The organism is Pseudomonas sp. GW531-T4 (assembly GCF_017349615.1).
GTDB lineage: Bacteria > Pseudomonadota > Gammaproteobacteria > Pseudomonadales > Pseudomonadaceae > Aquipseudomonas > Aquipseudomonas chlororaphis_I.
Genome location: NZ_JACMZT010000007.1, coordinates 1 through 56967 on the forward strand (window position 1 = coordinate 1; position 56967 = coordinate 56967).

Consider the following 56967-nt stretch of genomic DNA (forward strand, 5'->3'; position numbering starts at 1 on the left):
AGCTCCCCCCGGCCTTGATCGTCAGTTCGCTGCCCGCTTCGATGACCATCTTGGCGCCGGCCTTGAGGTGGATTTCCTGGCCGGCTTTGGTCAGTTGCGCGGTGCCGAGTTTGATGTGCTGGTTTTCGCCCACGGTCAGGTGGTCGTCGACGCGGGTTTCGGTCTTGCGGTCGGCGTGGGTGATGCGGTGTTCTTCGGCCTTGAGTTCGGTGTAGGTGTTCTTCTCCACGGTGTCGTGGCGTTCGTGGCCGATGCGGATTTTCTGGTCGTGCTCGATGTTTTCGTCCCAGTCGCGCTGGGCGTGGATGAAGATCTGTTCGGCGCCTTTTTTGTCTTCGATGCGCAGTTCGTTGTAGCCGGCGCCGCCGGGGGAGCTCATGGACTTGAAGACGGTACGGGTCTTGTTCGCCGGCAGGGCGTAAGGCACCGGGTGTTCCTTGTGGTACAGGCAGCCGGTGATCAGCGGCTGGTCGGGGTCGCCCTCGAGGAAGGTCACCAGTACTTCCATGCCGATGCGCGGGATGACGATGGCGCCGTAGCGGTCGCCGGCCCAGCTGGAGGACACGCGCAGCCAGCAGCTGGTCTTGTCGTCGGCCTTGCCTTCGCGGTCCCAGTGGAACTGTACCTTCACCCGACCGTACTGGTCGCAGTGGATTTCTTCGCCCTTGGGCCCGGTGACTACCGCGGTCTGGCTGCCCAGCACCCGCGGTTTCGGGTGGTTCAGGGCTGGACGGTAGAACACCTGCCAGGGCGTGGCGAGGAAGCGGTTGCGATAGCCCTGGTGGAAGTCATCCTTGTTGTCGGTGGTGTCGCTGGTCACCGACTCTTCCAGCACCTGTGGCTGCTTGCCTTCGTGGACGATGTGGGTCAGCAGCCAGAGGTCGTTCCACTCGCTGCGCGGGTGCTCGGACAGTTCCAGGAAGTGGCCGCTGACCAGGCGGGTCTGGTCGCCCCAGCCTTCGGCCTGCTGGTAGTCGGCGCGGTGGCGTTCGAGGGCGCGCTGGCTGAGGAACTTGCCGCGAGCGCGGTCGGTGAAGCGGCCCGGGTAGTCGTAGTCTTCCAGGTCCGGCTCTTCGCTTTCAGCCTCGGGTTTATAGGCCGCTTCCAGTTGCAGGCGTGGCTTCTCGAAGTCGTAGTCGCGGCGGGTGGTGCGGCTAGTGCGGGTTTCCAGGCGCAGGTTGAAACCCTTGATCACCGGCTCATCGGCGACCATGCCGCTGCCCTGGATATAGGCGGTGGGCTGGCCGAGTTTGGGGAACACGGTCTGGTCGTCGCCGAACACCAGCAAATGACCTTCCGGGCTGTGCTGGAAGTGGTAATGCAGGCCTTCCTCTTCGCACAGGCGCTGGATGAAGTGCAGGTCGGTTTCGTCGTACTGCACGCAGTAGTCGCGGTCCGGGCACGGGGTGCCGAGCTGGAACCGGTAGGCGTTGCCCTGGATACCGTGTTCTTCGAGGATCAGGGCGATGATCTTCGGCGCCGATAGCTGCTGGTAGATGCGCTGGTTGGTGCGGTGCTCGAGGTAGGCCAGTTGCGGCACCAGCGACACCTTGTAGCGGGTCAGGCGCTTGCCGGCATCGCCCTGGGCCACGCGGTAGATCTGGCCGTGGATGCCACTGCCTTGCGGATCAAACGCTAGAAAAGCCTGCTTGTGCAGCAGCGTCTCCAGGTCCAGGTCGGGGTTCTCGCTGACCAGTTCCAGATCGAAACGGAACGGCTGGCTGATGCCTTCGATCCCTTCGAAAGACAGCACCTGCAAGTCACCCTGGAAGTCGTCGACCGTCAGGCTGAAGTGGGTTTCATTGGAAGGATTGAACATATCTTGCTCCCTGTTCGGTGGTCATCCGTTACGCCGATGGAACCAGCGTTGCAGCCAGGACGAATCCGCGCGCATGGCGTCGCGCAATGCTTGGGCGCAGATGGTGCGTTGCGCCGCGTCGAAGGCCAGCGCCGCGCGCAGGGCTGGCCAACAGTGTCTGGGAAGGTTCTTGGGCGCCTGCAGCGTGCGGTCCAGGCGTTCGTCGCGGGCCTGGGTCGACGGCAACCGGCGATACGGGTGCTTGCCGCAGGCCAGCTCGTAGATCACACAGGCCACCGCGTACAGATCGGCGCTGGCCGACAAGGCCCCGCCCTCCAGCAATTCGGGGGCGGCATAGCCGGGCGTCCAGGCGTTGAAGCGGCTGCGGCTCAGCTGCGGCAGGCCGGGCAGCACGCCCTCCTCGGCCTGGCTCAGGCCGAAGTCGAACAGCCGCACACCGTCTTCGCACAGCATCACGTTGCTCGGTTTCAGGTCGCCGTGCAGCACACCGCGAGCGTGGCTGTACGCCAGGGCATCGAGCAGTGGCCGCACCACATCGCGCAGCTCTTTCCACGGCAGGCCGGTGGGCCGTTCGCAGAGCAGTTTGTCCAGGGTCAGGCCGCGCATCAGCTCCATGGTGATGAAGGCGCGCTGGCACTGGGTGTCCACCTCGAAGCTGTGCAAGCGCACGACGTTCGGGTGGCGCAGGCGTCGGGTCAGGGCGAACTCGCTGTAGAGCAAGGCACTGGCATCCGGCGTCTCGGAGAATTCTTCGCTCATGACTTTGAGCGCTATGTAAGGGTCGGGATCGCCGAACTGCTCATGCAGCAGGTCCCGCGCGCGGTAGACCGCGCCCATGCCACCGGCCCCGAGCAGGCGCTCGAGGCGGTAACGTCCGGCCAGTACGTCCGGCAACCCACCCACAGGCGCCACGGCCTTGGCCTTGGAACGGGAGCGGTTCCTCGAGCGGTTGCGCCCCTTGCCCTTGGCCTTGGGCGCCACGGGACGCGGCGCCTCATTGGCCTTGGCGAAGGCGAAATAGGTCAGGTTGCTGGCCTCTTCCTCGCTCATCAGGATGTTATCCAGACCGGATTTGAGATCACTCATTGGCGGATCACCACGGCTGTCAGGTTGTCCCGCGCCGAGCCTCGCAGGGCGCCGTCGAACAGACGCTCCAGCGCCACCTGCGGCGAAGCCAGGCTCAAGGCGTTGCCCAGCGCGTCGCTGGTCAGCCCCTGGTACAGGCCGTCGCTGCACAGCAGGAAGGCATCGCCGGGGTAGACCTGCAGCTCTAGCACATCCAGGGTCAGCTGCTCGCTGGCGCCCACCGCCCGGGTCAGGGCATTGGCCGCCGGATGAGCCCGCGCCTGCTCGACGCTCATCTGCTGCTCGTCGATCAGTTGCTGTTGCAGCGAATGGTCCTTGGACAGCTGGTACAGACGCTGCCCGCGCCACAGGTAACAGCGGCTGTCGCCGGCCCAGATGCACGCCGCGCGGTCGCCTTCCAGCAACAGCGCGACCACGGTGCTGCCCATGATGCTGTCGTGGCGCTCGGCGGTGACGGTCAACTCCTGGCCCAGGCGCCGGTTGAGCCAGTGCAGGCACTGGCGCAAGCCCTTGAGCCGCTCGTCGAAACTGTCCTGCGCCGGCAACTCGGCCAGGCTGGCGACGATCAACTGGCTGGCGATGTCGCCACCCTGATGCCCGCCCATGCCGTCCGCGACCACCCAGAGCCCCTGCTCCGGGCAGTCGAGGAAGGCATCTTCGTTGCGCGCCCGAACCTTGCCCGGGTCGGTGCGCGCAGCGCTGCGCCAGGTACTGGCAACCAGCATCAGAGCTGCACCGGCATGCGGAAGGTGCGCAGCACGCCCATGTCGAACGGGTTCGGCGTGCGCTGGCTCATCAGCAGGTAGTTGGCGCGCAGGCCGCCCAGGTCGGCCTTGAGCACCAGCACGTCACGGCCGGTCAGGTACTCGGTCTGCATCAGGTCGAACAGGCGGAACAGCGACCAGGGGCCGGTGTTCTTTTCGATGCCCACCGGGCGCCCGGCCATCTTGTCCAGCACCAGGCTGGTGCGACCGTCTTCGGCGTCGGTCGGCCACTTGAAGGACACCGGCACGATCGGGCCGTGGCGGTATTCCATGGTCTTGTCGCCGAAACGGAACTCGGAGCGGCTCACCGCCGGGTCCAGGGTGTAGGGCTCCAGCTTGAACTGCACCTGCGGCTCCGCCGGGTTCTCCGAGAAGAAGCTCTGGCGGATCACCTGGGCCGCGGCCATCTGGTCGAGGTAGACCTTGGACATCGGCAGGCTGTGGCCGTCGATGCTGCGCAGGCGGTAGTTGCCCGGATCGCCGCTGACGAAAGGCCGCATGTAGGTTTCGAAGAAGCGATCGGCGATGCCTTGCGCCTTGAAGAACTCGCGGAAGTCGCTGATGGCGACATCGCTGGTGCTGTGGGCGCTGAACGGATAACGCTTGCTGATGGCCTTGCCGTAGAAGCTGTACAGCTCGCTCTGGTAACGCTGGTTGAGGTACTGGTAGGAGTCGTTGAGCACCAGGCGCCAGGTGTCTTCCGCCAGCACGTTGAACCACACGCTCACCGGACGCGGCAGGCGCACCGAAGCGTTGCGCAGGCTGCTCAGGGCATCGCGCTGGCCGCTCATGCGGGTCTTGGCCATCTCGAACGCCGCCTGCTCGGGCGCGCTGGCACGGGCCAGGCCGGCCAGTTGCAGTTGCAGGTCGTTCAGCGCTTGCAGCGCCGGCGTCAGGTCAGCGGCCGGGCCGTTGTTGTCGTCCAGCAGGCGGTGCAGCGGTTCGAAGCGACGTTGCAGCGACTTCTTCGCGGTGTCCGGCAGGTTCTTGGCCAGGGCTTCCTGGGCCTTGCCCGCGGCAGCCGCCGCGACCTTGCCCAGCGCCCCGCCCTTCTCGGCGGCCTTGTCCGCCGCGGCGGTCGCGTCTTCGGCCGCTTCGGCGATGGCCTGGAAGCGGGTGTTCTCGCGCACCTCCACCAGCAGTTGCAGCACCGGCGAGTTGGCCGAGGTCAGGCCGGCGACCTGATCGGCGCCTTCGCCAGCGTCGTTGAACGGTTGCAGGCCGACCTGGCCGACCGCTTCGCTCCAGAAGTTGGCGTAGTCGCGGAAGTACAGCTGTTCCAGTTCCACCATCAGGCGGCGCAGGTCCATGCCGCTGATGCCGCTGCCTTCGCCCAGCACCCAGTTGTCACGCAGGATATCGGTGACCAGCGCCGTGCCCTGGACCGAGAAATACTGCTGGTAACCCTGTTGGGTGTAGAAGCCCGGGATCGCGTAGTCGGTGCCGACGAACAGGCTGCCTTGCGGCCCCAGGTGCTGGCTCAGACGGTACTCCGGCAGGCTCCGCGCCTGTTCGCGCAGCACGCGATAGACCACGTTGGCCAGCGACTCGCTGCGCAGCACCTGGCGCGCCTGGGCCACCAGCGTGTCGTTGAGCGGGTAGCTGAACGGCAGTTTGAGCAGACGTTCGAAGTGCGCGCCCAGGCCATTCTGCACCGCGGTGTTGCCGGCGTAGCGCGTCGACCAGTCGCTGGCCACCCAGTCCTTGAGCCAGGACGGATCGCGACGGTCCTGCATGTTCAGCATCAGGTACGCCCGCAGGCTGTTGAGCAGGCGGTCGCGGTCGCGCATGTTGCTGCGGATCTGCCCTTCCAGCATCTGCGCCACCCGTGGCAGCAGCTGCGCTTGCAGCTCACGCTCGTAGGCGCTGAGCACCACCGGGTTGCTTTCCTCGCCCTGGTACAGGCCGACCCGCTCGTGCAGCGAGACGTCGCCCTTGGCCGGGAACACCTTGGTGGCTTCGAAGCTGGTGTCGAGGGTCTTGAGCGCCGCCATCGCGTCGTCGCGGGCGGTCAGCGCGGTGCGCTGCTGGTTCCAGTTCTGCGCCAGGGAGCGCAGGTTTTCCAGGCGCTCGTAGTTGGCGGAAAAACCACCGGCCCAGAGCAGGCCGAACAAGGCCAGGGCCACCAGCGCGCCAACGTACAGCGCACGCTGGCCCCAATGGATGCGATTGCGCTCGCGCTTGTCCAGGCCAGCCAGGTCGGCCTCGGGGAAAATCACCCGGCTCAGCAGGTGGTGAATGAAGCGCGAACGACCGCTGCGCAGGGTCGGCAGCACACCGGCCGCCATGCCCAGGCTGGCGCCGATGCTGGCGGTGTCGGGGTCGAGTTTTTCCGTCAGGTGCGGCGCGCTGGTCAGGTAGAAACCGCGCAGCTGGCTGGCCCGCTGGTAGCGGTTGCCGGTGAATGCCATGTCGACGAACAGGCACAGACGCTCGCCGATCTGCCCCAGCTGGTGCGGGAAGTCGAGGATGCGGCCACGGCGCTGGGTGTCGCGCTCCTGGTGCATGCGCATGATCACCTGGCTGTTCAGGCGGCGCAGCAGCTCTTCGAACTCCTGGCGCAGCACGGCGACGTCGGTGCCGTTCTGTTCCTTGCGGAAGCTGGTGCCGAGCACCTGATCGCTTTCCTCGCGGCTCAGCTGGTCGAAGAACTCGTCGAAGCCGAGCAGTTGGTCGGCCTTGCTCAGCACCAGGTACACCGGCACGTCGACGTGCAGCTTCTGGTGCACGTCCTGCAGGCGCGCGCGGACCTGGCGCGCCAGGGTGTCGAGATCCGGCTCGTTGCCGCTCAGCAGCAGTTCCACCGGAATGGTCACCAACACACCGTTGAGCGGACGCCCGCGACGGCGCTTGCGCAGCAGGTTGAGCAAGGTGCTCCAGGCGCTGCCGTCGACTTCCGCGTCGGGCTGGGTCAGGTAGCGGCCGGCGGTGTCGATCAGCACGCCGTGGTCGGCGAAGTACCAGTCGCAATGCCGGGTGCCGATGGTGTCGCGGGTCAGCTTGCGGTCGATCTTGTTGATCGGGAACTCAAGGCCCGAGAAGTCCAGCAGGCTGGTCTTGCCGCTGCTCTGCGGACCGATCAGCAGGTACCAGGGCAGGTCGTTGCGCCAGCGCTCGCTGCGCCCGCGGTACAGGCTGGAGGTCTTGAGGGTGCGCATGGCTTCCTTGAAGCGGCTGCGCAGCTCTTTCTGTTCCTCGTCGATCAGCTCTTCACGGCGCAGGCGTTCCTGGCCGTCTTCGCTGTCTTCCATTTCTTTCTTGCGGATCCCGGCGCGCCAGCTGACGAAGACCATGGTCAGGCCCCAGATCAGGAACAGCACGCTGATGGTCAGCAGGCGCGAGGTCGCGCTTTCCCAGAACTTGTAGTCGTTGACCGCCAGCAGCGGCCCGACGAACCACACCAGCAGCGCCACGAACAGCACCAGCAACAGCGTCCAGACCCACGTCTTGCGCAGGAAGGCGCCGACTTTCTTGAAGAAGTTTTTCATCACACGTCCCTGTATTACGGCTGGGGCTGGACCACGGCCGGGTCAAGCTGCTGATAAGGTTGCAGAACGGTCTCGCGCTGCTCGCCCAGAACCCAGGCGAACCCCGAATACATCACCACCAGGCAGACCACCGTGAACAGCGCGACCATCCACCACGGCACGATGCGCACCAGGCTGCGGCGCTTGTCGTGCAGGCCTTCCCAATGCGGCGACAGCTCGCGCGGCACGTCGCCGCGCAGCTGGCGGATCTGCCGGTACAGCGCATCGCGGATGCCTTCGAGTTCGAGCATGCCGCGGGCCATGACCCGGTACTTGCCCTCGAAACCCAGCGACAGGCACAGGTACATCAGCTCCAGCATCGGCAGGTGCTTGACCGGGTTCTTCGACAACCGGTCCAGCAGCTGGAAGAACTTCTCGCCACCAAAGGTCTCGTTGTGGAAGCTGCTGAGCAGGCTCATCTGCGACCACTCGCTTTCATTGCCCCAGGGGGTGGTGACCACCGCCTCGTCGACCACGGTGCACAGCACGTAGCGGGCGGCCATGACCTGGCTGCTTTCGGCGCCGTTGTGCAGGGCGCGCACCTCGAACAGTTTCAGGGCCGAGGTCAGCCGCTCGTTGAGCGCATACAGGTCTTCGCGGGTGTCGCTGTGCTTGAGGCGCACCACTTCCGACAACAGGTCGGAGGCCGCCGCCACCAGCGCGTTCAGGCTGATGTTGAAGGCCTCGGCCGGGCGCAGGCGCGCGGCGTAGATCATCCGTTCTTCCAGTTGCTCGAAGCGTGGCGGCGCGGCGAAATCGGTCAGCGGACTCTGCGCCGGGCCATGGCCCTGGCGATCGAGCAGGACGGTCTTGTCGTCCTGGTTGTGTTCCATGTCCTTGATCATGTCGGTCAGTTCCTGATGGCCCAGAATTTCAGTTCAAGCTCGGCGAATTCGCCGGACACGTGGAAGGCGAAACCGCCGGAACGCTCCAGTTGCGCCAGGTCTTCGGAACTGAGTTCGAGGATGAAATAGGTTTTGTTGGAGTGGAACGCGATCTGCCGTGGCGCCACCGGCAAGGGTTTGACCTTGATCCCCGGCAGGTGCAGGTTGACCAGTTGGCGAATGCGCTCCACCGGGCCGACCTTGAGGTGCGCCGGCAAGCGATGGCGCAGTTCTTCGGAGTCGCAGTTGGCGCTGGCGGCCAGGACGAACGAGGCCGAGCCCAGCAGCTTGTGGTCGTGCAACGGCGACACGATGATCCCGTACTGGCGCGCCTGCAGCACCAGCTCGATGGCGTGCTGTTCGAGCACCATCGACAGCACCTGGCGGATCGCGTCCATCAACTTGCGGAAGCTCGCGCCCTGGTCGCTGTGCTGGTAGCGGCTGTCCAGGCGCGGCCGCTTGCTGTCGCTGGCGAAGGTCGCCAGATCGCCGAGCATGGTCAACAGCGTGCGGTACAGCTCTTCCGGATGCACCTGCTCCAGGCCCAGGTAGTGGCGCAGCAGCAGTTCGGTGCGGTTGATCAGTTGCAGCATCATGAAGTCGCCGACTTCGGCACCGCCGACCTTGCCGTTGGAACGGATCCGGTCGGCAATGGTGTCGCCGCGGTGACTGAGCATGCTGATCACTTCCTTCAGGCACGACAGCAGGTAGCTCGAGGCATGGGCGTGGATGAAGGTCGGCACGAAGTCCGGGTCGAGGCTGATCACCCCGTCGGGCGTGGTGTCGAGGACTTCGCAGAGCTTGAGCTTCACATAGGCCTGGTCGCTCTGTTGCTCGCCGAGCAGCAGGCGGAAGTCCGGCCGGGCGCAGCTGACCTGGCTGCTGGAGTCGTCGCCGGCGTTGGAGTCGGCCACTTCCGCCTCGTAGGCGGTGTAGCGCGCCAGCACGTCGGACTGCTCCGGACGGCGTGACTCGATGTGGTTGCCGGTCACCAGCGGCAAGGCCAGGTAGACCGGGGTGTTGCCGGTGTTCGGCGGTACGTCGAGGGCCAGCGGCTCGGTGTTGCCGCCCAGCTCGAACAGGCTGCCGTCGGGCAGGATGCCGGAGGCCTGGCTGATCACCAGCTTGCCCATGTTGAGGAACTGCAGGTCGATCTCCAGGCTCAGGAAACCCCAGGAATAACTGCCCAGCAACTGGGTGCGGGTCTTCATCTGGTAGTCGTAGTAGCGATCGTTGTGCTGGAAGTGCTGCGGGCGCAGCAACATGCCTTCCTGCCAAATGACTTTATGCACATTCATGATTACTTGTCCGCCTTGGCGAGCGTTGCGTTGCTGGTGCGGATACCGGCCTGGTCGAGGGTCAGGTCGGCTTCGGTCAGTTCCACCGGAGTGAGCTGCACCACATAGCGCCACTGGGTTTCCGACAGGTCGCGGTAGGCCGCCAGCACGCCGACGTAGCGGCTGCCTTCTTCGACGCTGAGCTTGAGTTCCACGGTTTCACCCGGGCGCAGTTCCAGTTCTTCGCTGGCCACCATGTCCGGGGCCAGGGACTCCTTGGCGCGCTCGTAGAGGCTGAAGAAATCGGCGTTCTCGAAGGCCACCGGATGCTTGAGTTCGATCAGCCGCACCACGATCGGCGACGGACGACCGTTGAGGTCCGGGTTGAGCTGGTCGCTGGCAGTCAGCTTGAGGTTGAGCTTGGTCATGGTCGAGTACGGCGACAGCGACGAGCAGCCGGCCAGCAACGCCAGGGCGGTCAGCACAGCCAGCGTCTTGGATAACAGGGTCGAGCAGCGAGACATGCGCATCATCCTTGGTGTTCGGTGTGAAGGGTGGAGATCAGGCGGATCTGTTCTTCGTAGGCCTGGGCGAAGTCGCGGGCCAGCAGGCGTTCGCTCCAGTCATCGTCCTGGCGCAGGGCCTGGTGGTAGCGGTTGTAGGCTCTCCAGCGGCTGCCGGATGTGGCCAGCAACGGCTTGTTGTCGCGCTCGAAACGCAGGGTCAGTTGCTGCGGCGAAAAATGCTCGAGGGTGCCGCGCACGGCCGCGCGGCTGGCGGTCAGCAGCGCCACCTGGTGCGCCTGCAGATCGCGGAACGCGCGGGAGATCGCCTGCTCGGCCGGCAACTGGCCGGGCTTGTTGCCCTGCAGCAGGATGCCCAGCGCTTCGCTGGCGTCCACGGCAAACTTGAGCGGGTTCTTGCTGCCGCCCTGGGCCGTGGTCAGGGCCAGGCGCAGTTCGTTTTTCAGCTCGCTGCGGGTGCGCAGGCTCTGCTGCAGGCCGCCGATGCTTTGCTTGAGCAGGCGCGCGGCATCGATCGCCAGGGCTTCGCGGGCGTCGTGATCGAGGCCTTTGAGGTCCACCCCCAGCGCCGCGCCGAAATGCTCCCAGAAGCCTTCGCGCTGGCGCTCCACCGGGGCCGGCTCGACGGCGACCGGCGCCTCGGGCTGGGCCACCAGTTCCGGCACCAGCAGGCTTTCCATGTCGATGCGCGCATAGTCCGCGCGCTGCCGTGGTTCCTGGCGCGGCGTGTTGAGCGCAGTCAGTTCGTCGATTTCCGAATACACCCGTTCCTGCTGGTCCAGCGCGTTGAGCGGGTCGAGGTCGAGGAATGCGTCATCGGGAATGATGCTGCCAGCGGCTTGCGGACGCCCGACTTCGGCGTCGAAGGTCGCCGGGTCGCGCACCAGGCGCGCGCGGATCTCGAAATCCCCCAGCACATACACGCTGCCGTGCTCGATACGCTGCGGCTCGCCCTTGCGCAGGCGCGCGCCGCTGTCACTGGCCTGGATACCGTTGCTGCTGGTATCGGTGAGGAAAAACATTCCGTCGCGGTAGCTGACGATCGCGTGGTGGTTGGACAGGTGACGCTTGCGGTCCGGAATGATCCAGTCGCAATCCTCGCCTCGCCCGATCACCCCACCGGCCTGCTTGAAGGTTTTGCTGCTCAACTCCGTGGGCACGAACTGCTTGGTGTTCAGCATTTCGAAAACCAGTTCCATGATGATGCTCCTTGCGGTCACTTGCCGCGATTGACCGCCTGCGGATCACCCAATGGGCGATAGGTGTTGTCGTTGAATTTGTAATTACCGCTACAGCCGCCGAGGCCGCTGAGAACGATCAGAGCCAGCAGGGCGGCTTGCCAGTGACGAACAGACATCAGAGGGTCTCCATGGGTAGACAATGCACAAAGCGCCGACCCTGGCGGGCGACGCTTGGCGAAACGAAAAAGGCGCTGGGGAAAGTCATGTCGCGCTAACCCTCGAAGTCGCCAAGATTGATGTTCAACCGCCCGAGGCGGTACAGCAGCGTGCGCCTGGGCAGCCCCAGCTCGCGGGCCGCCAGGGTCTGGTTGCCGTCGTTCTTGCGCAGGCAATCGAGCAGCAGGTGGCGCTCGACCTTCTCCAGGCGTTCGCGCAGGTTCAGGCCGGGTTCTTCCGGCAGCGCTTCGCTGCTCAGGGAGAAATGCTCGGCCAGCAGCTCACCGCCTTCGCACAGCAGCACCGCCCGTTCCACCAGGCCCTTGAGCTCGCGCACGTTGCCCGGGAAGGTGTAGCCCGACAGGTGATTGAGGGCGGTTTCCGACCAGCTCACCGGGTCGCGCTGCAGGAAGGCGCAGGCCTTGTCGGCGAAGTGCCGGGCCAGGTCGAGGATGTCGCCTTCGCGCTGGCGCAGGGCCGGCAACTCGATCGGGAACTGCGCCAGGCGGTAGTACAGGTCCTCGCGGAACTTGCCTTCGCTGACCAGCACCGCCAGGTCGCGGTGGGTCGCGGCGATGATGCGCACGTCGATCTTGTGGGTGTCGTTGGAACCCAGCGGACGGATCTCGCCCTCCTGCAACACGCGCAGCAGCTTGGCTTGCAGGGACAGCGGCATGTCGCCGATTTCGTCCAGCAACAGGGTGCCGCCATTGGCCGCGTCGAACAGCCCCGGACGGTCGCGATCGGCGCCAGTGAAGGCACCCTTGCGGTAGCCGAACAGCTCGCTCTCCAGCAGGTTCTCCGGGAAGGCCGCGCAGTTCTGCACGATGAACGCCTGGGAGCGCCGTGGGCCGTAGTCGTGGATGGCCCGCGCCACCACTTCCTTGCCAGTGCCGGTCTCGCCACGCAGCAACACGGTGTAGGGGCTGTGCAGCACCTTGCTGATCAACTGGTAGGTCTGGCGCATGGCCGTGCTGTTGCCGATCAACCCGTAGCCGCTGGCGCTGACCGGGGTGCTGGCCACGGGCGTCGCGTCGCCCACTGGACGGCGCAGGCGTTGCAGCAGGTGCAATTGCCCGAGCACGAACGAGCCCAGCTGCCCCATGGAATCGGCGAAGCCCTGCAGGTCGATGTGTTCGCGACTGGCGCACAGCAGCAGGCCCTCGACGGCCTTTTGCGTGTTCACCAGCGGCACGCACAACAACGACTGCCAGGGCGTGTCCCGGGCCGGCAGGAAACTGGTTTCGTGCAGGCTGCCGCTCAGCCCCACCAGGCTCACCACGCGGTTCTGGCACAGGGCGAACTGCAGCAGTTGCTCACCGTTGTAGTCCGCCGGCAGGCTCGCCGCTTCCCGCGGTTGCAGGATGCCGCCCAGGCATTCGGCGCTCAGGCCCAGCCGGGTATGGGTGGCATCCAGCAGGTACAGCTGGCTCAGCTCGCAACCGCTGAGCCCGGCCACGCCGCGCACGAAATCGCCCAGCAGCGCGCCACCGTCGGCCGCCCGCGACAGGCTGGCGAACTGCGCCAGCAGCGCCTCGGCATAGATCAGCGGTTGCGGTACACGAGTGAACATCACACCCACCTCAGGCGAACTCGCAGGTCACGCCGCCGCTGCTGTCGAGCGTCGCGTGTACGCGCTTGAGGTTCTCGCCGGTGGCCATGGCGTCCAGCAGGCGGTCGGCCACCAGCGGCAGTACGTGCAGGTCGAGCAAGTGGTCGATCAGGCGCGCGCCGCTTTCGCTCTGGGTGCAGCGCTCGGCCAGGTGGTCGACCAGGTTCTGGCAGTAAGTGAAATCCAGCTGGCGACGGTTCAGGCGCTCGCCCAGGCGGCCCAGCTTGATTTCGATCAGCTCGCGCAGCACCGGGCCGCCCACCGGGTAGTACGGCACCACGCGCATGCGCGCCAGCAGCGCCGGCTTGAAGTGCTTGCTGAGCACCGGGCGGATGGTCTCTTCCAGGATCTCGGCGCTCGGCCGCTCACCGTTCTCACACAGGGCGCTGATGCGGTCGCTGGCCAGGTTCGAGGTCATCAGGATCAGCGTGTTGCGGAAGTCGATCTCGCGCCCTTCGCCGTCGTTGGCCACGCCCTTGTCGAAGATCTGATAGAACAGGTTGAGCACGTCCGGGTCGGCTTTCTCGACCTCGTCGAGCAGCACCACCGAATAGGGCTTCTGCCGCACCGCCTCGGTGAGCATGCCGCCTTCGCCGTAGCCAACGTAGCCTGGCGGCGCGCCGATCAGGCGCGACACGGTGTGCTTCTCCTGGAACTCGGACATGTTGATGGTGGTGATGAAGCGATCGCCGCCGTACAGCAGGTCGGCCAGGGCCAGGGCGGTTTCGGTCTTGCCGACGCCGCTCGGGCCGACCAGCAGGAATACCCCCACCGGCGCATCCGGCTTGTTCAGGCCAGCGGCGGTGGCGCGCATCGAGCGATCCAGCGCATGCACCGCCTGCTCCTGGCCACGAATGCGGGCGCGCAGGTCGGTGGCGAAGCTCGCCACCTTGGCGTTGTGTTCACGGGCCAGTTGCGTCAGTGGCACACCGGTCCAGGCGCTGATCACTTCGGCCACCAGGCGCGGGCAGACTTCGAAGCTGACCAGGCGTTCCTGGCTCTGGGCATCGCTCAGGGCGCGATGGGTTTCGTTGAGGGCAGCCTCCAGCGCCTCGACGCTCTGCCCTTCTTCCACTTCGGCGGCGAGGGTTTCGATCACCGTGCCTTCGGCGTCTTCTTCCACCGATACCCGCGGTGGCTGGTTGGCCGCGTCGCGAGCCTTGGCCAGTTGCTGGCGCAGTTCGAGCAGACGCTCGGCCAGGGTGCGCTGTTCGCTCCACAGGGTTTCCAGGGCTTGTTGCTCGGCCTCGGCGTCGGCCAGACGGGCTTCCAACGCGTCCAGCGCTTCCTGGTCGATCACCAGGCCGGCCTCGGCATCGCGGCGCAGTGCCTGGCGCTGACGGCCGCCTTCGGCCAGCTCGCCACGCAGGCGTTCCAGGCTCTCCGGCGCCGCCGCCAGGCTGATGCGCACCCGGGCACAGGCGGTATCGAGCACGTCCACCGCCTTGTCCGGCAGCTGGCGGCCAGCCAGGTAGCGGGCCGACAGTTCGGCCGCGGCCACCACCGCGTCGTCGCGCAGGTAGATACCGTGACTCTTTTCGTAGACCTGGGCCAGGCCACGCAGGATGGTCACCGCCTCGCTGACGGTCGGTTCGTGCAGCTGCACCGGCTGGAAGCGACGGGCCAGTGCCGGGTCTTTCTCGAAGTACTTCTTGTACTCGGCCCAGGTGGTGGCGGCGATGGTCCGCAGCTCGCCACGAGCCAGCGCCGGCTTGAGCAGGTTGGCCGCATCGGAACCGCCCGCGTTGCCGCCGGCGCCGATCAGGGTGTGGGCTTCGTCGATAAACAGAATGATCGGCTTAGGCGAAGCCTTGACCTCGTCGATCACGCCCTTGAGGCGGCGCTCGAACTCGCCCTTCACGCTGGCGCCGGCCTGCAGCAGGCCCATGTCCAGCGACAGCAGCTCGACGCCCTTGAGCACCTGCGGCACTTCACCGGCGGCGATGCGCGAGGCCAGGCCTTCGACCACCGCGGTTTTACCGACGCCGGCTTCACCGACCACGATCGGGTTGTTCTTGCGACGACGGGCGAGGATGTCGACCATCTGGCGGATCGCGCCATCGCGGCACAGCACCGGGTCGAGCTTGCCCTCGCGCGCCTGCTGGGTCAGGTTGTGGGTGAAGCGCTGCAACAGCGATTCGCCCGGCGCCGCCGGCTTGCCGCTGGCCGGCTCTTCCTTCTGCGACAGGGCGAAATCCTTCAGCCGTTCGATGTTCAGCTTGGCCAGCAGCGGCTGGTAACGGCTACCGGCGTAACGCATCGGGTTGCGCAGCAGGGCGAGGATCAGCGCCGCCTGTTCGACCTGGCTCTGGCCCAGTTCGAGGTTGGCCACCAGCAAGGCGTCCTGCAGCCACTGCACCAGTTCCGGGGCGAACACCGGGTTGCGCGAGGCACTGTGCTCGACCCGCGATTGCAGTGCCGCGCTCAGTTCGCCGGCATCCACTTCGGCGTCCTGCAGCGCGCGGGCGAGCAGGCCTTGCGGACGCTCCAGCAGACCCAGCAACAGGTCTTCGACCAGGATCTTGCTGCCGCCACGGGCGACGCAGCGTTCGGCGGAGCTTTCCAGGTCACGGCGGGTTTCGGCGTCCAGCGCCTGGATCAGTTGCTGCAGGTCTACGTTGATCATGTCATCTGTCCTTAATGAATTTTGCTGCCCAGGGTCACCACGCCGTCCGCGCGTTCGCGGCCGAGCCAACTGGTCCACCCGAGGCGACAGGCGTTCTGCTCACCGATGCGCAGTTCGCGGATTTCTTCCTGGCGCAGGACCAGGCGAATGTCGTAGTCCAGCGGGTCACGCAGGGTGAACCGCACCAGCGCGCACAGCGGCTGGTAGCCGAAACCGATCGGCAGGAATTCGTGGAAGCGCTGCCAGTCGAGCTGGCGGATATGGATGCGGAACTTGCCGCTGCGGTCGCGCACCCGCTCGCCCAGCACCAGGTCTTCGCCGAGCTGGCTGTTGGCGCGACCCAGGCGGTTGCGTTGCTCCTCGAGAATCTCCACCCGCCGCTCGATGCACTGCTCGATCACCAGGTCCGCATGCTTGAAGTAGTAACGCAGCACGGCCTCGATCAGCGCCGCCGAGTGGGCCCGCAGGCTGAGCAGGCCGAGGTACGGCAGCAGGCGCTTCCAGTTCAGTTCCTTGGCCTTGCGGATGTCTTCGCCGCCGAGGCCGATCAGGGCGAACAGCTGGGCGGAAAACGGGTCGAGCGCGCCGCTCTTGAAGCTGGCGCGGTAGCGATACTTGCGCCAGATCGGCAGCATCAGCCGCTGCAGGCGATGGTGGAACAGGTCGAGGAAATTGCGGGTCGGGTTGCCGTCCTCGCTGTCGCCCAGGGCCTGCTCACCGTAGAACGCCGGCAGCGGCGAGCCGGAGCCGAACAGCCCGATCAGGTTGAACCGCAGGCGCGCGCGCATCTGCCCGTGCTCTTCGAAAAACTCCACGCGATCGACGTCGCTGCCAGGGAAACCCAGGCTCGGATTGGCCTGGAATTCCAGCTGGTCGTAGAGATCCTCTTCGCTCAGGCCCGGATGGGAATCGCGCAGCCGGTCCACCACCAGCAGCACGGCCTGGAACAGCGAGTACTCGCGGATGACCCGGGTCAGCCCGCTTAAAGCAGGGGCTGTAGACCCATACGTGGTGTCCATTGGTACACCTCTCCCTGTGTACTTTTTACCCGCAGCTCGTGGTACGAGTTGAGACTGGCGTAAAGAGCGAAAAACTCGTTGAGAACCGAAGCGAAGACGAACATGTCGCCTTCACCGATATAACCTTCCGGATCGATGGTCAGCTCGGTGCGCAGACCGCGCAGCGGCAGGCCCCGGTGCAGCCGGTCGACATGCTCGTGGCGGATCGACTTGAGTCCGCCCAGCAGGCGCTTGCTGACCTTTTCCAGGTGCTGGTCGTAGTAGCGCGGCAAGTCGTAGGTTTCCAGGATCACCTTGAGCGCGTCGACGTTGGCCAGCGACAGGTAGTTGAGCGACATGTTGCTGATCAGCTTCCACAGGAAGTCGCGATTCAGCGGTGGCGCGTAGCTTGAGGTGGCCGGGGTGATGTTGCGGAAACTGAGGAACTCCGGGGTTTCCTCGCACGCCTGGTTGATCTCGCCGAGCTTGAGCCGGCGCGGCAGGTTCTGGTTGGTGCAGGTCAGCTCGATGGACAGGGTTTCGTGGGCCTCGGTGTGGCGGATGCCGAAGCTCAGGTAGGTGTCCAGGCCGTCATGCAGCAACGAGGAGCGCTGGCGGATGCTGTAGTGCGGGCGGCTTTGCGGGACGTCGAAACTCGGGTCGTGCTCGAAGGATTCGAACGGCACATATTCCTGGTAACCCAGGCCGCCGGGCTTCCAGCCGGTCACGGTTTCCACCGAGAACACGCCGCAGTTTTCCAGGTCGTACTCGGCCGGCAACAGCAGGTACTCGTCCTGCTTGCCATCGAGACGGATCGGCAGCGCGTCGTGCTTGAACAGGTTGGCGATCGGCGTGCAATACAGCTTCACGTTGTCCAGGGTCGGCCGCAGGCGCTGGATGCCGCTCTTGCGAATGTCGAAGCGCACCTCAAGGCCGTGCAACTGCTTGAGGGTGTCCTCCGGCAGCGACTTGAGCAGGTCCAGGCCGTTCAGGTCGACGAACAGGAACTTGTCCTGGAAGGCGAAATACTCCTGCAGGTAGCGATAGCCACGGAAGGTGTTCAGCGGGTACGGGATCAACGCTTCTTCTTCGGCAAAGCCCACCGGCTGCACGCGGTTGCCGGGCATCTTGAACGACATGGCATTGCCGCTGACACCCGGGAACGGCTTGCCATCCATGCCCAGCGGCACCAGCTCGATGCCTTCGAGGTTGCGCAGCAGGCTCAGGTAGAGCATCTGGCTGATGTAGCGCTCGCCCGCCAGGTGCAGGCGCAGGCGGCTCAGGTTCAGCTCGCCGAGATGGCCGTCGCAGCTCATCTCCAGGCGCAGGCTGAGCAGCGCGCCGTCGCCTTTAACCGAGTAATTCAGCGCCGTCAGGTCCAACGGCAGGACTTCGGTCGGGTAGCAGGTACGGAAGCGGCAGCGCACGTCATCGATGGGCTTGCTCTCCACCGGCGTATCACGCTCCACACGCAGGGCCGGCCCGGACTGCTTCAGCGGGTCGAACTGCAAAATGCTGAACGCCGGCAACGGCCGCATGTAGTTCGGCCACAGCAGGTGCATCAGCGAGTGGCTCAACTCCGGCAGCTCGTCATCGAGCTTCTGCCGCAGGCGACCGGTGAGGAACGCGAAACCTTCGAGCAGGCGCTCCACATCCGGGTCCCGCCCGGCCTGCCCGAGAAATGGTGCCAGGGCCGGACTACGCTCGGCGAAACGGCGACCCAACTGGCGCAGCGCGGTGAGTTCGCTTTGGTAGTAGTGGTTAAAGGACACGCCTGCTTACCTGCTTATGGTTTTTGAGAAAATTTCAGCGCCAAGACATTCAACAACTGCTCACCTCATGAACAGAACGTGCGGTCATCGATCGTCCATTCGCGCTGGGTCCCTTTACTGATCTTTTCCACGTCGCTCAGGTGCTGCTTCAACTGGGCGCCGTCAATGGTCTTGCTCCCGGCGGCATCGCTGATCGTCAGCAAGTAGTTGGCCGGGATCTGCTCGATCACGTCTTCGCCATAGGAGGTAAAGCTCGCCACCAGTACGCGGGAGCCCGCCGCGGAGGTCATCGTTCGGTCCAGCGCATGCATGTTGGAACTGTTGGAAACCTTCATCTGCAAGGGTTCGCCACAACGGTTCTCGACATACACCTGGTTGTTGTAAACCTGTTGAGCCGCACAACCGTTCAGGGCCACAAAAAGCAGGATGAAGCCGGCGAACCTAGTCATCGAATTCGATCCCAATCGATAGTTAAAAAATCTCATAAACAACCCAATCGCCGAACCGGCTCAAACTCACCACAATGAGCGCAAACAAAATAAACGGCTCGAAGCTACCCCTGAAATCTCGAAACTTGACCAAACGAACTGCACTTTTTACAAAATAATAAAAACCGACAACTATCATCGGAAGATAAAGAAAAATACAAACCACAAAAAAAAATGTATACACCGCCTGAGGGAGTAATAAGCCCATAAAGTCGATACTAACCCCCCATGGGGCTTTGGGATCGATAAAGCTCAAAGACAGCATGACAAGAGAAATGAAGATAACGAAATATCGCATCACTTTATCGAAGCCCTTCGTCATAAAGTCGCTTTGCAAGTTCCCGATGCCTTAATTGACCGTCTGCATCATCCCCTGAATAGTAAAAGTGTCCTTGGTTAGTGCCTGACATCTGCCCCGCAAGCTCGGGTGCAACGCCAACCAATTCGGCATCCGTCATCCCGGCATAAATCGGGTCGCCCTTATCCGTCAGGTCAATAATTATTGTTTTGATTATTTTCGGATGCCCGGTTACCGCATCCTTCAAGTCCTGATTGATCGGCGCACCGATGAGAACCAAGTGGTCGACGATAATATCCTTGCGCGCATGATACATAGCGCTACGCGCTGCAATTACCGCCCCCCATGAGTACCCGACAATATTGAACTGTCCAGAAGTCGGAATCTTTTTTGATATGCCAATGGCAGCAAGGGAGAAATCCGCAGGTTGGTTTTCTATAACCGGCATAGTGCTTTTAACAGCGACCAAACCATACAAATCGGTTCTTTCTTTTACAACACCCAGCTGATCATATTCAGACTCTGCAGGCCGACTACTATCCTGATTGTAAAAAATAACCGCTGATGCGTCGGCAAGCATATCAACCATTGGATGGACATACTCATCCGCCCCAGTGATCAGGGATGAGTAGTTTCCGTAAACAGAATTAGCGATGCCTATCTCGGTAAATGCGTTGATCATGTCGGCGTTATAACCACCAATCATCCCAGCGCCACCCAAAAATACGGTCAGCCCTTGCTCAACTACAACCGACTTAGGAATAAGCTCTTTGGTAGGAGAACTTTGCACCGTAGCGACTTTTTTGAAAGTACCACTTGAAGTGTTGATGGTATCAGTGGCCATTCATCAACTTCCCGCTGCTACGTAGACTTCGACTTTCTCTGCTCGCTCATGTCGAGCAAGCCGATGAGTAAGCCCTGCATCATTGGTAATCCCTTCTTCCTGCGTGCCATCTTCGCGAACAAGTAGATATCGGCGATTGACAATCGGAGCTCCCGCCTCATCTGTCAGCGCAAACTGCTCATCAAATCCAGGAATAATCAGCGGTAATGGAGGAACAAACGCCGCCGGCGAATGCGAATTCCCGATAATCACCGTCCCCGACCCACCGGTAACGATATTTCCATGAGTCCCGACCGAATCAACCGTGGCCGCCGGCTTGCCATTGATCAGCACGGTGGTTGCCAGGGCGCCGGACATCGCGCCGCCACAGGCCGAGGCATCGCCCTGGCGGGCGGCGGGCAGGCCGTCAAAGAACACATCGCCGGAACCGGCGGCGATCGGGTTGGTTGCATGGCCGGGGAGCGGGCAGGCGGTGGGGTCGCTGACGCGTGCTGCGGGTTTACCTGACATCGTCGTTTCCTTGCTTAACTGACCTTGACCTGACCGCTGCCATCCAGGCGCGCGGAAAAACTGACCTGGCGCTTGAACCCGTCCACCTCAAGCAGGCCTTCGATATTGAAAGCCAGCTTGAGCTGATCGTGATCGCGCGGCAGGGAAACGACACGCACATTGCTCAGACGCGGTTCGTAGGCTTCGATGAAGCTTTCGATGGCCAGGCGGGCCTGGCTCAGGGCGTCGTGCAGGCTCAGGCGCATGTCGTTGAGATCGGGCAACCCGTAATCGGACAGCGTCTGCACGCTGCCCGCACGGGTGCTGAGCATCTTGCCCAGATGGGCAGCCACCGACGCCATGGCGGAAACCTCGCGGCTCCAGCCGACACGCTTGTCGGCCTCGCCACTCAGGCGTTCGAAAAGGCTGCCGTATCCGGTCATGACCTAGCTCCTGGTTACTCTTTGTCCAGCTTGCCAACCAGCGACAGGGTGAAATCGGCACCCATGTACTTGAAGTGCGGACGCACGTTCAGGCTGACGCGGTACCAGCCCGGCTCACCTTCCACATCGCTGACGATGATCTGCGCGGCGCGCAGCGGACGACGGCCACGGACTTCGGCGCTCGGGTTTTCCTGGTCGGCGACGTACTGGCGGATCCACTTGTTGAGTTCCAGCTCGAGGTCGGTACGTTCTTTCCACGAACCGAGTTGCTCGCGCTGCAGCACTTTCAGGTAGTGAGCCAGGCGGTTGACGATCATCATGTACGGCAGCTGGGTGCCGAGCTTGTAGTTCAGCTCCGCAGCCTTGCCTTCGGCGCTGATGCCGAAGAACTTCGGCTTCTGCACCGAGCTTGCGGAGAAGAACGCCGCGTTGTCGCTGCCTTTGCGCATGGTCAGGGAGATGAAGCCTTCCTCGGCCAGTTCGTATTCACGACGGTCGGAAACCAGGACCTCAGTCGGGATCTTGGTTTCGATTTCGCCCATGCTTTCGAAGTGGTGCAGCGGCAGGTCTTCTACCGCGCCACCGCTCTGCGGGCCGATGATGTTCGGGCACCAGCGGAACTTGGCGAAGCTGTCGGTCAGCTTGGTACCGAAGGCGTACGCGGTGTTGCCCCACAGGTAGTGCTCGTGGCTGTTGGCAACGGTTTCCTTGTAGACGAAGGATTTGACCGGGTTCTCTTCTGGATCGTACGGGTTGCGCAGCAGGAAGCGCGGTACGGTCAGGCCGATGTAGCGCGAGTCTTCCGACTGGCGGAAGCTCTGCCATTTGGCGAATTGCGGGCCTTCGAAGTGGTCTTTCAGATCCTTCAGGTCCGGCAGGCCGGTGAAGCTTTCCAGGCCGAAGAACTTCGGACCGGCCGCGGCGATGAACGGCGCGTGGGACATGCAGGCAACGCTGGACACGTACTGCATCAGCTTCACGTCTGGCGAGCTTGGCGACATGAAGTAGTTGGCGATGATCGCGCCCACCGGCTGGCCACCGAACTGGCCGTATTCAGCGGTGTAGATGTGCTTGTACAGGCCAGACTGCATCACTTCCGGCGAATCTTCGAAGTCGTCCAGCAGGTCCTGCTTGGAGACGTTGAGGATTTCGATCTTGATGTTTTCGCGGAAGTTGGTGCGGTCGACCAGCAACTGCAGGCCACGCCAGGCCGATTCCAGGGACTGGAAGTCTTCGTGGTGGAGGATTTCGTCCATCTGGCGGCTGAGCTTGGCATCGATCTCGGCGATCATGCGGTCAACCATGGCTTTCTTGACCGGCTCACCATCGTTCTGAGGCTTGAGCAGCTCTTCGATGAAGGCCGACACGCCGCGCTTGGCGATGTCGTAGGCTTCGTCGTCCGGAGTCAGGCGGGTTTCGGCGATGATGCTGTCGAGAATGCTGTACTCGCCGTTCTCGTTGCTTTTCTGTTGTGCTGCACTAGTGCTCATAGTGTTTGGCTTCCTTGACTGATAGAGACTCAGGCTTCGGTGGCTGCGGCGTTCAGGCCCAGCTCACCGAGTACACGACCGCGCGATTCGTCGTCGGCGAGTACGCCTTCGATGGCTTTACGGAATGCAGGGGCGTTACCCAGCGGACCCTTGAGGGCCACCAGCGCGTCGCGCAGTTCCATCAGTTTTTTCAGCTCAGGCACTTGCTCGACCAGGCTGGCCGGGTTGAAGTCCTTCATCGAGTTGACGCGCAGCTTGACCGCCAGCTCTTCGGTGTCGCCCTCTTCCTGAAGACGGTTAGGCACGCTCAGCGTCAGGCTCAGCTCCTGCTTGGCCAGCACTTCGTCGAACGTCATTTTGTCGATGCTGATCGGCTTGCGGTCTTCCACTTTGCGCTCGTCCACGCGCTGGGTGTAATCACCGATTGCCAGTAGCTTCAACGGCAGTTCAATCTCTTCCTGAGCACCGCCGGTGGCGGGTTTGAAGGTGACGTTGATGCGTTCCTTGGGGGCTACCGAGCCTTCTTTGGCCATGGCTTTTCTCCTTGCGGTTGTTGGCCCTGGGGCCTATTCGAGTACCACTTCGAGGTCGAGGTGGCACAGCCTGCGATAAATCTCTTCCTTGCGTTCTCGCACTGCGTGGTTCTGCGGCAACAACTCACAGCAGCTATGCAGGAGGTGCAGCACTTCCAACGCAAGATCCGGCTCCCAGGCATGCAGGCCCGAGCTCAGTAATTCTTGATCAAGGGTTTCAAGCTGGGTCTTGGCCAGTTCGTATTTCTTGGCCATGAAGCACAGCCGCGCCAGGCTGAACTGCCAGAAGAACCGCACCCGCCCGCCGTGGGCGTTCTGCAGGCCTTGCTTGAGGACCTGCACGGCGGCCTTGAGGCCGTCCTTGCGCAGGATCGGCAAGACCTCTTCGAGGGCTTCTTCCCAGGCCGGCTGGCTGGTGGTCGCTTCGACCTTGCGCGGCGCACTGGCGCTTTGCAGATGGGGCATGACGTGAGCGCTGATCCAGCTGCGGGTGGCCGGATCGGCAAAAGGCGCGCCGTCGTGGAAACGCAGTTCGACCACCCCCGGCAGACGCTGCAACAGGAGTGCGAAGTGAAACTCCACTTCGCGCATCGCCTGGTCGGCGTTCAGCCCCTGCAGGCATTCCCAGACCATGCGCTGGCCGTCGAACCAGAACGGCGCCCTGGCCAGGCTGGCTTCGAGCTCCACCAGCAGGTCGGCGTACTGCCCGTTGGTAAAACGTTCCTGATAGGTCTTGAGCTTGTCGGCCGGCAACCCGCGCAACGCGGTGATCTGCTCGGCATTGCGCTCCGGGACGGCATCGATGGGCAACCACAGCATGGTGCGGTTCAGGCGCAGGGCGCGCACATCGGTGGCCTTCTGCTTGAGCCACCAGGCGCTCAGCGGCCGGGCGTTTTCCTGCAACGCGCGCAGGGCCTTCTGCGCTTCCTTCTCGTTGTCGATCGGCGCGCCGGGCGTGAACAGCTGGGTCGCGGCCTGCTTGACCTGCGCCACCACCGCGCCCACGGCGCCGGGTTCCGGCTGGTTGTCGGCGGCGCGCTGGACCATGGTCGACAGCCGCCGGCAGATCGGCAGCAGCAAGGGCGCGTTGTCGCCCAGATGCTCGGTGAGCACGGTATCGAGCCCTTCCAGGTGTTCCACCAGACGGCGGAACAGCGGCAGTTGCTCCTTGATCGCGATGTTTTCGCCCAGCACCTGCTCGAGACGCGGCACCAGCCAGCCGATGGCGGCAGCCCGGGTACGCAGTTTGGCGGGGTGGATCTGCGCCCAATGCTGTTCGCACAGGTGCTGCAGAAGACCAAGGCCGGCCAGCAGGCCGGGGAAGGATTCACGCTGATACAAGGCCCAGGTGAGCCAGGCGGCCACCCGCAGATCCTTGGACTGGATACGCAGCAGCGCTTCACTGTTTTCGAGGATTTTCAGCCAGTCGATCTGGCCGCTTTCGTGCATGGATTGGGCTTTGCCCAGCTCACTTTCCAGTGCCTCGTATTCGCTGGAGAAGCGAACGTCCTCGCCCGCAAAACTCTCTTTGGAAACAGAGGCCTTGGCGAGGTCGAGGTAATGGGCAGAAAGTTTACTTGAGTAGGACATCCATGGCCTTTTTTGAGATTACGGTCTATACGCACGCGAGACTTTTTTCACGTGCTGGACAGTATCGAAGAGCGTACTCATCCAATTGAGCCTGCTCTTTCAAGAGCGCGCATCGTAATCAGTATGATGGCCACTAGCAAGCATCCCTTCAAACGACAAGACGAACTGTCATCGGCTGCTCGTAAGAGATTGCCTTATATATGACAGGGGTTCCCCTTAGGCAGTCAGTTGAATCCCTATTTCAACCAGAAACGCTGGGAGCCGCCGGCCAGAGCCTTGCGCGATATAAACCAGAGAACGATTCAACGATTAAGGGACAATGCCAGACAGAGTCGAAAAGTGCCGGATACGGGAACAATCTTAATTTTGAACTTTTATAAAAAAGTGCAGTCCGCGTACAACACCTAACTTTGAAAAGTGCCACCAATATGATGGCACTCGAGACGGTAGTTTGCTATCGCAACAATCTGTATGTTTTTTGAACAGTACAGATGGAGTTCTAACGAAACTTGCTTCATGCATTCCTGTTCTTTATATACGGAAAAGCCACCCATAAAAAATGGGCATCCGAAGTATCGGCTTGCCCATTTTTCAATACGGTTCTCCCTGCTATCGAGGGAGTTCGCAACAGTTATGGATTGACGCTGTCTTTCAGCGATTTGCCTGGCTTGAAGGCTACGGTGTTGCTGGCCTTGATCTTCACCGGCTCACCGGTTTGCGGGTTCTTGCCGGTACGGGCGCCACGGTGACGCTGCAGGAAGGTTCCGAAACCTACCAGGGTGACGCTGTCTTTACGATGCAGGGCGCCGGTGATTTCTTCGAGAACGGCGTTGAGAACGCGGTTGGCTTGCTCTTTGGTCAGATCCGCTTTTTCAGCAATTGCAGCGGCGAGTTCTGGTTTACGCATAGTGAAGCCTCTTTGACGGTTTTTTGTTGTTATGTCCGTGCTGTTCTTCCGGAACAGCGCCCAAGGCGCCGCAGGCTCTACTCTGCGGCAGACGGGTGTGAGGATGGCACGCGGTTAGGAGTGGCGCCAGTCTCTGCGCGACCTTTGTAGCGGCAAACACATGATTATTCCGACAGAACGACCGGTATTTAGGCCAATAAGCCGGGAAGCTCCTTGTTCAGGGCCAATTTCTCCATGACCGCGGCCCCGGTCAGGGCATAACCCAGCAGCTTGCCGCTGGCATCGCGGCACAGCGCCTTGATGTCGGCGCCCTGCCCCTCGACCGCCCACACGCCTTCCAGGCCGCGTGGCGGTGGCGAAACCACCAATGGACAGACCGGGGTTTTCACGGTGATCGGCATCGGCCCGTAACTGACTGCCGTCGGGTTACCCGCCAGGGTTTGTGCCAGCGCTCGCGCACAACTCATGAGGGGCATGACGTACAGCAAATTCAGCCCATCGACCTCGGCGCAGTCGCCCAAGGCATAGATGTTGGCGTGGGACGTCTTGAGATGCCGGTCCACCACCACCCCGCGGTTGACCATCAACCCCGCGGCGGCGGCCAGGTCGATGCGTGGGCGCAGGCCGATCGCCGACACCACCAGATCGCAGGCGATCACCTCGCCGTCGGACAGATGCGCTTCGAGGCCATCCGCTGTGCGCTGCAAGCGATTGAGCACCGGCCCCAGGTGGAAGCGCGCGCCCAGGCTTTCCAGCCCGGCCTGTACCGCGGCAGCTGCCGCAGGATGCAACAGCGTCGGCATGACCTGCTCGCAAGGCGCTACCAGGTCCACTTCATAACCGCCGAGGATCAGGTCGTTGGCGAACTCGCAGCCGATCAGGCCGGCGCCCAGCAGCAACACCCGGCGCTTGCCGGCCGCGGCCGCGCGAAAGCGCGCGTAGTCTTCCAGGTCGTTGATCGGGAAGATCAGGTCGCCGGCATCGCCCTCCACCGGTACGCGCACGGTTTCCGCGCCCCAGGCGAGGATCAGGTCGCGGTAGTTCACCGCTTCTTCACCAATCCACAGGCGCTTGTGGCCAGGGTCGATGCCGCTGATGCGGGTATGGGTGCGCACCTCGGCCTTCAACTGCTCGGCCATGGCGCCGGGCTCGGCCATGCTCAGGCCGTCGGCTTCCTTGTTCTTGCCGAAGCCGGTGGAAAGCATCGGCTTGGAATAGGAACGTCCGTCATCGGCGGTAATCAGCAGCAGCGGCGTTTCGCTATCGAGCTTGCGAAACTCTCGGGCCAGGTTGTAGCCGGCCAGCCCGGTGCCCACGATGACGACAGGTGCGTTCATTCCTTACTCCTTCAGGTTCAGGGGATCACCAGGTTGTGATCAGCCGATCTCGATCATTTCGAAATCCATTTTGCCGACTCCGCAATCCGGGCAGAGCCAGTCTTCAGGCACGTCTTCCCAGCGGGTACCGGGCACGATTCCGTCGTCCGGCCAGCCGTCGGCTTCGTTGTAGATCAGGCCGCAGACCACACATTGCCACTTTTTCATTTACGCGTTTCCTCAGGTTCTCAGGCTGTTGCCGGCGGGATGGTCGATGAATCGACTCTGGATGACGCCAGGGGGCGCGTCCGGCCCAGCGCGTTTTGTACTGATGAGCACCGACGGATGCAAGCACGTTCGCTGCGGACGGCCGCTCCATTGCGGCAAAATCGCCTGTCGCCATGCTAAGCTCGCGGCCTCATTTGCTGCCAATAATGACCCACTGTGCCGCACTCAATCTCTCCATTTTCCACCCCGGACTGGCTCTCGCAAAGCCGGCTGACGCCCCTCCCCGACGCACAGACCCTCGATTGGCTGTTCGATGAAGGTTCGCTGACCCGGCGCCTGACCCGTCTCTCCAATGACGGTTTCAGCGTGACGCCGCTGGTCGAGGGCTGGCAGACCCTGCGTGCCGACGAATGCGCCGCGCTGGACCTGCCGCTAGGTAGCCAGGGCTGGGTACGCGAGGTGTATCTGCGCGGTCACGGCCAGGCCTGGGTATTCGCCCGCAGCGTGGCGGCCCGTAGCGCCCTGCAGGATGGCGGGCTGAACATGGACGAACTGGGCAGCCGCTCCCTGGGCGAACTGCTGTTCTGCGACCAGGCCTTTGCGCGCCGCCCCATCGAGGTCTGCCATTACCCACGCCCGTGGCTGCCCGACGAGGTGCAAGCCGATGACCTCTGGGCCCGCCGTTCACGCTTCGATCGCGCAACCCTGAGCGTGCTGGTCGCCGAAATCTTCCTGCCGTCCCTGTGGAGCGCCGTCGGCGCCCAGCCGGAGAACCGCTGATGTATCAGAGCCTGCTCAAATCCCTCAACCGCCTGAATCCGCGCGCCTGGGACTTTATCCAGCTGACCCGCATGGACAAGCCGATCGGCATCTACCTGCTGCTCTGGCCGACCCTCTGGGCCCTGTGGATTGCCGGCGAAGGCTCGCCATCGCTGGCCAATATCGTGATTTTCGTCCTCGGCGTGACCCTCACCCGGGCCGGCGGTTGCGTGATCAACGACTGGGCCGACCGCAAGGTCGACGGCCACGTGAAGCGCACCGAACAGCGTCCGCTGGTCAGCGGCAAGATCAGTTCCAAGGAAGCCCTGGTGTTCTTCGCCGTGCTGATGTTCATCAGCTTCCTGCTGGTGCTGTGCACCAACGCGGCGACCATCTGGCTGTCGCTGGGCGGCCTGGCCCTGGCGGCCACCTACCCCTTCATGAAGCGCTACACCTATTACCCGCAAGTGGTGCTGGGCGCCGCGTTCTCCTGGGGCATCCCGATGGCCTTCACCGCCGAGACCGGCGAGCTGCCGGCCACCGCCTGGCTGTTGTACATCGCCAACCTGCTGTGGACCGTGGGTTATGACACCTATTACGCGATGACCGACCGCGACGACGACCTGAAGATCGGGGTGAAATCCACCGCGATCCTGTTCGGCGAAGCCGACCGGGTGATCATCCTGACCCTGCAGGGCCTGGCGCTGGGGTGCCTGCTGCTGGCGGGCGCGCGTTTCGAGTTGGGTATCTGGTTCCACCTGGGTTTGCTGGTGGCGGCCGGGTGTTTTGCCTGGGAGTTCTGGTACACCCGCGATCGCGACCGGATGAAGTGCTTCAAGGCCTTCCTGCATAACCACTGGGCGGGGTTGGCGATTTTCCTGGGGATAGTCGTGGATTACGCGGTGCGCTGAGGATCGTGATCGCGGGCCAGCCTCGCTCCTGCGCAGGAAAGAGGCTGGCCCGCGATAATCGCCCTGCCATCAATCAGGCTTGGCTACTTTCCAGGCGCCGTCCATCTTGCCGTCGCCGGTCATGTCACCGGCTTTCTTGTCCATCACGAAGGTGTACAGCGGCTTGCCGTCGTAGGCCCACTGCATGGAACCGTCGTCACGCTTGATGACGGTCCACTCGCCCATGGCCTTGTCGCCGCTGGCGGCCATCAGCGGCGGCCAGTTGGCGGCGCACTTGTCGTTACACATGGACTTGCCATCGGCGTCCTTGGCAAAGGTGTACAAGGTCATGCCCTTGAGATCGACGAACATACCGTCCTTGACCATTGCCGGTTCTGCGGCGAACGCCAGCCCAGGCAGGGCCAGCGCAGCGCTCAGCAACAGGGTTTTCCAGGATTGCGTGAGTTGAGTCATAGAAACCTTCTTTGGTGGTTGTCAGGATTCGGACCCAAAGCTTAGTCCACGAATGCAGCCCTCGCCCCAGCACCTAAAATACTGTCACACGACTGCAATAATTCCGTTATCTAATGCGGCGCAAGACAGTTAAATGACAAGAGGATTAAGCATGGTTGGCAGGAGCATTCTGATCGTTGACGACGAAGCGCCCATTCGCGAAATGATCGCCGTTGCGTTGGAAATGGCCGGCTACGACTGCCTGGAGGCGGAGAACTCCCAGCAGGCCCATGCCATCATCGTCGACCGCAAGCCCGACCTGATCCTGCTCGACTGGATGCTGCCCGGCACCTCCGGCATCGAGCTGGCCCGGCGCCTGAAACGCGATGAGCTGACCGGTGACATCCCGATCATCATGCTCACCGCCAAGGGCGAAGAGGACAACAAGATCCAGGGCCTGGAAGTCGGCGCCGACGACTACATCACCAAGCCGTTCTCCCCTCGCGAGCTGGTCGCGCGCCTCAAGGCCGTGCTGCGCCGCGCCGGCCCGACCGACGGCGAGGCGCCGATTGAAGTCGGCGGCCTGCTGCTGGACCCGATCAGCCACCGCGTGACCATCGACGGCAAACCGGCCGAGATGGGCCCGACCGAATACCGCCTGCTGCAATTCTTCATGACCCACCAGGAGCGCGCCTACACCCGCGGCCAGTTGCTGGACCAGGTCTGGGGCGGCAACGTCTACGTCGAAGAGCGTACCGTCGACGTGCATATCCGCCGCCTGCGCAAAGCCTTGGGCGATGCCTACGAGAATCTGGTACAAACCGTGCGCGGCACCGGCTACCGGTTCTCAACTAAAAGTTGAGAAAGCTGCAAGCCTCAAGCTGCAAGAAAGAGCAAAAGCAAACGCAGATCCGCTTCAACCTTGCAGCTTGTAGCTTGCAACTTGCAGCTGATCCGCTAAGGATCCCAAGTGAACCAGAACTGGCATGGCACCCTGATTCGCCACATGCTGCTGTTGGTCACCGGCTGCCTGCTGGTCGGCCTGATCAGCGGTTACTACGGCTGGAGCCTGGCCCTCGGCCTGGGGATCTATCTGGCCTGGACCCTCAAGCAACTGCTGCGCCTGCACGAATGGCTGCGCCTGCACCAACCCGATGAAGCACCGCCCGATGGCTACGGTCTTTGGGGCGAGGTGTTCGACAGCATCTATCACCTGCAACGCCGCGACCAACGGGTGCGCGGGCGCCTGCAAGCGGTGATCGACCGGGTCCAGGAGTCCACTGCGGCGCTGAAAGACGCGGTGATCATGCTCGACAGCGACGGCAACCTGGAGTGGTGGAACCGCGCCGCGGAAACCCTGCTGGGCCTGAAGACCCCGCAGGACAGCGGCCAGCCGGTGACCAACCTGGTGCGCCATCCGCGCTTCAAGGAATATTTCGAGCAGGACAATTACAACGAGCCACTGGAGATCCCCTCGCCGACCAACGACCGGATACGCATCCAGCTGTACATCACCCGCTACGGCAACAACGAACACCTGATGCTGGTGCGCGACGTGACCCGCATCCACCAGCTGGAACAGATGCGCAAGGACTTCATCGCCAACGTCTCCCACGAGCTGCGCACGCCGCTGACGGTGATCTGTGGCTACCTGGAAACCCTGCTCGACAACGTCGAGGAAGTGAACCCACGCTGGAGCCGCGCCCTGCAGCAGATGCAGCAGCAAGGCGGGCGCATGCAGACCCTGCTCAACGACCTGCTGCTGTTGGCCAAGCTGGAAGCCACCGACTACCCGTCGGACAACCAGCCGGTGCCGATCGATGCGCTGCTGCAATCGATCAAGAGCGATGCCCAGGCGCTGTCCGGGGAGCGAAACCAGCGCATCACCCTGGAAGCCGACGCGCAGATCCAGCTCAAGGGCAGCGAGGCGGAACTGCGCAGCGCCTTTTCCAACCTGGTGTTCAACGCCGTGAAATACACCCCGGCCGAGGGCAACATCCGCATCCGCTGGTGGGGCGACGAGCAAGGCGCGCACCTGAGCGTGCAGGACTCGGGGATCGGCATCGACAGCAAGCACTTGCCGCGTCTGACCGAACGCTTCTACCGGGTCGACTCCAGCCGCAACTCCAACACCGGCGGCACCGGCCTGGGCCTGGCCATCGTCAAGCACGTGCTGCTGCGCCACCGGGCGCGCCTGGAGATCAGCAGCGTACCCGGCCACGGCAGCACCTTTACCTGCCATTTCGCCCCGGCCCAGGTGAAAAGATTCCGCGCCGGCACCCTGACCGACCAGCGGTGACAGCCACGCGCCACTAGGCAATCGCCCTGCCAGCCGCTACATTGGCTGGCTTGCGCCTGCCATTGCGCCGCGCATTTCTCTCTTTTTCGAATACACGGAACCCGCAAAACTCCATCATGGACCCTTCCCCTGGTTTTACCCTCGCGTCTCTTTTCGCCGACTTCGGCATGATTCTTTTTGCACTGCTCCTGGTTCTGCTCAACGGCTTTTTCGTAGCCGCCGAGTTCGCCATGGTCAAACTGCGCTCGACCCGGGTCGAGGCCATCGCCCACAAGAACGGCTGGCGCGGGCAGATCCTGCGCACCGTCCACAGCCAGCTGGATGCCTACCTTTCCGCGTGCCAGCTGGGGATCACCCTGGCCTCCCTCGGCCTGGGCTGGGTCGGTGAGCCGGCCTTCGCGCACCTGCTGGCGCCGCTGCTCAGCGCCGTGGGCGTGGACTCGCCGGAAGTGGTCAAGGGCGTGTCGTTCTTTACCGCCTTCTTCATCATTTCCTACCTGCACATCGTGGTCGGCGAGCTGGCGCCCAAGTCCTGGGCGATCCGCAAGCCCGAGCTGCTGTCGCTGTGGACGGCGGTGCCGCTGTACCTGTTCTACTGGCTGATGTACCCGGCGATCTACCTGCTCAACGCCAGCGCCAACACCATCCTGCGCATCGCTGGCCAGGGCGAGCCCGGCCCGCATCACGAACACCACTACAGCCGCGAAGAACTGAAGCTGATCCTGCACTCCAGCCGGGGCCAGGACCCCAGCGACCAGGGCATGCGCGTGCTGGCCTCGGCCGTGGAAATGGGCGAGCTGGAAGTGGTGGACTGGGCCAATTCCCGGGAAGACCTGATCAGCGTGGAGTTCAACGCGCCGCTGAAGCAGATTCTTGCCCTGTTCCGCCGCCACAAGTTCAGCCGCTACCCGGTCTACGACAGCGAGCGCAACGAGTTCGTCGGCCTGCTGCACATCAAGGACCTGCTGCTGGAACTGGCGGCGCTGGACCATATCCCCGAATCGTTCAACCTGGCCGAGCTGACCCGCCCGCTGGAACGCGTTTCCCGCCATATGCCGCTGTCGCAGCTGCTGGAACAGTTCCGTAAAGGCGGTTCCCACTTCGCCCTGGTGGAGGAAGCCGACGGCAAGATCATCGGCTACCTGACCATGGAAGACGTGCTGGAAGTGCTGGTCGGCGACATCCAGGACGAACACCGCAAGGCCGAGCGCGGCATCCTCGCCTACCAGCCCGGCAAGTTGCTGGTGCGCGGCGATACCCCGCTGTTCAAGGTGGAACGCCTGCTGGGCATCGACCTGGACCATATCGAGGCCGAAACCCTCGCCGGCCTGGTCTACGAGACCCTGAAACGGGTACCGGAAGAAGAAGAGGTCATGGAAGTCGAAGGCCTGCGCATCATCATCAAGAAGATGAAAGGCCCGAAAATCGTCCTGGCCAAGGTGTTGATGCTCGATTGAGCACCGCCAGGGATCTCATCGCGAGCAAGCTCACTCCTACAATGAACCGCGTTCATCTGTAGGAGCAGCCGCTCGAGGCTCGATTGCTCGCGATCCCCCTCCCCGATTACCACCTACTCCGCCGATCACCCTGTAGCCGCTGCCGAAGGCTGCGATAAGGCCGAAGGCCTTCAGCGATCTCAAGATCCTGCGCCCGCTTCGTCGGAGTGCCGCCCAGGTCGATCGCAGCCTTCGGCAGCGGCTACACGGCTACTTTTTGCCTAGCGCGAAATTCGGCAGGCTGCCGATGGGCTGGTTGAACTGATAGGGAATCGACACCAGCCCCAGCCCCGTATTGCGCTGCACCACGAAGTGCAGGTGCGGGCCGCTGCTGTTGCCGGTGTTGCCCGACAGCGCCAGCGGGCTGCCCACCACGACCCGCTGGCCTTCACGCACGCATACCGAGCCGCGCTTGAGGTGCAGGTACACCCCCATGGTGCCGTCGTTGTGCAGCACCCGCACGAAATTGCCGGAAGGGTCGGTGCCGCGCCCGCTCTGGCGGTTCTCGGTCTTCACCACCACCCCGCCCCGCGCCGCGATGATCGGCGTGCCCTCGGGCATGGCGATGTCCATGGCATACCGGCTCTTGGGGCCGAAATGGCTGTACCGGCCGTTGGCGCCCTGGGTCAGGCGAAAGGGGCCGCCACGCCAGGGCAGCGGGTAACGATAGGCCTGGGCGGCGCCTGCAGGGTCGCCCAGGGAATAACGGAACTGCGGGACATAGATCAGCGGCTTGCCCGCCTGCATCGCCGTGAGCTGCGCCAGGCGCTGTCGGCTGCGGGCCGGCAGTACCCGGCGAATCGGCTGCCTGGGGGCGCTGCGGATGTTCTTCAGGCCGGTAAACCCCAGCTCGATCTCCACCGGCGCATACAGGTCGTTACGCACAAAGACGCTGTCCACACCCCAGCTCTTCTCGACGTCCAGACGCACCTGGCGCTCCAGGTGCTCGACCATGCGATCGCGAAACACGAACACCTGGGCGCCCGGCGACGGACGGTCGCTGTAGGACACCACGCCGTTGGCGTCGGTGGACTTGTAGATGGTCATGGCCATGGCCGAGGTGGTAGCCAGCAACAGACCACAGGAAATCAGCAAGTGCGTGAACATGGGCAAGATTCTGAAGAAAGCCTGAAGTCAGGCTAGCAGCCCGACGTGGACTTTGTATGAATCAACCCTGCACCAGAGGTTCCGCTGCCGACGAACTGAAACTGATATCGACACCCAGTTGTGCGGCGTCGGAGAGATTGACCAGCGCATCCAGGGAAAACTTGTTGATCTTGCCGCTGAGCACGTCGTTGAGTCGCGGCTGGGTGATATTGAGCCGCCGGGCGGCCTCCTTCTGCGAAACGCCCCAGGCCTTGATGGTCTTGCCCAGTTCCAGCATGAGCTTGGAGCGCAGGCGCATATTGGCGGCTTCCTGCGGCGAACCTTCGAGCGCGTCCCAGACACTGGCGAAACGCTCGGTATGCATGTGATCGGTCATGGCGTGCACTTATCTCCTGAAGTCTGGCCCGAGCCAGCTCGATGTCCCGCGCTTCGGTCTTGCGGGTGGTCTTGCGCATGGCGTGCAGCACATAAATGGCCGCGGGCCGGTTGGCCACGTAAAACACCCGAAACGCCCCTGAATCCTCACTGATCCTGATCTCGAACACTCCCGGCCCCACGGTTTTCATCGACCGGCAGTCATAGGGCTGCTCGCCCTGCTGCAACAGATCCAGTTGAAAACCTGCGGCCCTTCGCGCATCCAGCGGAAAAGCCCGGAGGTCCCGGAGCGCGCTCCCGACAAACACCACATCCTTGTGCCTAGGCATCGAACCTCTCCCGTGACTGACCCCGGAGAGGTTAAACAACCCGACCGCCACAGCGCGCGGCCGGGTTGTTTCAAAGCGTGGCCAGGCACAAGAAAAGCCGAAAGCACAGACCACAACCTATATCAGTACAGATATAAATCAACCTGAAAAACCGAGAATCGGACACACGGCAGCAAACCACCGCCTCTCCCCCAACACCTTGTGCTGCGTGGCCTGCAAGACATCACAGCCATCCTCCAGCAACGGATGCAAGGCCTGGGTGACACGCCCCAGATCACCTTCGTCAGCGTGCAGAAGCTTGGTACAGGAAAGTGTTTGCAGCAGGTTTCGCTCCGCATTCAAACGCGGACTGGTGCTGGAGTGGGACAGCACTCCGACGAAACGGGCGCAGGGGTTTGAGATCGTTGAAGGCCTTCGGCCTTATCGCAGCCTGCGGCAGCGGCTACAGGGGGCGGGCCAGCAGTCCGGAGAATGTAGCGTCAGAGCGGACGCTATCGCGGGCAAGCCTCGCTCCTACAGAGGCGTGGTTGCCCGCGAAACTGGGGGCAGGAAACCGTCAGGCGCCGGGGACGAAGTGTTTCTGCGCCGTGCCGCGGGCGATCAGGCGGGAGATGTAATCGAGCTTCTGCGCATCCTGGTCGACGAAGCGGAAGGTCAGCTGCAGCCACTCGCTGTCCGGCTTCGGCTCATACGCCACCACTGCATGCAGGTAGCCGTTCAGGCGCGCCACTTCGGCATTGTCACCCTGCTCCAGGTCCAGCACCGCGCTGTCGAGCACCTGCGGCAGCGTATCGGTACGCTTCACCACCAACAGCGCCTCCTTGATGCTCAGCGCCTTGATCACGCACTGCTGGGTACCGCTGGGCAGGCGCAACTGGCCCTGGCCGCGACCACTGGCAGGCGCAGCGGCGGCAGGAGCCGGCGCCTTCACCGGCGGGCTGTTGAGCAGGCCACGGGACGGCGCAGCAGCGGGAGCAGGAGCAGAGACGACAGCAGGCTTGGCAAACGGATTGACCGCCGCAGCCGCCGGCGCGGCGCCGATGACTTCGGCCTTGCCGCCGGTCAGGGCACTCAGGGAGTCGTTGCCGAACGCCGAGTTCATCTTGGTCGGCGCGCTGTTCATCAGGGTGTCGAGCTTGCCGACCTTGTTCAGCGCCTGCTTGACCTTGGTCAGCAGCTGCTCGTTGGTGAACGGTTTGCTGACGTAGCCGGAGACGCCGGCCTGGATCGCCTGCACCACGTTCTCCTTGTCGCCGCGACTGGTGACCATGATGAACGGCATGGCCTTCATCGCTTCCTGGCCGCGGCACCAGGTCAGCAGCTCCAGGCCGGACATTTCCGGCATTTCCCAGTCGCACAGGACCAGGTCGAAGGCTTCACGGGCCAGCAGGGCCTGGGCTTTACGGCCGTTGATGGCGTCCTCGATCTTGATGCCAGGGAAGTAGTTGCGCAGACACTTCTTCACCAGGTCACGAATGAACGAAGCGTCATCCACCACCAACACACTTACCTTACTCATCGACCACCCCTTTAAAAATCCCGGCTAGCATAACGCTTTACTGATGGCACTTTGCCAAAACTCTTCAGTCACGCCAGGACTTTTCGTTCGCGGGCGCTGCTTTTCAAGTTCAATCCCCATAAACGAAAACGCCCGGCCAAAAGGGCCGGGCGCTTCTCTCGGGCAACCTTACTTATCGTCAGCTTCACCCGGAACATTAGCGCTTTCGGCGCTTGTGCCTTCAACTTCTTCCTTCATCCGCTTGAGCCCCAGATGGCGTACATCGGTGCCGCGCACCAGGTAAATCACCAGCTCCGAGATGTTGCGCGCGTGGTCGCCGATCCGCTCCAGGGAGCGCAGCACCCAGATGATGCTCAGAACGCGCGAGATCGAACGCGGATCTTCCATCATGTAGGTGGCCAGCTCGCGCAGCGCGGTCTTGTACTCACGGTCGATGATCTTGTCGTACTGGGCCACCGACAGCGCCAGGTCGGCGTCGAAACGGGCAAAGGCGTCCAGCGCATCGCGGACCATGTTGCGCACCTGGTCGCCGATGTGCCGCACTTCCACGTAGCCGCGCGGGGCCTCGCCTTCTTCGCACAGTTGGATGGCGCGGCGGGCGATCTTGGTCGATTCGTCGCCGATGCGCTCCAGGTCGATCACCGACTTGGAGATGCTGATGATCAGGCGCAGGTCGGAAGCCGCCGGCTGGCGACGGGCGAGAATGCGCAGGCATTCTTCGTCGATGTTGCGTTCCATCTGGTTGATCTGGTCGTCGATCTCGCGCACCTGCTGGGCGAGCCCCGAGTCGGCTTCGATCAGCGCGGTGACGGCGTCGTTGACTTGTTTCTCGACCAGCCCGCCCATCGCCAGGAGGTGGCTACGCACCTCCTCGAGTTCGGCGTTGAACTGCTGGGAGATGTGGTGAGTAAGGCCTTCCTTCGAAATCATCTTGTTCACTCCGCGAAAGTTGCAAGCTTCAAGCTGCAAGCTTCAAGCAGTTAAATATTGATCCGGTACCGCACCATTTCTGTCTTGCCGCTTGAAGCTTGCGGCTTGCAGCTGCTTCCTAGCCGTAACGACCGGTGATGTAGTCTTCGGTCTGCTTCTTCGCCGGATTGGTGAACAGGGTGTCGGTGTCGCCGAATTCCACCAGTTTGCCCATGTACATGAACGCCGTGTAGTCGGAGACGCGTGCGGCCTGTTGCATGTTGTGGGTCACGATCACGATGGTGAACTTCGATTTCAGTTCGTAGATCAGTTCTTCGACCTTCAGGGTGGAAATCGGGTCGAGTGCCGAGCAGGGTTCGTCGAGCAGCAGCACTTCCGGTTCCACGGCGATGGTCCGGGCGATCACCAGACGCTGCTGCTGACCACCGGACAGGCCGAGCGCCGAGTCGTGCAGGCGGTCCTTGACCTCGTCCCACAGCGCCGCGCCCTTGAGGGCCCACTCGACGGCCTCGTCGAGGATGCGTTTCTTGTTGATGCCCTGGATACGCAGGCCGTAGACCACGTTCTCGTAGATGGTTTTAGGGAACGGGTTGGGCTTCTGGAACACCATGCCCACGCGGCGACGCAGCTCGGCGACGTCTTCGCCCTTGCGGTAGATGTTGTTGCCGTAGAGGTTGATCTCGCCTTCCACGCGGCAGCCGTCCACCAGGTCGTTCATCCGGTTGAAGGTGCGCAGCAGGGTCGACTTGCCGCAGCCGGACGGGCCGATGAAGGCGGTCACGCGCTGCTTCGGAATGTTCATGCTGACGTCGAACAGCGCCTGTTTCTCACCGTAGAACAGGCTCAGGCCCGGGACTTCGATGGCCACGGTTTCCTGCTCCAGGCTCAGGCTCTGCTTGTCGCGGCCCAGGGCTGACATGTTGATGCCGTGGGTATGTGCTTCTTGCTGCATGGGTAACTCCCTACGCTAACAAATTCGTTTCAGTGAGCCGCTGGCCTCACAGAATGGGCCAGAGGTGTTGCCGTTTGTAGGAGCGAGGCTTGCCCGCGAAGGCGTCGGCACATTTGACAATGATGCGACTGACAGACAGCTTTCGCGAGCAAGCTTCGCTCCTACAGGGGCGGTGTTAACTATCCAAAGCCTTGTATTTCTCGCGCAGGTGGTTGCGAATCCACACTGCCGACAGGTTGAGGGTCGCGATCACCAGCACCAGCAACAGCGCCGTGGCGTACACCAGCGGCCGCGCGGCCTCGACGTTCGGGCTCTGGAAGCCGACGTCGTAGATGTGGAAGCCCAGGTGCATGATCTTCTGGTCCAGGTGCAGGTACGGGTAGTTGCCGTCCACCGGCAGCGACGGCGCCAGTTTCACCACACCCACCAGCATCAGCGGCGCCACTTCACCGGCGGCGCGGGCCACGGCGAGGATCATGCCGGTCATCATCGCCGGGCTGGCCATCGGCAGCACGATCTTCCACAGGGTTTCCGCCTTGGTCGCGCCAAGGGCCAGGGAACCTTCACGCACGGTGCGGGGAATCCGCGCCAGGCCTTCCTCGGTGGCCACGATCACCACCGGCACCGCCAGCAGCGCCAGAGTCAGGGAGGCCCAGAGCAGGCCCGGAGTACCGAAGGTCGGCGCCGGCAAGGCTTCCGGGAAGAACAAGCGGTCGAGGGAGCCGCCCAGCACATAGACGAAGAAGCCCAGGCCGAACACGCCGTAGACGATGGCCGGAACGCCCGCCAGGTTGTTCACCGCGATGCGGATCACCCGGGTCAGGGTGTTCTGCTTGGCGTATTCGCGCAGGTACACCGCCGCCAGCACGCCGAACGGGGTCACGATCATCGCCATGATCAGGGTCATCATCACGGTACCGAAAATCGCCGGGAAGATGCCGCCTTCGGTGTTGGCTTCACGCGGGTCGTCGCTGAGGAATTCCCAGACCTTGCTGAAGTAGAAACCCATCTTGGTCAGGGTGCCCATGCCGTTCGGCTGGTAGGCGTGCACCACCTTGCCCAGGCTGATTTCCACTTCCTTGCCGTTGGCGTCCCGGGCAGTGAGGCTGTCGCGGTTGAACTGCGCGTGCAGGTCGCTGAGGCGGGTCTCGACGTCCTGGTAACGGGCGTTCAGCTCGGCGCGTTCGCTTTCCATGTCGGCCTGGGCGGCGGCATCGAGCTTGCCGTCCAGTTCCAGTTTGCGACCGTGCAGGCGGATACGCTCGAGGCCGGCGTTGATCGCGCCGATGTCGACTTTCTCCAGGGTCTTGAGCTGGGCAGCCAGCTTGCTCACCCGCTCGATCCGCGCCTGCAGTTCCGGCCAGGCCGCTTCGCCTTCGGCGATGACCTTGCCATCCTGCTTGACGTTGACCAGGTAGCCGTAGAAGTTGCCCCACTCGCGCCGCTCGATGGCCATCAGCTCCGGCGGCGTGGTCTGGTTGGTCAGCCAGTCGCCGACGATCCAGGTGAAGTCGTTGCCGTTCAGGTCACGGTTGCCGACCTTGATCAGCTCGCGGGTCATGAACTCGGGGCCTTCGTCCGGCACCGGCAGGCCGGCGCTCTTCAGGCGTGCCCGCGGCACTTCTTCTTTCTGTACCACTTCGCCGATGACCAGGTGGTTGGCCTGGCCCGGTACGTCGTAGTGGGCATGCACCAGGTCCGCCGGCCAGAAGTGGCCCAGGCCGCGCACGGCAATCACCGCCAGCAGGCCAATGGTCATGATGACCGCAATGGACACCGCGCCACCGCTGATCCAGACGCCTGGGGCGCCGCTCTTGAACCATCCATTCAGGGAGTTCTGTTTCACAGACTTCTACCTTTCTTAAAGCGACGAGTATTTCTTGCGCAGACGCTGACGGATCAGCTCGGCGAGGGTGTTCATGACGAAAGTGAACAGCAGCAGCACCAGCGCCGAGAGGAACAGCACGCGGTAGTGGCTGCCGCCGACTTCCGACTCCGGCATTTCCACCGCGACGTTGGCCGCCAGGGTGCGCAGACCTTCGAACAGGTTCATTTCCATGACCGGGGTGTTGCCGGTGGCCATCAGCACGATCATGGTTTCGCCGACCGCGCGGCCCATGCCGATCATCAGCGCCGAGAAAATGCCCGGGCTGGCGGTGAGGATCACCACGCGGGTCATGGTCTGCCATGGGGTCGCGCCCAGGGCCAGGGAGCCCAGGGTCAGGCCGCGCGGCACGCTGAACACGGCGTCTTCGGCGATCGAGTAGATGTTCGGGATCACCGCGAAACCCATGGCCAGGCCGACCACCAGGGCGTTGCGCTGGTCGTAGGTGATGCCCAGGTCGTGGGAGATCCACATGCGCATGTCGCCGCCGAAGAACCAGTTCTCCATGAACGGGCTCATGTACAGCGAGAACCAGCCCACCAGGATGATCACCGGGATCAGGATCGCGCTTTCCCAGCCGTCCGGCACCTTGAGGCGCACCGACTCGGGCAGGCGGCTGAAGACGAAACCGGCCACCAGGATGCCGATCGGCAGCAGCATCAGCAGGCTGAAGATGCCCGGCAGATGGCCTTCGACATAAGGCGCGAGGAACAGGCCGGCGAAGAAGCCGAGGATCACCGTCGGCATCGCCTCCATCAGCTCGATCACCGGCTTGACCTTGCGGCGCATGCCCGGGGCCATGAAGTAAGCGGTGTAGATCGCCGCGGCAACCGCCAGCGGCGCCGCCAGCAGCATTGCGTAGAACGCTGCCTTGAGGGTACCGAAGGTCAGGGGCGAGAGGCTCAGCTTGGGTTCGAAGTCGGTGTTGGCCGCGGTCGATTGCCAGACGTATTTAGGCTCGTCGTAGTTCTCGTACCAGACCTTGCTCCACAGCGCGCTCCAGGACACTTCCGGATGCGGGTTGTCGAGCACCAGCGGTTGCAGCTTGCCGCCGGCTTCGACGATCACCCGGTTGGCCCGTGGCGACAGGCCGAACAGGCCTTCGCCCTCGACCACCTGGTCCACCAGCAGGGTGCGGTGCGCGGTGCTGTGGAACACGCCGAGCTTGCCCGAGGCGTCCAGCGCGACGAAGCCTTTGCGGCGCTCTTCGGCGGTGATTTCGATGATCGGCGTGGTGCCCATCTGGAAGGTGCGGATCTGCTTCAGGCGCAGTTCGCCGTCCGGATCGCGGGCCATGAACCACTGGGCCAGGCCGCCCTTGGAGGTACCGATGATCAGCGAGATGCCGCCCACCAGCTGGGTGCTGGCCGTCACTTCGGCATTGGCATCCTCCAGCAGCTTGTAGCGACCGTTGAGGCTCTTGTCGCGCAGGCTGAACACGTCGGCCTGGGCACGCCCGTTGATCACGTACAGCCACTGTTGGCGCGGGTCGATGTACATGGCCTTGACCGGTTCGGTCATCTGCGGCAGCTCGATGCGGTTCTGCTCGCTGGTGACCTCGCCGGTCATCATGTTTTCTTCGCGGGTCAGCTGCAGCACGTGCAGTTGCGCGCCGCTGGAACCGGCCACCACCAGCGCCGAATCGGTGGCGTTGAGGTTGACGTGCTCCAGGGCACCGCCCTGCTCGTTCAGCACGATCGGGGTTTCACCGTAGGGGTATTCGATGGCCGGCGAGATGGTCTTCTTGCCGTCCGGGTAGCTGACCTTATAGGTGTGACGGAACACCAGCGCCTGGCCGTTGGACAGGCCAACCACCACCAGCGGGCTGCCCGGCTGATCCTTGCCGATGGCGGTCACGGTGGCGCCAGCCGGGATCGGCAGGTCGACACGACGCAGCTCGGCACCGTTGTCGATGTCGAAGAACAGCGCCTGGCCCTTGTCGGAAACCCGCATGCCGACCTGGTTCTGCTCTTCCAGGGAGAACATCAGCGGCTTGCCGGCGTCCTGCATCCAGGCCGGGGTCAGCGGGTCCTTGGCGGTCAGGTCGGCGCCCTGGAACAGGGGCAGCACGACATAGGCGAGGAAGAAGAAGATCAAGGTGATCGCGGCCAGCACGGCCAGACCGCCGACGAGGACGTACCAACGGGTCAGGCGATCTTTCAGCGCACGGATGCGGCGCTTGCGTTGCAGCTCAGGCGTATTGAAGTCAATGCGCTTGGGGGGAGAAGTCGGAGTCATGGTGGAGTTGGCCAGATCATTCATGCGCACACCCTAGCGATCCTGTATGACAGAAAGATGACAATGCAGTGACGCAACAAATCCGCCGCGTAGCAGAGCTGGCAGCGGATCGAAAATGGGGGGGTGTAGGAGCGAGCCCGCTCGCTCCTACAAGGTCCGGGACTGGCCCGGACCTAAGGTGTTACTTCTTTACGACTGCAGCGCCTTCCTGCAGGCCCAGGTCAGCCAGTGCCTTGGCGGCGACTTTGGCTGGCAGTGGGATGTAGCCGTCTTTCACCACAACTTCCTGGCCCTGTTTCGACAGAACCAGTTTCACGAACTCGGCTTCCAGCGGGGCCAGAGGCTTGTTCGGGGCCTTGTTGATGTACACGTACAGGAAGCGGGACAGCGGGTACTTGCCGTTCAGGGCGTTTTCTTCGGTGTCTTCGATGAAGTCGCTGCTGCCTTTCTTGGCCAGGGCCACGGTCTTCACGCTGGCGGTCTTGTAGCCGATGCCCGAGTAGCCGATGCCGTTCAGCGAGGAGCTGATGGACTGGACCACCGAAGCCGAACCTGGCTGTTCGTTGACGTTAGGCTTGTAGTCGCCTTTGCACAGGGCTTCTTCCTTGAAGTAGCCGTAGGTGCCGGATACCGAGTTACGACCGAACAGCTGGACCGGCTTGTTGGCCAGGTCGCCGGTCACGCCCAGGTCGCCCCAGGTCTTGACGTCGGCTTTGGCGCCGCACAGGCGGGTCGAGGAGAAGATCGCGTCAACCTGTTCCATGGTCAGGTGCTGGATCGGGTTGTCCTTGTGCACGAACACCGCCAGGGCGTCCACGGCAACCGGGATGGCGGTTGGCTTGTAGCCGTACTTCTGCTCGAAGGCCGCCAGTTCGGTGTCCTTCATCTTGCGGCTCATCGGGCCCAGGTTGGAGGTGCCTTCGGTCAGCGCAGGTGGCGCGGTGGCGGAGCCAGCGGCCTGAATCTGGATGTTTACGTTCGGGTATTCTTTCTTGTAGTGCTCAGCCCACAGGGTCATGAGGTTGGCCAGGGTATCGGAGCCGACGCTGGACAGGTTGCCCGACACACCAGTGGTCTTGGTGTAGCTCGGGATAGCAGGGTCAACAGCGGCAACCGCGTGGGCAGTCGCAACGCCAGCAGCGACAAAAGTCATTGCCGCCATCAAACGCTTCAGTTTCATGCCTTACTCCTAGCAGATAGGGTGTGTTAAGTCGGGCCAAGTATCTGTAGGCCGTGTGAACACTCTATGGCTGAAATATGACAATTAGATGAAAGGCCAGCATTCGCGATGGAAGGCTGGCCTTTTTTTATAGAGGGTTTTGTAGCCGCTGCCGAAGGCTGCGATCGACCCGAAGGGTCGCGACGATCGTCAGCGCGCAGAAGGGCCTGCGGCCTTGCGGCAGCGGCTACAGGAAGGCCCGGATCAGCGATCCTTTTTCCACAGGTACAGGCCGACCAGGATCCCGATGCTGCAAATAATTGCAACATAATAGGCCGGGCCCATCGGGCTCTCCTTGAGCAGCGCGGTCACCACCATCGGCGTCAGGCCGCCGAAGATCGCGTAGGCCAGGTTGTAGGAGAACGACAGGCCGCTGAAGCGCACCACCGCCGGGAACGCCTTGACCATCACATAAGGCACCGCGCCGATGGTGCCCACCAGCAGGCCGTTCAGCGCGTACAGCGGGAACAGCCAGTCCGGATGATCCAGCAGGCTGTGGTAGAAGGTCCAGGAAGTCGCCAGCAGCAGCGCACTGCCGAATACGAACACCCGGCCCGCGCCAAAACGGTCGGCCAGCGCACCGGACGCCACGCACCCCAGGCTGAGGAACACGATCGCCAGGCTGTTGGCCTGCAACGCGGTGGTCGGGCTGAAGTGATAGACCGTCTGCAATACGGTCGGGGTCATCAGGATCACCACGATGATCCCGGCGGACAGCAGCCAGGTCAGCAGCATCGAGAGAATGATCGCGCTGCGGTGGTCGCGCAGCACTGCGCGCAGCGGCACTTCCTCGGCCAGGGCCTTGCGCAGTTGCAGCTCGGCGAACACCGGGGTTTCGTGCAGCCAGCGGCGCAAGTACACCGAGAACAGACCGAACACGCCGCCCAACAGGAAAGGAATCCGCCAGGCGTAATCGGCGACTTCGCCCGGGGTGTAGATGCTGTTGATCGCGGTGGCCACCAGCGAACCCAGGAGGATGCCGGCGGTCAGGCCCGAGGTCAGGGTGCCGCAGGCGTAGCCGATATACCGCTGCGGTACATGCTCGGAAACGAACACCCAGGCGCCCGGCACTTCACCGCCGATGGCCGCGCCCTGGATCACCCGCATCAGCAGCAACAGGATCGGCGCCCACATGCCGATCTGCGCGTAAGTCGGCAGCAAGCCCATGATCAGGGTCGGCACCGCCATCATGAAAATACTCAGGGTGAACATCTTCTTGCGCCCGAGCAGGTCGCCGAAGTGCGCCATGACAATCCCGCCCAGGGGCCGGGCCAGGTAGCCGGCGGCGAAGATCCCGAAGGTCTGCATCAGGCGCAGCCACTCGGGCATGTCCGCCGGGAAGAACAGCTTGCCGACCACCGTGGCGAAGAACACGAAAATGATGAAATCGTAGAACTCCAGCGCGCCGCCCAAAGCGGACAGCGACAAGGTCTTGTAGTCATTGCGGGTCAACGGACGAGCCGGTTGCGCGGGCTGCGCGACGCTCGAAGGCACAGTGGTCATGGCAAGGGCTTCTCTTATAGTCGGTTCTGGAAGCCGCAACAGCGCTGGTTGTGGCCTGGCAGGTTCGGCACGATAGCAAATTGTTCGAAAAAGCACATAGATGTGCACAATTGACAGTCAAAATCAGAACCGGATGGTCGTCGTGGAGCCTGTCGATCGATATACTCGCAGGCATTGGAGCAAAGCCGCCCCGGCAAGGGTTGCTGTGCGAAAACGCCGCTGGGCGCCCCAGGCGCCGACTCGGCCAGCCGGTTTCGCAGAGTTTCCCTTTAGTACGCCTTACGAAGAACGTGACGAACGTAGTATGTTCGGGCTGAATCGTTTTTCCTCAAGACGGCTATTCACCTGAAGTACCAATGAAGAGTCACGGGTCAGAGGCACCCCCGGCATGATAGAGCTCGAACAAGAAGATCCGATCCCGCAAGGCGACCTGGCCCTGCAAATCACCGCGCTTCCCCGCGAAACCAACGGCTTTGGCGATATTTTCGGCGGCTGGCTGGTGGCCCAGATGGACCTGGCGGGCACCGCCATGGCCAGTCGCGTGGCTGGCGGACGTGTCGCCACCGTCGCCATCGACCGCATGGCATTCCTGGTGCCGGTAGCGGTCGGCGCGCAGCTTTCCTTTTATACCCAGACCCTGGAAATCGGACGCAGCTCGATCCAGATGATGGTCGAGGTCTGGAGCGACGATCCGTTGTCCAGCGAATGGCGCAAGGTCACCGAGGCGGTGTTCGTGTTCGTTGCCATCGACGGCAGCGGCCGCACCCGCTCGGTTCCACCCAGAGCCCGATGAATTCGGCGAGGGTTAAACCCGGCGGCTGTTACGTGGTCCATAGCAGCCCTGCTTTTGAACGAGAACAGCACCATGCCTACCCCTCACGTTGAAACGGTGAAACTGGATGAACTGAACTGCTGGCGCATCCGCCACGGTCAGGCCGAACTGCTGGTGGCCCAGCAAGGCGCGCACATCCTCAGCTATCAATTGGCCGGGCAACCGCCGCTGATCTGGCTCAACGACGAGGCCGTGTTCAAGACCGGCAAAAGCATTCGCGCCGGCGTTCCGGTGTGCTGGCCGTGGTTTGGCAATTTCGCGCGCAACCCGCAAAGCGTCCAGGCCATGCGCCAGAGCAGCGAGCCAGCCGGAGCCCACGGCCTGGTCCGCGCCACCGACTGGGAACTGCTGGGCATCCAGAGCGAAGGCGAAAGCCTGCTGGTGGAACTGCAACTGCCGATCCCCGAGGGTGGGCTGCCAGGCTGGCCGCATCAGGTCGAGCTGAAGCTGAGCATCCGTCTCGACGACCAACTGCACATCAACCTCACCAGCCACAACCTGGGCGACGACAGCGTCACCATCAGCCAGGCGCTGCACAGCTACTTCGCGGTCAGCGATGTGCGCAAGGTGCATGTCGAAGGGCTGGATGGCTTGAACTACATCGAGACCCTGGATGACTGGAAGACCCGGCAGCAGTCCGGCGACCTGCATTTCAGCGGCGAGACCGACCGTATCTACCTCGATCCTCCGCCACAGCTGAATATCGTCGACCCGACCTGGGAGCGACGCATCCAGCTGACCAGCAACGGCTCGCGCTCGGCGGTGATCTGGAACCCGTGGATCGCCCGCGCCGAGCAGTTCAGCGACATGGCCAACGATGGCTGGCAACGCATGCTGTGCATCGAGACCGCCAACGTGATGGATGACGTGGTGACCCTGGCGCCGGGCGCCAGTCATACCCTGGGTGTGAGCGTTACCAGCGTGCCGCTGTAACGCCAGGTTCTTTCTGCGCGAGCAGTCGGGTCGAGGCTCGATTGCTCGCGATGAATGACCCACATTGATTCAGTGAAACCGCGTAATCGTTGACGTCCATCGCGAGCAAGCTTCGCTCCTACAGAAGCAAGTATTGCGCCTTACAGATCCGACTCCTGCACCACCCGCACTTTCTGTGCATCCAGCGCATAGGCCGCGTCGGCCAGGTCGTTGCTGACCGTCTCGATCTTCAGGTGGCCGGTCACCCACAGCGGCGTGTAGATATCGTCCAGCTTCACGCCCTTGGGGAAACGCACCAGCACCAGCTGGTTGGGCGGCGGTGGCGGCACATGGATGCAGGCGCCCGGGTAAGGCACGAGGAAAAACAGGGTGCTGCGCCCCTTGGCGTCGGACTCCAGCGGCACCGGATACCCCCCGATGCGGATGTCCTTGCCGTTCATGGCCGGCACGGTCTTGGTCGAATACATCACCGCCGGCAACCCCTTGCTCTGCTTCAGGCCGCCCTTTTCGGTAAAGGTGCCATTGGCTTCGGGGGAGTTGTGATCGATTTCCGGCATTTGCTCGAGGGCTTTCTGGTCCGACTTGGGCATCAGTTCGAGCCAATCGGTTTCCGGCAGTTCGCCGGCATGGGCCAGGCCTGAGCCCAGCAGAACAAGAGTCAACAGAAGACGGCGCATGGAGGAGCTCGGCAAGAAAGGGACAAGACAACGCCGGGCATTCTAGCCCTCTCTACCTGCGCAGCAGAGAGGGCTTTGTCGCTAAATCAGTTCTTTTTGACCAGGCCGTAGATCACCAGCAGCACGACCGCGCCAACCAGCGCGCCGATGAAGCCCGCGCCCTGGCCCGCCTGGTAGATGCCCAGGGCCTGGCCGCCGTAGGTGGCCGCCAGCGAACCGCCGATACCGAGCAGGATGGTCATGATCCAGCCCATGCTGTCATCGCCCGGTTTCAGGAAGCGAGCCAGCAGGCCAACGATCAAGCCGATAAAGATGGTTCCAATAATTCCCATGGCATTTCCCTCTGTATGAGTTAGGTATGCCAAAGCCTAGTTAGCGCATTGGCATCCTGCCATCAGAGAACGGCGGCCCCGATTGGTTCCACCGCAGCCCCAGGAAGTTATTCGGCGATCAGCGCTTCGACCTTGAGGATCTGCGCCTCGAGGGTCGCCTTGTCCTTGCAGCGCAAGTTGGCGTGACCGACCTTGCGCCCGACCTTGAAGGCCTTGCCGTAGTGATGCAGGTGGCAATCGTCGATGGCGATGACCTTCTCCACCGCCGGCACTTCGCCGATGAAGTTGATCATCGCGCTCTCGCCGACCTTGGCGGTCGAACCCAGCGGCAGGCCGGCGACGGCCCGCAGGTGGTTTTCGAACTGGCTGCACTCGGCGCCTTCGGTGGTCCAGTGCCCGGAGTTGTGCACCCGCGGCGCGATCTCGTTGGCCTTGAGGCCACCGTCGACTTCAAAGAACTCGAACGCCATCACACCGACGTAGTCCAGCTGCTTGAGCACGCGGCTGGAATAATCTTCGGCCAGGGCCTGCAGCGGGTGATCGCTGCTGGCCACGGACAGCTTGAGGATGCCGCTGTGGTGGGTGTTATGCACCAGCGGGTAGAAACGGGTTTCGCCATCGCGGGCGCGCACGGCGATCAGCGAGACTTCGCCGGTGAACGGCACGAAGCCCTCCAGCAGGCAGGCCACGCTGCCCAGCTCGGCGAAGGTGCCGGCCACGTCTTCAGGGCTGCGCAGGACTTTCTGGCCCTTGCCGTCGTAACCCAGGGTGCGGGTTTTCAGCACGGCCGGCAGGCCGATGCTGGCCACGGCGGCTTCCAGGTCGGCTTGCGACTGGATGTCGGCGAACGCCGGGGTGGGAATCCCCAGGTCCTTGAACATGCTCTTCTCGAACCAGCGATCGCGAGCGATGCGCAGGGCTTCGGCGCTCGGGTAGACCGGGACGAACTGCGACAGGAAAGCCACGGTTTCCGCCGGCACGCTTTCGAACTCGAAGGTCACCAGGTCCACTTCGTCAGCCAGCTGGCGCAGGTGATCCTGATCGCCGTAATCGGCTCGCAGGTGTTCGCCCAGGGCAGCGGCACAGGCATCTGGCGCCGGGTCGAGGAAAGCGAAGTTCATCCCCAGCGGAGTGCCCGCCAGAGCCAACATGCGACCCAGCTGGCCGCCACCGATTACACCGATCTTCATCGTCAAAAACCTCAGGCGACGCGTGGGTCTGGATTGTCCAGGACGCTGTCTGTCTGCTCAGCGCGGAATTTTTTCAGCACGGTATGAAATTGCGGATGCTTGGCGCCGAGGATGCTCGCCGACAGCAGCGCGGCGTTGATCGCGCCGGCCTTGCCGATGGCCAGGGTGGCGACCGGAATGCCCGCGGGCATCTGCACGATGGAGAGCAGCGAGTCCACGCCCGAGAGCATCGACGACTGCACCGGAACGCCCAGCACCGGCAGGTGGGTCTTGGCCGCACACATGCCTGGCAGGTGGGCCGCGCCACCGGCACCGGCGATGATCACCTCGATGCCACGCGATTCGGCCTCTTCGGCGTACTGGAACAGCAGGTCCGGGGTGCGGTGGGCAGAGACCACTTTCACCTCGTAAGGGATGCCGAGCTTTTCCAGCATATCGGCGGTGTGGCTAAGGGTGGACCAATCGGACTTGGAGCCCATGATCACGCCAACCAGTGCACTCATCGTCGTGCCTCTTCTCTCTGGGCGCCCGCAGGCGCGTCAAAAAACAACAAGCCACGCAGAGTGCGTGGCTTGATTGTACGAATTATGGCCGGGCAAACCGGCCGAAGGCCGCGCAGTATACCGAAAAAGGCGAGTTAAACGCACTTTTGCCGACCATCTGTCATACACCATGTTTCAGGCGCAAAGCGGCGGTTTTATTGACTTCGGGGTCAGTCAGCATGGGCCAGGATCGTTGCCAGATTCCTGTAGCCGCCGCCGCAGGCTGCGATCGACGGCGAAGCCGGCGCAAAGGCGGTATTCCCAATCCTTCAGACAGACCGCGTCGCCAGGTTTTGCGCCCCCTGCGACGGAGTGCCGCCCAGAGCGAGCGCAGCCTTCGGCAGCGGCTACAGGTCAGGTGTTGCCTGTGCCCTGCGCCGCGCCACCTTCCAGCTTGCGCCACAGCAACCGGACGTTGGCCTTGCGCACCAGGGCGCAGCGGTACAGGCGGATCTCCAGCGGCACATGCCATTGCGCGCCGCCGCAGACCACCAGTTCGCCGCGGGCCAGTTCGGCGCGCACGCTCAGGTGCGGCACCCAGGCAATCCCCAGGCCTTCCAGGGCCATGCTCTTGAGGCTGTCGGCCATGGCGGTTTCATACACCGTGGTGAACCGCAGGTTGCGCTGGCGCAGCAACTGGTTCACCGAACGCCCGAGAAACGCCCCGGCGCTGTACGCCAGCAGCGGCACGCTGGCCTCGCCTTCCAGGTCGAACAACGGCTTGCCGGCGGCATCCGCCGCGCACACCGGCAGCATCTCGGTCTGCCCCAGGTGCAGCGAAGGAAAGATTTCCGGATCCATCTGCATCGCCGAATCCGGGTCGTAGAAAGCCAGCATCAGGTCGCAGCCGCCTTCGCGCAGGGCATGCACGGCGTCGCCGACGTTGGTCGCCACCAGCCGCGTGGCGATGTTCAAGCCTTCGTTACGCAGCTGTGCGATCCAACGCGGGAAGAAGCCCAGGGCCAGGGAGTGCGCCGCGGCGACCTGCATCACTTCGCCCTGCCCGCCTTCGAGGTGATGCAAGTGCCGCAGCACTTCGCCCAGTTGCTCGACCACCGTGCGCGCGGTCACCAGGAACAGCTGCCCCGCCGCCGTCAGTTCGATCGGCGTGCGCGAGCGGTTGACCAGGGTCAGCCCCAGCGCCGCTTCCAGGCTGCGGATCCGCCGGCTGAAGGCCGGCTGGGTCACGAAGCGCCGTTCGGCGGCCTGAGAAAAGCTGCGGGTCGCGGCCAGGGCACTGAAGTCCTCGAGCCATTTGCTTTCCAGATTCATCACGTCCTCCCGGGGAGCGCACCATTTTAGGTCACACGCTTGCCATGCAAGCGGCGTCACATGGGCATTATGCCGTTTATGCATAGGCCAGTGTTTAACAGCATTGGCCCAAATTTTCCCACAGGCCTAGGATTCGCAGCGTTCCGGCACAGACCGGGTCCATATCGAGATGATTTCTATCATGTCCTCCGCTGCATCTTTCCGCACAGAAAAAGACCTGCTTGGCGTACTCGAAGTACCTGCTCAAGCGTATTACGGCATCCAGACCCTGCGAGCGGTGAACAACTTCCGCCTCTCCGGCGTTCCGATTTCGCACTACCCAAAACTGGTCGTGGCCCTGGCAATGGTCAAGCAGGCAGCTGCTGACGCCAACCGCGAGCTGGGTCACCTGAGCGAAGCCAAGCACGCTGCCATCAGCGAAGCCTGTGCCCGTCTGATCCGCGGCGATTTCCACGAAGAATTCGTGGTGGACATGATTCAAGGCGGCGCTGGCACTTCGACCAACATGAATGCCAACGAAGTCATCGCCAACATCGCGCTGGAGGCCATGGGCCACAGCAAGGGCGAATACCAGTACCTGCACCCGAACAACGACGTGAACATGGCGCAGTCGACCAACGACGCCTACCCGACCGCGATCCGCCTGGGTCTGCTGCTGGGCCACGACGCGCTGCTGGCCAGCCTCGACAGCCTGATCCAGTCGTTCGCCGCCAAGGGTGAAGAGTTCAGCCACGTCCTGAAGATGGGTCGTACCCAGCTGCAAGACGCCGTGCCAATGACCCTGGGTCAAGAGTTCCGTGCCTTCGCCACCACCCTGAGCGAAGACCTGGCTCGCCTGAAGACCCTGGCGCCTGAAGTGCTGACCGAAGTGAACCTGGGCGGTACCGCCATCGGTACCGGCATCAACGCCGACCCGCGTTACCAGGCCCTGGCCGTTCAGCGCCTGGCCACCATCAGCGGCCAGCCGCTGGTACCGGCCGCCGACCTGATCGAAGCCACCTCCGACATGGGCGCCTTCGTGCTGTTCTCCGGCATGCTCAAGCGCACCGCGGTCAAGCTGTCGAAGATCTGCAACGATCTGCGCCTGCTGTCCAGCGGCCCACGCACCGGCATCAACGAGATCAACCTGCCAGCGCGTCAGCCAGGCAGCTCGATCATGCCCGGCAAGGTCAACCCGGTGATCCCGGAAGCGGTCAACCAGGTGGCGTTCCAGATCATCGGCAACGACCTGGCCCTGACCATCGCGGCCGAAGGCGGCCAGCTGCAACTGAACGTGATGGAGCCGCTGATCGCCTTCAAGATCTTCGACTCGATCCGCCTGCTGCAACGCGCCATGGACATGCTGCGCGAGCACTGCATCACCGGCATCACCGCCAACGAGCAGCGCTGCCGCGAACTGGTCGAGCACTCGATCGGCCTGGTCACCGCGCTGAACCCGTACATCGGCTATGAAAACGCCACCCGTATCGCCCGCATCGCCCTGGAAAGCGGCCGCGGCGTACTGGAACTGGTGCGTGAAGAAGGCTTGCTCGACGACGCCATGCTCGCCGACATCCTGCGCCCGGAAAACATGATTGCCCCGCGTCTGGTCCCGCTCAAAGCCTGACCAACGCCCGCCCTGGCCACAGGGCACCGCTCACCAGGTCGAGGGACTAGACACCTCTCACCTTTTGAGGGCTTGGAGACTCTTCTCCAAGCCCTTTTTTTTGCCTGCTGGAAACGGCCTGCCGTTTTCCCATCGATGCTCTTTGCCCTTGAAATCGCCACGCCCGCTTCGTCGGAGTGCCGCCCAAGCCGATCGCAGCCTGCGGCAGCGGCTACACCAACGAGCGTCATCAGCATTAAGATCGCCGCATCCCTCCGACCGATCACAACCCGCGACACCATCGATCCTGGATCGACATTGGCCCGTAGCCGCTGCCGAGCCTGCGAGGCTGCGATCGGCACCGCAGGGGCCGCAAAACCTGACAGTACAATCTGCCTAGCAAACCACTCGTTTCAAACAAGCACACTCCCCCAACGCGGAGGATAATCGGCCTCCCGCCCAATCAGACACCGAGGCACCGCCGTCGATGGACCCGACGCAATTCCAGGCGATACAGCAACTGCGCAGCTTGATCCCCGTGGGCCTGCGCCATGCCCAGACCTTGCTCGAACGCTGCGCAGGCAACCCCCAGCAGGCTGCCGAGCACTACAAGAACGAGCTGCTGCAGGTGCTGGCGAGTAAGTCCGGGCTGCCCCTGGAGCAAGTCCGGGAGCCGCTGCACAACGCCGGTTATGACCTGGGCCGCGCCTTGAGCGCTATTGAAGAAGCGCGCTTCACCCTGACCCAGCGCATCCTGCGTAAACATCACCGAGACAAGGGCCGGGCCCTGGACCTGATCGCCCAGGCCATAGAAGTCGCCGAGCAGCTACAACGACAGTACTGGCTGGCCTTCGAACAGCTGGAACGACTGGCACCGGCGCCGCGCTGCTTCATGGTGCTCCACGAGTGGCTGGCCTTTGAGGGCTGGGAAGGCTTTGACAGTGCCCTGCACTTTCACCTGCCCCAGGCCATCGCCCAATTCCGGCACCTGCAACTGGATGCCCTGGCGGACACCCTGGAACAGGCCGACCAGCGACAGAAACACCTGAGGGCGAGCCATGCCGGGAGCGACAGCCCTAGCGCGCTGGCCATACGAGTCAATCAGGACCCGCTCTTCAACAACCACCAGGACGCCTACAACCGTTACCGGCCGCAGCTCGATGAGCGCCTGTTCGAGTGGGTGGAACAGCATGTACCGCAGTTTCCAGCCTGAGCGGCGAGCGGCCGGGCTTTGCCCAAACCGCTGGATTGCCGCCCTCATCCGAACAGGGACATCGGGTTCAGCCCCATCTGCTGGACCTTAGCCCGCTACGTAATAGCTATGTAACCGTTACGTAATCGCTACGTAATCGTTGCCAGGCACAGGCTGTATGAACGGTATGTAACCGCTGCGTAGCCGTTGCCGAGCTTGCGAGTCTGCGATCGGTACCGCAGGGACCGTAATCCAGGCGCTGCAGCACATCGGCCGAATCGCACTGGCAGGTTTTGCAACCGTTTCGCAGGCTCGCGATAGCCGCAAAGCGGCGCTCCAACAGCCCCACCGCATCATCGTCGCCCCCCATCACAGCCCATCGGCCGCGCCTGCGAAAGCGCGCCGAGGCGCTCGCGCAAGAACCGATTCAGCCCCTTTCCCCGCCTGCCGTTCCTCGGCTCGACACGCAACATGCAGACGGCAGGCGCGCGCACCGGTATAGTGCGCCCCCTCTTCACGTGGGCAGCCGTCGGTAACGAGGCTCAACCTCACGGGGAACCCGAACTAATAACAACCCGCGAATTGGAACCGGGACGAACACTCGCCCCACCTGTCGTGCTGCCTGCGCGACGGTGTGTAACGCGATGTTTCGGACCATCCAGCTTCTGCCTTTACAAAAAACAGCGAGGAATACTCCATGCTCGAAGTCATCAACGACTTCCTCTCAGGGAAAGTACTGATCGTGCTCATTGTCGGGCTCGGTAGCTACTTCACGATCCGCTCGCGTTTCGTTCAATTGCGCCACTTCTTCCACATGTTCGCGGTGTTCCGCGACAGCCTCAAAGGCAGCGCCGGACAACTCAGCTCGTTCCAGGCCCTGATGCTCAGCCTTGCCGGCCGCGTCGGTGCAGGCAACATCGCCGGTGTCGGCATCGCCGTGACCCTCGGTGGTCCGGGTGCGGTGTTCTGGATGTGGGTGACCGCACTGGTCGGCATGTCCAGCAGCTTCTTCGAATGCACCCTGGCCCAGGTCTACAAGCGCGCCGATGGCGACGGCCTGTACCGTGGCGGCCCGGCTTACTACATCCAGCACGGCCTCAAGCTCAAAGGCATGGCGGTGGTGTTCTCGATCCTGCTGCTGGTCACCTACGGCTTCGCCTTCATTGGCCTGCAGTCCTACACCGTGACCCACTCGCTGCAGAACGCCTTTGCTTTTGACCCGCAACACACCGGTATCGTCCTGGCAGTGCTGCTGGCCATCACCTTCATCGGCGGCATCAAGCGCATCGCCTCGGTGTCCGACCTGTTGGTACCGATCAAGACCCTGGCCTATATCGGCGTGACCCTGTACGTGATCGGCACCCAGATCGAACACGTGCCAGCCATGCTGGAAACCATCTTCAAAAGCGCCTTCGGTCTCGACCCGGCCTTCGGCGGCCTGCTCGGCAGCGCCATCATCATGGGCGTGAAGCGTGGCGTGTTCGCCAACGAAGCGGGCCTGGGCAGTGCGCCGAACGTCGCCGCCGTGGCCGCCGTGAAGCACCCCGGCGCCCAAGGTGTGGTCCAGGCCTTCAGCGTGTTCCTCGACACCTTCGTGATCTGCACCTGCACCGCGCTGCTGATCCTGCTGTCGGGCTTCTACACCCCGGGCTTCGAAGGTGACGGCATCGTCCTGACCCAGAACTCGCTGGCCGCCGTGGTCGGTGACTGGGGCCGCATGTTCGTCAGCGTCGCGCTGTCGCTGTTCGTCTTCACTTGCATCCTCTACAACTACTACCTGGGCGAGAACAGCCTGCAGTTCCTCACCCGCAACCGCGCTGCGCTGATGACTTTCCGCGGCCTGGTGCTGGCGCTGGTGGTCTGGGGTTCGATGCAGGACCTTTCGACCGTGTTCGCCTTCGCCGACATCACCATGACCTGCCTGGCCTTCGTCAACCTGGTGGCCCTGGCCATGCTGTTCAAGGTCGGCCTGCGCGTAATGCGCGACTACGACGAGCAGCGCCGCGCCGGCGTCGACCAGCCTGTGTTCGACTCCAGCAAATTTCCCGATCTGGACCTGGACCTGAAGGCCTGGCCGACCAGCCCGTCGGTTGCTGTCAAGGCTGACGCTCAGCCGCAAGGCATTCCCGCAGCGCAACGCTGATCGGGTAAAAACCGGGCGCATGTCTTGCGCCCGACGTGACACTCCCTGCGGTCGGCGTCATGCTCGACCGCACGCTGTCATCGTTCCGGAGACTCCCCAATGAATGCCAACACCTATCCTGCCGCGCAGAACGTCATGGTGCTCTACACCGGCGGCACCATCGGCATGCAGGCCAGCGCCCATGGCCTGGCCCCGGCCTCGGGTTTCGAGGCGCGGATGCGCGACTACCTGCACAGCCAGCCCGAGCTGGTGGTGCCCAACTGGCGCTTTCGCGAGATGGCGCCGCTGATCGACAGCGCCAACATGACCCCCGCCTACTGGCAGCGCCTGCGCGAAGCCGTGGTCGATGCGGTCGACGAGGGCTGCGACAGCGTGCTGATCCTGCACGGCACCGACACCCTGGCCTACAGCGCCGCGGCCATGAGCTTCCAACTGCTGGGCCTGCATGCCCGCGTGGTGTTCACCGGCTCGATGCTGCCGGCCGGCGTGACCGACAGCGATGCCTGGGAAAACCTCGGCGGCGCGCTGGTCGCCCTCGGCCAGGGCCTGGCCCCGGGCGTGCACCTGTACTTCCACGGCGAACTGCTGGCGCCGACCCGTTGCGCGAAAATCCGCAGCTTCGGCCGTCATCCGTTCGCGGCCTTGCAGCGCCAGGGCGGCGCAGCCAAGGCGACGTCGATTCCGCCGCAGCTGGATTACCGCCAGAGCAAGCAACTGGCCAGGGTCGGCGTATTGCCGCTAGTGCCCGGCATCGCCGCCGAACAGCTCGACGCCCTGCTGGGCAGCGGCCTCCAGGCGCTGGTACTGGAGTGCTTCGGCAGCGGCACCGGGCCGAGCGACAACCCGCAATTCCTGGCCAGCCTGCAACGCGCCCGGGAACAGGGCATCGTGGTGGTGGCCATCACCCAATGCCATGAAGGCGGCGTGGAGCTGGACATCTACGAAGCCGGCAGCCGCCTGCGCAGCGTCGGCGTGCTGTCCGGCGGCGGCATGACCCGCGAAGCGGCGTTCGGCAAGCTCAACGCCCTGCTCGGCGCCGGCCTGGACACCGCCGAAGTGCGGCGCCTGGTGGAGCTGGACCTGTGCGGTGAGCTGAGCTGACAACGCGTCATCGTTCACCTTCATCGCGAGCAAGCTCGCTCCTACAGAAGCTCCACAGCCCTTTGTAGGAGCGAGCTTGCTCGCGATAGCCGCAACGCGGCGATCCAACAACCGCCCCACACCATCATTGGCGTTCGCCGCAGGCGCGGCATACAAATTGCTCCGTTTTCAGCATCCCCCGGGCTGGAAACGGACATGCTGCATTCCCACCTCACCACCCTCAACGCCGTCTCGCTGGTGCTCAATACCTTCAAGGACCAGGGCCAGGACAGCGAAGCGCTGCTGGCTGGCAGCGGCATCAA

The 56967-nt window shown here is 63.2% G+C and carries 51 protein-coding genes and 1 pseudogene (1 of these 52 only partly in view); 12 read left to right on the forward strand and 40 right to left on the reverse strand.

Going from position 1 to position 56967, the window contains the following annotated elements; genetic code table 11:
- The 24 genes from J4D28_RS07210 to J4D28_RS07325 all read right to left on the reverse strand — a co-directional run.
- Nucleotides 1-1819 (reverse strand): type VI secretion system tip protein VgrG (locus J4D28_RS07210; RefSeq protein WP_207246406.1); only part of this gene is annotated, 1819 nt, incomplete at its 3' end.
- Nucleotides 1820-1840: 21 nt separating this feature from the next.
- Complete coding sequence (locus J4D28_RS07215) at nucleotides 1841-2905, reverse strand: serine/threonine-protein kinase (protein ID WP_009051582.1); 1065 nt, start codon at nucleotides 2903-2905, stop codon at nucleotides 1841-1843.
- On the reverse strand, nucleotides 2902-3630 hold the full coding sequence (locus J4D28_RS07220) for a PP2C family serine/threonine-protein phosphatase (RefSeq protein ID WP_007930264.1): 729 nt from the start codon (nucleotides 3628-3630) through the stop codon (nucleotides 2902-2904). The genes J4D28_RS07215 and J4D28_RS07220 overlap by 4 nt, the downstream gene beginning before the upstream one ends.
- Nucleotides 3630-7157 (reverse strand): type VI secretion system membrane subunit TssM, encoded by a 3528-nt coding sequence (tssM, locus tag J4D28_RS07225; protein ID WP_028683645.1) that lies wholly within the window; start codon nucleotides 7155-7157, stop codon nucleotides 3630-3632. The genes J4D28_RS07220 and tssM overlap by 1 nt, the downstream gene beginning before the upstream one ends.
- Before the next feature lie 14 nt (nucleotides 7158-7171).
- Nucleotides 7172-8041, reverse strand: coding sequence for a type IVB secretion system protein IcmH/DotU (gene icmH, locus J4D28_RS07230; protein WP_007930266.1), 870 nt, complete (start codon nucleotides 8039-8041; stop codon nucleotides 7172-7174).
- A gap of 5 nt (nucleotides 8042-8046) precedes the next feature.
- Nucleotides 8047-9378 carry a type VI secretion system baseplate subunit TssK gene (tssK, locus tag J4D28_RS07235; RefSeq protein ID WP_007930267.1) on the reverse strand — a complete coding sequence of 444 codons (1332 nt, stop codon included), beginning with the start codon at nucleotides 9376-9378 and terminating at the stop codon, nucleotides 8047-8049.
- Between the two features lie 2 nt (nucleotides 9379-9380).
- Complete coding sequence (gene tssJ, locus J4D28_RS07240) at nucleotides 9381-9881, reverse strand: type VI secretion system lipoprotein TssJ (RefSeq protein WP_063433407.1); 501 nt, start codon at nucleotides 9879-9881, stop codon at nucleotides 9381-9383.
- 5 nt (nucleotides 9882-9886) lie between these two features.
- A complete protein-coding gene (tagH, locus tag J4D28_RS07245) occupies nucleotides 9887-11080 on the reverse strand; it encodes a type VI secretion system-associated FHA domain protein TagH (protein WP_009051586.1) in 1194 nt (397 codons plus the stop codon).
- A gap of 17 nt (nucleotides 11081-11097) precedes the next feature.
- Nucleotides 11098-11238 carry a hypothetical protein gene (locus J4D28_RS07250; RefSeq protein ID WP_007930271.1) on the reverse strand — a complete coding sequence of 47 codons (141 nt, stop codon included), beginning with the start codon at nucleotides 11236-11238 and terminating at the stop codon, nucleotides 11098-11100.
- Between the two features lie 95 nt (nucleotides 11239-11333).
- Nucleotides 11334-12851, reverse strand: a complete 1518-nt coding sequence (locus J4D28_RS07255; protein ID WP_009051587.1) for a sigma-54-dependent Fis family transcriptional regulator — start codon at nucleotides 12849-12851, stop codon at nucleotides 11334-11336.
- Nucleotides 12852-12861: 10 nt separating this feature from the next.
- Entirely contained in the window at nucleotides 12862-15516 is a 2655-nt protein-coding gene (tssH, locus tag J4D28_RS07260; protein WP_101283998.1) for a type VI secretion system ATPase TssH, read from the reverse strand.
- A gap of 11 nt (nucleotides 15517-15527) precedes the next feature.
- On the reverse strand, nucleotides 15528-16535 hold the full coding sequence (gene tssG / locus J4D28_RS07265) for a type VI secretion system baseplate subunit TssG (protein WP_007930277.1): 1008 nt from the start codon (nucleotides 16533-16535) through the stop codon (nucleotides 15528-15530).
- Nucleotides 16499-18286, reverse strand: a complete 1788-nt coding sequence (tssF, locus tag J4D28_RS07270) for a type VI secretion system baseplate subunit TssF (RefSeq protein WP_007930278.1) — start codon at nucleotides 18284-18286, stop codon at nucleotides 16499-16501. Before tssF ends, tssG begins: the two co-directional genes overlap by 37 nt.
- Before the next feature lie 65 nt (nucleotides 18287-18351).
- Nucleotides 18352-18735, reverse strand: coding sequence for a hypothetical protein (locus tag J4D28_RS07275; protein WP_009051589.1), 384 nt, complete (start codon nucleotides 18733-18735; stop codon nucleotides 18352-18354).
- 22 nt (nucleotides 18736-18757) lie between these two features.
- Nucleotides 18758-19096 (reverse strand): hypothetical protein, encoded by a 339-nt coding sequence (locus tag J4D28_RS07280; RefSeq protein WP_028683644.1) that lies wholly within the window; start codon nucleotides 19094-19096, stop codon nucleotides 18758-18760.
- Entirely contained in the window at nucleotides 19077-19916 is an 840-nt protein-coding gene (locus J4D28_RS07285; RefSeq protein WP_009051590.1) for a hypothetical protein, read from the reverse strand. Before J4D28_RS07285 ends, J4D28_RS07280 begins: the two co-directional genes overlap by 20 nt.
- A gap of 3 nt (nucleotides 19917-19919) precedes the next feature.
- Entirely contained in the window at nucleotides 19920-20426 is a 507-nt protein-coding gene (locus J4D28_RS07290; protein ID WP_009051591.1) for a PAAR domain-containing protein, read from the reverse strand.
- A 14-nt stretch (nucleotides 20427-20440) separates the two neighbouring features.
- Entirely contained in the window at nucleotides 20441-20848 is a 408-nt protein-coding gene (gene tssE / locus J4D28_RS07295) for a type VI secretion system baseplate subunit TssE (RefSeq protein WP_007930282.1), read from the reverse strand.
- Between the two features lie 14 nt (nucleotides 20849-20862).
- A complete protein-coding gene (gene tssC, locus J4D28_RS07300) occupies nucleotides 20863-22338 on the reverse strand; it encodes a type VI secretion system contractile sheath large subunit (protein ID WP_009051592.1) in 1476 nt (491 codons plus the stop codon).
- A gap of 29 nt (nucleotides 22339-22367) precedes the next feature.
- The gene (gene tssB, locus J4D28_RS07305; RefSeq protein WP_007930286.1) at nucleotides 22368-22871 is read right to left on the reverse strand and encodes a type VI secretion system contractile sheath small subunit; all 504 of its coding nucleotides are present in this window, start codon (nucleotides 22869-22871) and stop codon (nucleotides 22368-22370) included.
- Nucleotides 22872-22904: 33 nt separating this feature from the next.
- A complete protein-coding gene (gene tssA, locus J4D28_RS07310) occupies nucleotides 22905-24461 on the reverse strand; it encodes a type VI secretion system protein TssA (protein ID WP_041985148.1) in 1557 nt (518 codons plus the stop codon).
- A gap of 631 nt (nucleotides 24462-25092) precedes the next feature.
- Complete coding sequence (locus J4D28_RS07315) at nucleotides 25093-25368, reverse strand: HU family DNA-binding protein (protein WP_003213368.1); 276 nt, start codon at nucleotides 25366-25368, stop codon at nucleotides 25093-25095.
- A 188-nt stretch (nucleotides 25369-25556) separates the two neighbouring features.
- Complete coding sequence (locus tag J4D28_RS07320; protein WP_009051594.1) at nucleotides 25557-26705, reverse strand: NAD(P)/FAD-dependent oxidoreductase; 1149 nt, start codon at nucleotides 26703-26705, stop codon at nucleotides 25557-25559.
- A gap of 39 nt (nucleotides 26706-26744) precedes the next feature.
- The gene (locus J4D28_RS07325; protein ID WP_009051595.1) at nucleotides 26745-26912 is read right to left on the reverse strand and encodes a rubredoxin; all 168 of its coding nucleotides are present in this window, start codon (nucleotides 26910-26912) and stop codon (nucleotides 26745-26747) included.
- A gap of 216 nt (nucleotides 26913-27128) precedes the next feature.
- Between J4D28_RS07325 and J4D28_RS07330 the strand changes: the two genes are divergently transcribed.
- Both J4D28_RS07330 and ubiA read left to right on the forward strand, forming a co-directional pair.
- The gene (locus J4D28_RS07330; protein WP_009051596.1) at nucleotides 27129-27692 is read left to right on the forward strand and encodes a chorismate lyase; all 564 of its coding nucleotides are present in this window, start codon (nucleotides 27129-27131) and stop codon (nucleotides 27690-27692) included.
- Nucleotides 27692-28582, forward strand: coding sequence for a 4-hydroxybenzoate octaprenyltransferase (ubiA, locus tag J4D28_RS07335; protein WP_009051597.1), 891 nt, complete (start codon nucleotides 27692-27694; stop codon nucleotides 28580-28582). Before J4D28_RS07330 ends, ubiA begins: the two co-directional genes overlap by 1 nt.
- A 69-nt stretch (nucleotides 28583-28651) precedes the next feature.
- Here ubiA and J4D28_RS07340 read toward each other — a convergent pair whose 3' ends face one another.
- On the reverse strand, nucleotides 28652-29035 hold the full coding sequence (locus J4D28_RS07340; RefSeq protein ID WP_103331562.1) for a hypothetical protein: 384 nt from the start codon (nucleotides 29033-29035) through the stop codon (nucleotides 28652-28654).
- Nucleotides 29036-29186: 151 nt separating this feature from the next.
- Between J4D28_RS07340 and phoB the strand changes: the two genes are divergently transcribed.
- The 3 genes from phoB (at nucleotide 29187) to J4D28_RS07355 (ending at nucleotide 32770) form a co-directional block, all read left to right on the forward strand.
- Nucleotides 29187-29876, forward strand: coding sequence for a phosphate regulon transcriptional regulator PhoB (gene phoB, locus J4D28_RS07345; RefSeq protein ID WP_016703132.1), 690 nt, complete (start codon nucleotides 29187-29189; stop codon nucleotides 29874-29876).
- A gap of 144 nt (nucleotides 29877-30020) precedes the next feature.
- The gene (gene phoR, locus J4D28_RS07350) at nucleotides 30021-31313 is read left to right on the forward strand and encodes a phosphate regulon sensor histidine kinase PhoR (RefSeq protein ID WP_219733807.1); all 1293 of its coding nucleotides are present in this window, start codon (nucleotides 30021-30023) and stop codon (nucleotides 31311-31313) included.
- 116 nt (nucleotides 31314-31429) lie between these two features.
- Complete coding sequence (locus J4D28_RS07355) at nucleotides 31430-32770, forward strand: hemolysin family protein (RefSeq protein WP_009051600.1); 1341 nt, start codon at nucleotides 31430-31432, stop codon at nucleotides 32768-32770.
- A gap of 249 nt (nucleotides 32771-33019) precedes the next feature.
- Here J4D28_RS07355 and J4D28_RS07360 read toward each other — a convergent pair whose 3' ends face one another.
- The 10 genes and pseudogenes from J4D28_RS07360 to J4D28_RS07405 form a co-directional block, all read right to left on the reverse strand.
- Entirely contained in the window at nucleotides 33020-33916 is an 897-nt protein-coding gene (locus tag J4D28_RS07360) for a peptidoglycan DD-metalloendopeptidase family protein (protein WP_103331564.1), read from the reverse strand.
- A gap of 61 nt (nucleotides 33917-33977) precedes the next feature.
- Nucleotides 33978-34292, reverse strand: coding sequence for a helix-turn-helix domain-containing protein (locus J4D28_RS07365; protein ID WP_016703130.1), 315 nt, complete (start codon nucleotides 34290-34292; stop codon nucleotides 33978-33980).
- A gap of 7 nt (nucleotides 34293-34299) precedes the next feature.
- Nucleotides 34300-34620 (reverse strand): annotated as a pseudogene (locus tag J4D28_RS07370) (type II toxin-antitoxin system RelE/ParE family toxin); the annotation flags it as partial.
- 556 nt (nucleotides 34621-35176) lie between these two features.
- Nucleotides 35177-36139, reverse strand: a complete 963-nt coding sequence (locus J4D28_RS07375; protein ID WP_016703129.1) for a response regulator — start codon at nucleotides 36137-36139, stop codon at nucleotides 35177-35179.
- A gap of 168 nt (nucleotides 36140-36307) precedes the next feature.
- Nucleotides 36308-37069: a phosphate signaling complex protein PhoU gene (phoU, locus tag J4D28_RS07380; protein WP_007928528.1), complete on the reverse strand. Its 762-nt coding sequence runs from the start codon at nucleotides 37067-37069 to the stop codon at nucleotides 36308-36310.
- A 118-nt stretch (nucleotides 37070-37187) separates the two neighbouring features.
- Nucleotides 37188-38021 (reverse strand): phosphate ABC transporter ATP-binding protein PstB, encoded by an 834-nt coding sequence (gene pstB, locus J4D28_RS07385; protein WP_009051604.1) that lies wholly within the window; start codon nucleotides 38019-38021, stop codon nucleotides 37188-37190.
- A gap of 175 nt (nucleotides 38022-38196) precedes the next feature.
- Complete coding sequence (pstA, locus tag J4D28_RS07390; protein WP_103331565.1) at nucleotides 38197-39867, reverse strand: phosphate ABC transporter permease PstA; 1671 nt, start codon at nucleotides 39865-39867, stop codon at nucleotides 38197-38199.
- Between the two features lie 15 nt (nucleotides 39868-39882).
- Nucleotides 39883-41916, reverse strand: coding sequence for an ABC transporter permease subunit (locus J4D28_RS07395; RefSeq protein ID WP_172833406.1), 2034 nt, complete (start codon nucleotides 41914-41916; stop codon nucleotides 39883-39885).
- 409 nt (nucleotides 41917-42325) lie between these two features.
- Nucleotides 42326-43324, reverse strand: coding sequence for a phosphate ABC transporter substrate-binding protein PstS family protein (locus J4D28_RS07400; RefSeq protein ID WP_007928520.1), 999 nt, complete (start codon nucleotides 43322-43324; stop codon nucleotides 42326-42328).
- Between the two features lie 243 nt (nucleotides 43325-43567).
- The gene (locus J4D28_RS07405) at nucleotides 43568-44866 is read right to left on the reverse strand and encodes an MFS transporter (RefSeq protein ID WP_103331566.1); all 1299 of its coding nucleotides are present in this window, start codon (nucleotides 44864-44866) and stop codon (nucleotides 43568-43570) included.
- A gap of 388 nt (nucleotides 44867-45254) precedes the next feature.
- Between J4D28_RS07405 and J4D28_RS07410 the strand changes: the two genes are divergently transcribed.
- Entirely contained in the window at nucleotides 45255-45659 is a 405-nt protein-coding gene (locus J4D28_RS07410) for an acyl-CoA thioesterase (RefSeq protein ID WP_003229628.1), read from the forward strand.
- Nucleotides 45660-45731: 72 nt separating this feature from the next.
- Nucleotides 45732-46631 carry a D-hexose-6-phosphate mutarotase gene (locus J4D28_RS07415; RefSeq protein WP_103331575.1) on the forward strand — a complete coding sequence of 300 codons (900 nt, stop codon included), beginning with the start codon at nucleotides 45732-45734 and terminating at the stop codon, nucleotides 46629-46631.
- Between the two features lie 140 nt (nucleotides 46632-46771).
- Here the strand turns inward: J4D28_RS07415 and J4D28_RS07420 are convergent, their stop codons facing one another.
- The 5 genes from J4D28_RS07420 to J4D28_RS07440 form a co-directional block, all read right to left on the reverse strand.
- Nucleotides 46772-47308 (reverse strand): DUF3299 domain-containing protein, encoded by a 537-nt coding sequence (locus J4D28_RS07420; protein WP_009051609.1) that lies wholly within the window; start codon nucleotides 47306-47308, stop codon nucleotides 46772-46774.
- A gap of 86 nt (nucleotides 47309-47394) precedes the next feature.
- Nucleotides 47395-47640 (reverse strand): GlsB/YeaQ/YmgE family stress response membrane protein, encoded by a 246-nt coding sequence (locus J4D28_RS07425; protein ID WP_007928514.1) that lies wholly within the window; start codon nucleotides 47638-47640, stop codon nucleotides 47395-47397.
- 107 nt (nucleotides 47641-47747) lie between these two features.
- The gene (locus J4D28_RS07430) at nucleotides 47748-48830 is read right to left on the reverse strand and encodes a 5-(carboxyamino)imidazole ribonucleotide synthase (protein ID WP_009051610.1); all 1083 of its coding nucleotides are present in this window, start codon (nucleotides 48828-48830) and stop codon (nucleotides 47748-47750) included.
- Nucleotides 48831-48841: 11 nt separating this feature from the next.
- Nucleotides 48842-49333: a 5-(carboxyamino)imidazole ribonucleotide mutase gene (gene purE / locus J4D28_RS07435; RefSeq protein WP_009051611.1), complete on the reverse strand. Its 492-nt coding sequence runs from the start codon at nucleotides 49331-49333 to the stop codon at nucleotides 48842-48844.
- 393 nt (nucleotides 49334-49726) lie between these two features.
- Entirely contained in the window at nucleotides 49727-50644 is a 918-nt protein-coding gene (locus J4D28_RS07440; protein ID WP_009041373.1) for a LysR substrate-binding domain-containing protein, read from the reverse strand.
- 181 nt (nucleotides 50645-50825) lie between these two features.
- Between J4D28_RS07440 and aspA the strand changes: the two genes are divergently transcribed.
- The 5 genes from aspA to J4D28_RS07465 all read left to right on the forward strand — a co-directional run.
- Nucleotides 50826-52250, forward strand: coding sequence for an aspartate ammonia-lyase (gene aspA / locus J4D28_RS07445; protein WP_007928510.1), 1425 nt, complete (start codon nucleotides 50826-50828; stop codon nucleotides 52248-52250).
- Nucleotides 52251-52716: 466 nt separating this feature from the next.
- The gene (locus tag J4D28_RS07450; RefSeq protein WP_103331568.1) at nucleotides 52717-53442 is read left to right on the forward strand and encodes a hypothetical protein; all 726 of its coding nucleotides are present in this window, start codon (nucleotides 52717-52719) and stop codon (nucleotides 53440-53442) included.
- A gap of 676 nt (nucleotides 53443-54118) precedes the next feature.
- Nucleotides 54119-55564 carry a sodium:alanine symporter family protein gene (locus J4D28_RS07455; protein ID WP_016704014.1) on the forward strand — a complete coding sequence of 482 codons (1446 nt, stop codon included), beginning with the start codon at nucleotides 54119-54121 and terminating at the stop codon, nucleotides 55562-55564.
- Nucleotides 55565-55663: 99 nt separating this feature from the next.
- The gene (locus J4D28_RS07460) at nucleotides 55664-56665 is read left to right on the forward strand and encodes an asparaginase (RefSeq protein WP_103331569.1); all 1002 of its coding nucleotides are present in this window, start codon (nucleotides 55664-55666) and stop codon (nucleotides 56663-56665) included.
- Between the two features lie 195 nt (nucleotides 56666-56860).
- Nucleotides 56861-56967, forward strand: the 5' end (the start) of a protein-coding gene (locus J4D28_RS07465) for an AraC family transcriptional regulator (protein ID WP_041988033.1). 886 nt of this gene lie beyond the right edge of the window; the window shows 107 of its 993 coding nt (coding positions 1-107); the start codon lies at nucleotides 56861-56863; the stop codon falls past the right edge of the window.

Excerpts from the sequence above, each read along its gene's own strand:
- tssA (WP_041985148.1), bottom strand. The coding sequence starts at position 24,461 with ATGTCCTACTCAAGTAAACTTTCTGCCCATTACCTCGACCTCGCCAAG.
- J4D28_RS07340 (WP_103331562.1), bottom strand. The coding sequence starts at position 29,035 with ATGACTCAACTCACGCAATCCTGGAAAACCCTGTTGCTGAGCGCTGCG.
- phoB (WP_016703132.1), top strand. The coding sequence starts at position 29,187 with ATGGTTGGCAGGAGCATTCTGATCGTTGACGACGAAGCGCCCATTCGC.
- tagH (WP_009051586.1), bottom strand. The coding sequence starts at position 11,080 with ATGGAACTGGTTTTCGAAATGCTGAACACCAAGCAGTTCGTGCCCACG.
- J4D28_RS07425 (WP_007928514.1), bottom strand. The coding sequence starts at position 47,640 with ATGGGAATTATTGGAACCATCTTTATCGGCTTGATCGTTGGCCTGCTG.
- J4D28_RS07460 (WP_103331569.1), top strand. The coding sequence starts at position 55,664 with ATGAATGCCAACACCTATCCTGCCGCGCAGAACGTCATGGTGCTCTAC.
- J4D28_RS07290 (WP_009051591.1), bottom strand. The coding sequence starts at position 20,426 with ATGTCAGGTAAACCCGCAGCACGCGTCAGCGACCCCACCGCCTGCCCG.
- J4D28_RS07320 (WP_009051594.1), bottom strand. The coding sequence starts at position 26,705 with ATGAACGCACCTGTCGTCATCGTGGGCACCGGGCTGGCCGGCTACAAC.
- J4D28_RS07415 (WP_103331575.1), top strand. The coding sequence starts at position 45,732 with ATGCCTACCCCTCACGTTGAAACGGTGAAACTGGATGAACTGAACTGC.
- tssH (WP_101283998.1), bottom strand. The coding sequence starts at position 15,516 with ATGATCAACGTAGACCTGCAGCAACTGATCCAGGCGCTGGACGCCGAA.
- J4D28_RS07365 (WP_016703130.1), bottom strand. The coding sequence starts at position 34,292 with ATGACCGATCACATGCATACCGAGCGTTTCGCCAGTGTCTGGGACGCG.
- J4D28_RS07250 (WP_007930271.1), bottom strand. The coding sequence starts at position 11,238 with ATGTCTGTTCGTCACTGGCAAGCCGCCCTGCTGGCTCTGATCGTTCTC.
- icmH (WP_007930266.1), bottom strand. The coding sequence starts at position 8,041 with ATGATCAAGGACATGGAACACAACCAGGACGACAAGACCGTCCTGCTC.
- ubiA (WP_009051597.1), top strand. The coding sequence starts at position 27,692 with ATGTATCAGAGCCTGCTCAAATCCCTCAACCGCCTGAATCCGCGCGCC.
- J4D28_RS07400 (WP_007928520.1), bottom strand. The coding sequence starts at position 43,324 with ATGAAACTGAAGCGTTTGATGGCGGCAATGACTTTTGTCGCTGCTGGC.
- tssG (WP_007930277.1), bottom strand. The coding sequence starts at position 16,535 with ATGGACACCACGTATGGGTCTACAGCCCCTGCTTTAAGCGGGCTGACC.
- tssM (WP_028683645.1), bottom strand. The coding sequence starts at position 7,157 with ATGAAAAACTTCTTCAAGAAAGTCGGCGCCTTCCTGCGCAAGACGTGG.
- J4D28_RS07255 (WP_009051587.1), bottom strand. The coding sequence starts at position 12,851 with ATGTTCACTCGTGTACCGCAACCGCTGATCTATGCCGAGGCGCTGCTG.
- tssJ (WP_063433407.1), bottom strand. The coding sequence starts at position 9,881 with ATGTCTCGCTGCTCGACCCTGTTATCCAAGACGCTGGCTGTGCTGACC.
- J4D28_RS07440 (WP_009041373.1), bottom strand. The coding sequence starts at position 50,644 with ATGAATCTGGAAAGCAAATGGCTCGAGGACTTCAGTGCCCTGGCCGCG.
- J4D28_RS07450 (WP_103331568.1), top strand. The coding sequence starts at position 52,717 with ATGGACCCGACGCAATTCCAGGCGATACAGCAACTGCGCAGCTTGATC.
- J4D28_RS07455 (WP_016704014.1), top strand. The coding sequence starts at position 54,119 with ATGCTCGAAGTCATCAACGACTTCCTCTCAGGGAAAGTACTGATCGTG.
- purE (WP_009051611.1), bottom strand. The coding sequence starts at position 49,333 with ATGAGTGCACTGGTTGGCGTGATCATGGGCTCCAAGTCCGATTGGTCC.
- J4D28_RS07280 (WP_028683644.1), bottom strand. The coding sequence starts at position 19,096 with ATGACGAAGGGCTTCGATAAAGTGATGCGATATTTCGTTATCTTCATT.
- J4D28_RS07215 (WP_009051582.1), bottom strand. The coding sequence starts at position 2,905 with ATGAGTGATCTCAAATCCGGTCTGGATAACATCCTGATGAGCGAGGAA.
- J4D28_RS07375 (WP_016703129.1), bottom strand. The coding sequence starts at position 36,139 with ATGAGTAAGGTAAGTGTGTTGGTGGTGGATGACGCTTCGTTCATTCGT.
- J4D28_RS07325 (WP_009051595.1), bottom strand. The coding sequence starts at position 26,912 with ATGAAAAAGTGGCAATGTGTGGTCTGCGGCCTGATCTACAACGAAGCC.
- tssC (WP_009051592.1), bottom strand. The coding sequence starts at position 22,338 with ATGAGCACTAGTGCAGCACAACAGAAAAGCAACGAGAACGGCGAGTAC.
- J4D28_RS07410 (WP_003229628.1), top strand. The coding sequence starts at position 45,255 with ATGATAGAGCTCGAACAAGAAGATCCGATCCCGCAAGGCGACCTGGCC.
- J4D28_RS07360 (WP_103331564.1), bottom strand. The coding sequence starts at position 33,916 with ATGTTCACGCACTTGCTGATTTCCTGTGGTCTGTTGCTGGCTACCACC.
- J4D28_RS07395 (WP_172833406.1), bottom strand. The coding sequence starts at position 41,916 with ATGCAGGACGCCGGCAAGCCGCTGATGTTCTCCCTGGAAGAGCAGAAC.
- phoR (WP_219733807.1), top strand. The coding sequence starts at position 30,021 with ATGCTGCTGTTGGTCACCGGCTGCCTGCTGGTCGGCCTGATCAGCGGT.
- tssE (WP_007930282.1), bottom strand. The coding sequence starts at position 20,848 with ATGACCGGATACGGCAGCCTTTTCGAACGCCTGAGTGGCGAGGCCGAC.
- J4D28_RS07420 (WP_009051609.1), bottom strand. The coding sequence starts at position 47,308 with ATGCGCCGTCTTCTGTTGACTCTTGTTCTGCTGGGCTCAGGCCTGGCC.
- pstB (WP_009051604.1), bottom strand. The coding sequence starts at position 38,021 with ATGCAGCAAGAAGCACATACCCACGGCATCAACATGTCAGCCCTGGGC.
- aspA (WP_007928510.1), top strand. The coding sequence starts at position 50,826 with ATGTCCTCCGCTGCATCTTTCCGCACAGAAAAAGACCTGCTTGGCGTA.
- phoU (WP_007928528.1), bottom strand. The coding sequence starts at position 37,069 with ATGATTTCGAAGGAAGGCCTTACTCACCACATCTCCCAGCAGTTCAAC.
- tssB (WP_007930286.1), bottom strand. The coding sequence starts at position 22,871 with ATGGCCAAAGAAGGCTCGGTAGCCCCCAAGGAACGCATCAACGTCACC.
- tssK (WP_007930267.1), bottom strand. The coding sequence starts at position 9,378 with ATGAATGTGCATAAAGTCATTTGGCAGGAAGGCATGTTGCTGCGCCCG.
- J4D28_RS07315 (WP_003213368.1), bottom strand. The coding sequence starts at position 25,368 with ATGCGTAAACCAGAACTCGCCGCTGCAATTGCTGAAAAAGCGGATCTG.
- J4D28_RS07275 (WP_009051589.1), bottom strand. The coding sequence starts at position 18,735 with ATGACTAGGTTCGCCGGCTTCATCCTGCTTTTTGTGGCCCTGAACGGT.
- J4D28_RS07285 (WP_009051590.1), bottom strand. The coding sequence starts at position 19,916 with ATGGCCACTGATACCATCAACACTTCAAGTGGTACTTTCAAAAAAGTC.
- J4D28_RS07405 (WP_103331566.1), bottom strand. The coding sequence starts at position 44,866 with ATGACCACTGTGCCTTCGAGCGTCGCGCAGCCCGCGCAACCGGCTCGT.
- J4D28_RS07430 (WP_009051610.1), bottom strand. The coding sequence starts at position 48,830 with ATGAAGATCGGTGTAATCGGTGGCGGCCAGCTGGGTCGCATGTTGGCT.
- J4D28_RS07220 (WP_007930264.1), bottom strand. The coding sequence starts at position 3,630 with ATGCTGGTTGCCAGTACCTGGCGCAGCGCTGCGCGCACCGACCCGGGC.
- J4D28_RS07355 (WP_009051600.1), top strand. The coding sequence starts at position 31,430 with ATGGACCCTTCCCCTGGTTTTACCCTCGCGTCTCTTTTCGCCGACTTC.